Source organism: Methanospirillum hungatei (assembly GCF_019263745.1).
Classification (GTDB): Archaea; Halobacteriota; Methanomicrobia; order Methanomicrobiales; family Methanospirillaceae; genus Methanospirillum; species Methanospirillum purgamenti.
Genome location: NZ_CP077107.1, coordinates 517,943 through 575,613, shown reverse-complemented (window position 1 = coordinate 575,613; position 57,671 = coordinate 517,943). Strand labels below are relative to the sequence as shown.

The window sequence follows — 57,671 nt, the reverse complement described above, 5'->3', positions numbered from 1 at the left end:
CCCGGAACAACCTCCCGTCCTGCAATCCGTCTCTGTTCACCGTCTCTGATGACAAGAGCCCGTGGACTGGAGAGATTTCGGAGTGCATCAAGAGCCCGTTCAGTCTTTCGCTCCTGGTATACCGTAATTCCGATAATAACCAGCACAAAGCTCATCAGCATGACGGCTTCAGTGATATCGCCGAGGAAAAAGTAGATAAGACCACTCGCTACCAGAAGGAGGAACATCGGCTCTTTGAAAACCTCAAGAAGAATGTCAATAATGCCGTCTTTTTTGTGTTCCGGAAGTTCGTTATATCCAAATGTCCTTATCCGGTCTGATACCTGGGTACTGGATAGTCCTTGTATGGTCTCAATATCCGGAAGTGTCATAGTGATACCGCATTATTAGACATATATTCAAAATCAGACGTATTGTGTTTGCACTCTAAGTTTTTCATTAAGAAGGGATAAGGGATTGTGTGTAACAGTCCATTTCCGGGTCTTTTTCACCCCCTGAACCAACCGGTTCAAAGGGTGAACCTGAATGATTGTGCTTTTTTATATGCTCAATCATTCATTGTTCCTATACTCCTCAGATACGGCTTTCCCGGGTTTCTCATTGTCAAGAATCCGGATGCTCAGGTAAGTCGTGTAGGGATAAGCGGAGTCGGAATTATGAATAGAAAGACAGTCATCAGATTAACCAGTTTTCTCCTCCTTATTGCAACCATCATCTGTGTGGTTACCGGTATTATGAAATGGCCCGGTCTGATATCTGCTCTGGGTCTGACATATCGCCAGGTTCCTGTGTTACTCATTACCGAGATCCATGACTGGTCAGGATTACTTATGACCGTTCTGGTAATGGTTCATGTATACCAGTTTCGAGGATTTATCCGGAGAATGGCCCGTAATCTGATTTCATCAGGAGTTAAACAATGATTACGAAATACTTTTTGACATTTTTCCAGGTTTTGTGCCTTTTTGGTATGATTAGCGAATTTGTTCTGGCTGCACCCTCTTCCGGAAGAGATGGATGCCAGGATCCCTTACTTGCAACACAAAGCGAAGAGAAGAAGGTAATCACGGATAGTTTAGGAAATTTGACTCTGATCGATGAAGATACACAGGAAGAAGCAGATGCCCTTGCAGGTACCTGTCTGAAAGGATTTCATTGCAGTTGTCCGGACTGTCCGCTCTGGAGCGATTTAGATGAGGATAATTTCTGTGATCATGGGGAGGAACCTGACGATATGACCGAAGAGTGATAATGGAAAACTCATAAATCTCTTTTTCCCCAATTTCAAATCGTTCATTATTTTCAGTGTTCACCTGGTTCACATGTCTTCCTTCATCGCATCGGTGTAGTCCCTGAAAAAAGAATTTTAAGAGAGTTGGCTGGTAAATGCACTCAGGTGATTCTCTGATCCGTTCCGGAGATTGGTATATACCTGGATTATATCCGGCCGGGTGGTATTTGCGATAGCCTTGTCAAGATCTGCAATATCTGTCTCTTCAATTGCTACCCCTGCTTTGAGTGCGTCAGTCAGCGATTGTGCTCCCTGCTCTGCCAGGGCATCTGCCAGTGCCTGAATCTCCGGATTCTTTCTTTTTAGATAGAAAGTGTTCATACGCCCCCAACTGCCAGGGCATCTGCCAGTGCCTGAATCTCCGGATTATTATATCCATATGATAAGTTTCCTATCATATCAGAAGGAACCTGATATCTGTCAAGGAGGAATTGAACTTCACTGGCATGGCTTGTTTCGGCGTCTGCGATATTCCTAAAGATAGGAATTGAATACTTCTCATACCAGACCATGTAGAGGTCATGGGCCATTTGTTCTTCCTGCCGCATAAAGAGGAGATCTGATCTTTCGATATCTGAAAGATTATAGTCTTGTGGTTCCGGAAGGATACTATTCTGATTTCCCTGGAATTGAATTCTATACCCCTGTCCGACACCAGATGCAGGGATGATGATCAGAAGAGTTACAAGGATGAGAATAAGGAAGATGTAATTTTTTTTCATAATTCTCTCAACGCCGTTAAGGAGGATAAATACACATGGATGATTTGAGTATACATAAAAATACCGCAGGGTCAATTATCGTCCAAATCATTCTGGTTATCCCGTTGAATTAAATTTATTTAGATATTCGATGATTGAGAACTCTCTTTTCATGTCCTGCTCATTCCAGTAAAGAACGGAATTCTCGTTCTTTGAAGTATCCTGGATTTTCTGTATGAGCACATATACTCTGTACAGAAGTATAAATCAACAACTAAAATTGCTCGGGTAAAAACCGCAGTAGTCCCATATATGAGAAAATTCATGTATATTGTCCATCGTGATTATCCTATGTGATATTCGTTTTTTGTAGAATGATATTGTGTATAAACGATTCATTTTTGTTATATTATCAAGTCTTTTTAAATTAAATTCAAACAAGTATCTTTAATAATATTGGCATATAATCTTCAATAAAATGAAGTTTTTAAAAACTGCTGACGATTATCGTGAAATTGGATATAGTAATGTAAACCAGAGAGAATATGCAAAAGCCCATGATTCGTTTCTGAAAGCATCGGAAAAATATAATAAAATAGGCAATTTTCAAGATGAATACCTGTGCAAGTCACTTTCTCTTCTGATGACTATTCAGTCAGACCTTAAAAACCCTGACCGGTATATCAGATCAAAAGCATCCCTTGAGAGAGTTACGATTCCGGAAATTAAGTTTGGGCTTAAAAAGATCCAGGTCTCTGAGTTGATTGATGAATGTTCCTTAACCGGAGAAGAACTGACATTGTTTGAAAAACTTTCAAAAGGCCAATACGAGGACGTTTTTTCAATAATTGAAGAAATCCGGACTGTTGCACATGGATTCCAGAACACAATTGGTGATCGAGCCTTAAATATTCCTGAACTTTTTGAAAACAGATACGTAAACGGGGTTGAACGTTCGTACTTTCTCTATGCCATAAGTGAAGAATTGCTTGCTGAACATATCGTTTGGACCGACCCGAAAAAATCTGTCGAACATTACCAGATGGCCTCACACTGGAGAAGTCTTCTCGGGCAAAAAGAAGATGAACAGACAAATAACCAGAAGATCCATGAGATCTCACAAGGCGTCATATGCTGGTTTTGTGGACGTGAGATCTATGGGAAAAATATTCATTATTTACCCATGAAAACGCAGATATCAGAGTATCAGTTGAAAAATGAAAAAAAAGAATTGTTACAATCAGTGCATCCTGATAAGCAGGCGGTTTTTGCATGCAGGGTATGTTATTACGCGATTACAAACCGAATAGATGAAATCGCAGTAGAATATCATAACAAAGCTTTAACGGAAATTCATCGGGTTGAGTCTGAATTACATGCACGAATTTCTCATCTTCAAAGTATCATGAGGAAATGAAAGGAGTTACATAATGATAAATGCGATAAAAACTGAAAAAACCCTTTCTCTCCGTTGTAATCATTGTGGAGCACCTCTAGAGATTCAAAACAGAGAATTGGAATTAATCCGCTGCTCTAGTTGTGGCACGACGCAAAAACTGGTAGACGCACATGCGTTTCTTGAACAGATAATGGGCCAGGTATATGCATGGGTAAAAACTTCGCTTCCTACCGGATTTGAACTATCAGGAACAGAAAAGGTAGATCCGGTAGCACGACATACCATCTTCACGACTCATGTCAAACCTTCAATAGAATCAGAATATTCTCACCTTTTTTTTAACGCTCAAAGAATTATGGCCCAACCATTAATGAGTCTCCCATTTAAAACAAGTTCTGATATTCTATCCCAGGATGATCCGGTTAAAGTCTTTGAGTTCAATGCGAAGATCAATTCAATAAAACCCTTGATTTTTGATAAAGAGGATAGTGTATGCATAAAAGATATGGATTCTCTTTCTCTCTGTTTTGCTTATATTCTTAATAATATCCGGCTATTTACCAAAGATGCTCCTGAAAAGTATGAACTTATGGCATCTAATTATTTTACCGCTTCAGAATCAATGAAGAATAGTGAAAAATTTAAATCATTACATCTTCGTTTTTCCGGATTGAGTAAAATATCCCTTTCAGTTCATTTTCTTATGAACAGAAATTGTTTTGAAGCGAAAAGAATCATCGAGGAGGGCATTGTTTTACTGGAAGAGGGGAATAAAACACTTGGAACCGAAAGAAACCTGGCATTGATGGGTCAGGCAATTCTAAAGGAATTAACCGTAGCGAAGGTAATTAAAAAGATGATTCTGGCATCTGATGAGGATCCATCCGGAGATCCGCTAAATACCCTCGCCATAATAGAAAAATTGATGAAGGAATTACAAACTCATGAAAAATATGATTCCGGATACTGGAAAGGAACATTCAAGGACACAGAAAGATATCACCAGATTTTTTCAATGTTTGAGAAGATTCGGAGATCACAGAACGGACGGGGAAAGATCAGGTTTCATCCGGGAACAGGCTCATATCTGATTCCTTTCTGGGTTATAGACCTGCCATATAGTTTTAAAACAGGTTTTTTTCTGAATAAAAAGGGGTGTGAAACGAGGGATACGATTTTTGTATCCTCCACCTTTCCAACCGACCCGGATTCATTAAACAGCAGGCCTTTTTGTGTGCTTACGGATGTTTTTTCCAAGGACACAAATATCGGATCTTTAGGTGGTATTTTATCCGGTCTTTTCGCAACTGAAAAATCTATTAGTTGTGGAAATAACATTTTGCAGGAGATTGCCCGGTCTACTTCCCTGAAAATTGTGGGTAATAAAAAGGTAATACCACCTCTGACATCAAAAAAACAGGTTGAAAAGATGGTTCATTTCTATATTCATAGTATGCTCGAAAAAAATCCAGATATAAGCAGGAAATTTGGCCTGAGTGCACCGAAAATTACCGGACTTATTTTCATTCCCGGAGAACTTCAGGGTAATGAATTTCGATTAAATCTCGACATCGGAGACCTCAAACCACGTTCAATTGGTGATGTCTCAAAATTACAATACCTTGCGATGTGATAGAATTACCATCAGTATAGGAGTATGATTTTAATGGAGGAAAAAATGGATACTGCTCAAGAAATTATCACAAAAATGAATGATGATAGATCGCTTATCGAATACATTTCCAGGTACGTTCCATTATACCGGGGATACAAAGAGAAAGATGTCAGAAGAGAGATTGATGCTCAGATAAGAGACAAATTATTCCGGAAATTACATAAGATTATTGATGATTTAACCTGGTGTAAGAGAGAACTTATCAATTCTGACCAATTCAACCTGGGTAAATCCGTGGAACAGACGATTATTCAGACAGATATTCTTGCGAATAAAATTTCACATGCAAAACAGGGATATTCTGCAATATGGCAGGCAATTAAGATAGATACAGAAGATCTGTCAAAACTTATCACCTATGATGCTTCTCTTTTTGAGCAGTCAAAAAAAATATCAGATATTTCTCTAACAATGAAAACCGAGATAAAACAGAGAAACGTGGAGAATTTTTCTCAATGTATGGAAACGTATGAAACATGCCTTATCCAGTTTAGTAACCTGTTTGATTGCAGGGATGAGATAATCCGTGGGATTAGTCCGGATGGAGGTATTTGATGAATCAGAATACGAATGTTATTGAATGGAAAGACCCGGGGACTGAAGAACTGCTCTTTAGTTTTCCTGATGAGAATATCCGGTGGGGTTCTTCACTTGTCGTAAAAGAATGGGAATACGCCATTTTCATACGGGATGGAAAATTATTTGATGTTTTCAAATCCGGCAGATATATACTGAGCACACAAAATGTGCCTCTTCTTACCCGGACCTATAATTTCTTACTTGGATACAAGGAGACACCGTTTAAAGTTAATGTAATCTTCGTTTCCCGGAAAATTTTTAACGGTAGATGGGGTGTCCGTTCGATGGTAAAAGCAGCTGAAGGATTTAAAGCCCCTATTCCATTGATGTCACATGGTAATTTCCAGTTTAGAATTGATGACCCAGTCTTGTTTTTAACCCAGGTGGTAGGGGGGGATAGTTCTCTGAATACGGCACTGATGAATGAATATTTGAAAGGATTTTTAAATGAAAAACTGATTCAGGAATTTGCGAAATATACGTATATGGATGTCTTTTCCCAGATGGAAAAGACTTCAACAAGGGTAATGGTCAATATTTCTGATTTAATGAAGCAGAGAGGAGTGGAACTCATTTCCTTGAATATTGAGAATGTTGATACTGAAGAACAGTATAAAGAAGATCTCTATAAGTTTGAACGATTCAGATCTCAGGGAGGTTTTGAATATCGAAAGTTCGAGACAATGGATAAAATGGCAGAATCTATTGGTACGTCCGGTGGTGCCGGAATTGGGGCTGGTATGGTGCTTTTTCCTCAGATGTACCAGAATCTTATGTCAAATCAGGGCACCGTTTTGTGTCCTAGCTGTAATTTCTCGATTCAGCCGGGTACCAGGTTTTGTCCTCAGTGTGGAAATGAGATTATGCCAAAAGAGTCCGGACCCAGACCTTCCACTCATCCACCGGTACATAATTCAATGTGTATCTGTCCGTTCTGTGGAACAGAACTTCGATTTGCAAAAACTCCAAAATTCTGTCCGTATTGTAAGGAGAATATCGAACCTGTTTAGAATATTCTCAAACGATTTTATCATCAAATTTTCCTATTAATTACTATTCTTACCATTTGAACGAATGAATGCTGATATTTCTGAAGATCTTATCTCCATGGAAATGAATCCGACGACTCATATATCGTACTATTCACATATTGAAGTCCGGAAATCTCTTCTAGTCCGGAAATGTCATACACCCGTGGCCCGTATTGGTATCTGGAAATATTATACCACCAGTCCGGGTACCCGGCAAGACTATCTGCCTTTTCCACCGGATCCCAGATCATTCCATTAGAATACCTGATGATAAGTGAATCTGACAGATTCCACCAGTCTCTCATTACCTGTTCTGCATTTTCCCGTGTATAATCGGTCAGATATGTTCGGGCCGCATCCTTCCCTGAAGAATTCATAATCTCCCGACCCTTTTTCGAGACGTTTAAAACATCCTCAATCTCCCTGGTTTCTATCTCTTTTTGCTTTTCCCGGATAATAGGAATCATCGAATCATACCTGAGCCTGGCCCAGTTGGTGACGGTGGAAAATGGCCAGTATCCATATGTCTGGTCGTATACGGAGCGGTTCCCCTGGTAAAAGACCTCGGAAAGTTCGCTTATTGTTGGGAATACCGGGATATAGCAGGTTTCATAAGGCTGGGCAAACCCGAACCAGCAGATACCGGGAACCGGAGCGGTCTGGTTCTTTCCGGATTCACAGATATAACTATATCCACAGGTTATTGCTGATACCGGGTATGGCCAGGCACCCGGAACAATCCTCTCAGCGATTGTGCCCTCCTGTTCATCAACCGGCCCCCGTTCACGATACGGATCTCCAAAGGGTCCTGCAGCAATTCCTGATGTCAGATCCCAATCTGTTCCTTCGTAATGATCACGAAACAGGCTGAATATCTCTGTTTTATTTAATTGATGGTCCGGGATAATGGAAAACGGATAGGATTTTTCCTTCCAGTCCGAGAATACTGCCGAAGTTTTGGCAGAAGGAGCGATTCGGTTATAGATACTCCATATCCTCCCGAATGTATGATAGGGGTGGGTGAATTCTCCGGCAGAATAGGTATTGGCAAAATTGAATCGTCCGTTTTCTTCAACAGTCCATCCGTTTTGTTCTGCAATTTCTTTCGCATTTTCTGAAATCATCTGGTCTGGATTGGTTGGATCTATCGGTCCTATCCGGAAGATGTTTCCCCCGGCAAAGACTTCTCCGTCTTTTACCTTTTGTGCAGCCCAGATACCGCCGGTCCAATCCGGAGCTCCGCACATCTCCATTATCCATGCTTCAGTGCCATTAGCAAAGACAAGGGTTTCCCCATACCCGTAATATCCATAAGAATCGATAAGTTCAGCAACTGTGGATATTGCTTCACGTGGTGTTTTACACCGTTCAAGGGCAATATTAGAGAGTTCAGAGCTATAGAAGATCCTACCTTTGGGATCATATTCCGGATTGGTTTTTGCATAGTCTGTTGCTTCAGAACACATGAGTCCCTCTTCATTCATTATCGCATATGCAGAAGCAAGATAGCCATGAGTATGCGATATCTCCGGGATAAATCCCGTTGGCGGGAGTATTCCCCTGGTCCATTCTCCGGCAATATCTCCCCCTGATTTTGTATCATAGGAGACGGTTCTCATCGCACCTTTCGGATAGTCCTTTGCGGGAATATAGACCAATTTAGAGAATTCTTCATCCGGGCTTGGACCAACTAGTCCCGGACCATATCCGTCATTGGTGTGACCTACATACATTTTTCCATCTTCACTTGCTCCGGGAGTGACAACAAATATCGTGCATCCGGATGAGATTTGAATAAATCCGGCGATAAGAAGGAGAAGGAGTATAATTTTATCCGGGATCATCATCTGTAATGTACTTTCCAAATACTTATCTATTCAATATTCTTCTTTTTTAGAATCTGATGCAGTCAGGTCCGTTTCGAAAGTCTTGTAAAAACGGAATCCTAAACGAAAGAACTATTAATATGTAAACCTTTGATTCACATAATGAATCGATTTTTCTCTTTAGGGTTAATTTGCTTCCTCATGGCTCTATTGACGACAGGAGTCAGTATTGCAGATGAAACACCTTCATATGTAGCTTACATACAGGGTGGCGAAGCCTCTATCACAGACGAAACAGACGAGATAATAGAGCTAACTGTGAGGGATATTGTCCCGAATTTATATGTATCAGAAAAGGATTATGGTATTCTGGTTCCGATCGATATCATGAAGACATTGACATATCCCCTTAATGCCGTATTGTTATTTTCCGGTACAGAAGATGAAAATACATCATTGGTTGAAATCTTAAATCTGTCACTAATCGGCGAAAACAAAGATATCACGATCAAGGCAAAACCACTTGAGTTTTATGAAGGAGAGCGATTGAAATCATTTCAAAGTGACAATACAGGTTTGAATACTATTAATCTGACAACTACGTCATTTACGGGTATATACATAGAATTAAAAGGGAACTCTATAGAAAACGGGAGCGATCCAGAATGTGTCCGCCGTTGTCATGAACGATACCCGGAAGGCAATGGCTGTTGGAAACAATGTATTTATCGGTAAATTTTGTGAAAAAACATTCAAATTCATCGATGTATATCCTATAAATTTATACCAATTCTGGATTTCTTCAATTTCAAAAATTTTTCGGATTTCCCCTTCAGATCATGTCTTTTCAGGTCAGTGACGTCATCAACAGGATAAATTTGTCGTCTTTGAAAAACCAGCGGTCCAGGACTGGAGGGACGGTATGGTACGAATCAAACGTTTTTGGTCCGGTAATACCATAGTACCTGGATTCATCTAGTCCTTTTTGTATTGAATCGGCAGAAATAGTTCCATTTTCTGAACCAAGCCGGATCGCATATGCGAGAACCATCATGGAATCATATCCATATCCGGCAATGGTTCGTTCAGGGTCCTGACCAAATCTGTCCTTAAATGATTTCACAAACCTGTCAGTCCGTTCTCCAGGAACCAGATAGGAATGAGATGGGATCATAAAGAGTGAAAACATCGATAAAAATTCTGATTCCTCATTTTCAAGTAAATTGATATACCCTGTTTCTGTCAATATCACCTGACCACGGTAACCTGCATCGGAAAGATTTCTGATGATAGGAATCTGTCTGGAATCATATACACTGATTACAATGGAGTCTGGTGCATCGTTAAGTATTGTATTGAAAATGCCAGAAAAATCTGTATCTTCGTTGGTTATGGGGAATGATCCTGAAATTGGGATCGAATGTGTCTTAAGACCTGATTCAAGGCCGCTCAGAACAGATCTTCCATATTCATCATCAATATAGATTATAGCAACCCGTTCCGCTGTATATGACAGCCAGTCAGACACAAATTGAGTAACAGTGAAGAATGGTGCATTTATCTGGTAAAACCGTGGTGAAATTCCATACAGTGGTTCACCATTTGCTCGGGGAGAGATGAGAATTATATCCTCTGAATTTTTGGTCTCTTCTGCCATCGGAAGGGTGATACTGGTAGAATATGAACCGATAACAGCAGGAATCCCATCGTTTTTCATCTCATTAAATAGACTTAAAGCCTTCGATGGAGACCCTTCATCATCAGCGATACGAAGAGAAATCTGATGACCAGCTGCTCCTCCGTTATTATTTATCTCATCGGTTGCAATTTCAATACCCTGAAGGAGAGCGATTCCTGAAGCATTCATCTCTCCACTCAAAGGAAGAATGATTCCACAGGTAAATGTTTGGTTTTCAACTGCTGAAGCAGGAGTCTGGAGAATGCAGATGAAAAACAAGCTAATTATGAACAGAACAAAAGGGATGTTCGGTTGTTGTAGATTCCCCAAATGTGCCTTTGGTTTTTTACAATTATTTGGATAATCACGTAAATGAGCATAAATCAATAAATGATTGTGATTTTCAGGATGCTGCATTGTTATCTCCTCCAAAAAACAGATGGACCGGAACGTCCAATGATTCATTCCCTCTGGTTATTGATGGATGAGAAGAACGAACATTGTAATAAAGTTGCTGATAGAGATGGCGGAGGGTAAACGGTCGATCAGAACTCCGAAGAAGCGAGATTAATTCATTCGTGAATTCGTCTGAAAGCCAGGCTGATAGCTCAGAATCATATGTTGTGGATTTTGAGGTTTCATCTTCAGCAGAAGCAGCCAGAACCAGAACTCTGGGAGTTTTCACGTCCGATGCGAGAACGCCACTGAAACAGGATTCTAGAACTACAAACATTCGTCCGAATCTCTTATTTTTCGCCATATTATCTAATACCGTTGAAATCTCTTTAGCAGAAATCTGTTCATCTCCATCACCGAGTACCAGGTTTCCTCCTGGAGCTCCATGTGATGAAAGATAAATCAGAACGGTTGAATTTTCATTTGAACGTAAAATTGGTTCATCATTTTCTATCCCGGTCCCTGAGAGAATATCTATGAGCATCTGTTTATTGACGTTCTCTCCAATGTAATCTGGATTCGCCTGTTTACGGACCTCTTCTTCACCTGGAGTATGATAAACTTCACCGGGTTTTTTATTCAGGCGGTCCTGAGGAATATCATCAAACACAAGCAAGATGATATGATCATCCGGAACTCCCTTCTCTCTTAGATAGGTATACATGGTCAGGGCATCAGCCTGATGCCGGTAATTTACCCAATCCCGTGTTAATGCACCGATGACTGCCCAGTAATCACCAGTCGGGAGATCCTTATCAGTTGGTTGGGTAGTATCAGAAAGGGTATCTGACAGATCCATACCTGAACCTGATTTCTCACGAAATTGGTATGGTATCGGATCGGCAATCACCTTTCCTTCCTCGATACGGTAGGTTTCATACCAGGGTACTTGTCTGTCTACTCCTTCTTTCCGATACGAAAGCGGGCCGGTAACCCCGGTCATAACGGGAATTTCTCCCCCCTGAATTTTATTGAATGCTGATTGAAAACCCGTTTCACTTCGATCACATGTATCTCCCGTTTCATTGGTTAGAATAGATTTTGCTGCATTCCCTGGTGATTTATCTGGGTAGGCTGTAAATCGTGCCATAACTGCTGCTGCAACAAGGACTGCATCATAAACTTCAGGAACAAAATCAGACCGGCTGGTATTAGATATTGTATGATATTCCTGAGAAAAATCTGTGGCCCAGGGTTTTGACATCAGCATAAGAGTATCATCAGGGAGCTGTGTTGATATCATGCTAACAGAACCTGTTTTCCAAAGACCTGTAGCCAGGAGAAATCCAAGTGTTCCGGGATCTAATCGTTCCCAGATCTGCCCCTGTTCATCAACATCAGGATAGATGAAATATAGGTGAGTTGATGCATTCATGGCATTGAGCGTGAGAAAAACTGTTCCAATCTCAACTACAGAGCCTGAGTGGACAAAAATCAGATAATCCGGATTTTGTGAAATGAGATGTTCTATCGCATCAGGGATTTCCTCAAGATCAGAATAATCTTCAACTCCGGTGATAGATATTCCGTTTTCTATCGCCCAATATGGTATCCAGTCATAAAATGTCTTCCCATATGAACTATTGATAGTGAGGACGGCTACTTTTTCCCCATTATGTGCTTTAATATGTTGCATGACCGCAGATGTAATGTCACCATCATTAGCTATCGTTCTCCATACATAGCCTGTTCCAGCATAAGCACGATATATCTCATCTGATGATGCAGTAGGAGATATCAAAACTTTCTGGTTTTTGACAAATAGATCTGAGATCAAAAAGAGTTCTTCTGATGTGTGTGGTCCAATAACAATCCTAATTCTGGGATCTTTTACTAAATATTTCGCATAGGTTATGAGATCCCCGGTATGGGTATCCCTCAGGATAAATTCAAGTGGTCTTCCACCAATCCCTCCACCAGCGTTGATTTGTTCCTTGGCAAGTTGTAATGCATCATGAAGGTTTTGTCCATCCGAACCACTTAAGGGAAGTAAAACTCCCACATAAACAGGATCCTCTGCTCCTGATGTTACTCCCGGCATGAAAATCAGGAAGAAGAGAACAATAATTAATATATTAAAAAGTGTTTTATCTGGTTTCCTGGGCATGAGGATCCCTTCTCATTCGGATATTATTGGCTGTCATAAAGTATTATATGATAGTTGATTTGATCGTATCGTGAGCATAGGTATTTTCAGTTTTTCACTTTCACCCTGTTTGAATAAATCTTTTAAATGACTCCTCCCCGTTCATATCATGAACAAGGAAATAAAAGAATTCCGTAAATATCTTGGATGTTGTGGGTGCTGGGGACGAGATTATAATATTATGGGTGAATTTGTCTGTCTTTTCGATATGTTTGATGAAAACAGACCTGATTGTGTTTCCCCTTATAAAAGACGATATCAGTTGTCAGGAAAAACAGATCGTGATGTACTGATGGAATGGGCATGTGAATATCGATTAAATGTACATGATATAAATCGTATTAGATCAGGTCAATATTACCCGGAAGATTTGTCCCTTATACAGATAATAAAAATCGAAAAAGTAATCCAATCTGTTTTGCCAGATGATCCATATTCTGAATAATCGTTTTAATATTTCGTCTTTATTGGAAAATCTCAGTCTTTTTTCTAAAAAGATATATGATGCTCTTCTTCCGGGCGGTATGTTTGTCAATGCATCAGGCATCTGGTGAAACTGTGTATTTCACCAACCGATTTACATCATATTAGACAGAATTTATCCTGTCCGGACCGTTTCATGAAAAAGAACATCTGGAAATTTTACAACGGAGAAATGAACTTGACAAGAATGAAAAAATGTCTAATCAATAAAAGTGGCTATGGGACTTAAGGATTTTCTGATGCTGATCTGGTATATAAGAACCGTTTGTTTATAGTAACAGTTGCACGGAAATAGAGACGTTATTATTTGTGTTTTTGTCCTTAAATGATTTCAATTGAATTGAAACTAAATTTTTTAAGTAATCATGGTTAAATTGCATACGTTTTTTTATTTTTTTTGACAATTTTTCTGGTAAACAATTGGTATCATATGATTCGATAATTTAATATGCTCATCTTTCCATCTTTAAATTTGGAGTGTATCTATGAAAAAATTGAGTATTCTGATTATGCTGATGTGCATGATTATGTTCTCATCAGTGGCTTTTGCTGCTGAGGAGACGAATGAATCCGCTTTGGTAGATGAAACAGAAGCAGTAACAACCCAGGTTGAAGAAGTCCTCAATCAAACTGAACCTCTGTTAACCGGTGAGGCATCTGGTGCATTTGGTGATATTCACAAAAAAGTACTCATGCTCACTGAGGAAGCGTTTGATTATCTTCTTACTGGAGATGAGCAGATGAAGCAGGAATTCCTCGAAGAGTATGCGTCACTTGTAGAAGATTATGCGGCATTTGAAAAGGTTATTGATCTGAATTCTGAAAAAGCGTCTGATCTGAAGGTCGCTTATGACGAGATGGTAGCTGCAACTGATGCTATGGGTGTTGCTGCAGAGAAGATGTTTGCCTCATATGAAGCAAACAATACTGTCGTTCTTGAGGATGTAGTCGCATTTGAAAAAGAAGTTGATATTGCCACTGAGAAGGCGGAGGTCATTTGGGATCTTGATGATGATATCGATGAGGTCATGACTATTCAAACTGCATACAGCTGGCTTTCTTCAATACTTCTTGAGGCTATTGAAGAGTCTTATGCATATCCGGTTTTAGGCGATGTAAAAGAGAAAGAAGATGCAATGGCTAAATTTGCAGAATTTGATGATATCCTTGCTATAGCCGAAACAGACAATCCAGATGTATCATTTGAAGATATTAAGACGGTAAAAGCAGATCTGTTACAAAAAGCAGAAACATTCTTTGCAGCATATGAGGCCAATGGTTCAGTAAGTGCTGAAGATCTTGAACCTTTTGAAGCTGCAGTCGAATCATTTGGTGATCTCTTTGTAAAATCTCCTAAAATGGTTGTTCCTTCTGATGCAGCAACAGTGAACCTTACCGAAGAATCTGATTCAGCAGTAAACACTACTGTTTGAATTATTTTTTTTTCTATTTCTCTTATGTAAAAAAATTAACCAATCCGCTGTTCTTTTTTTATCTCAGGTTGATAGGAGTGAGCATTGACAACACTCCACTTAGACAAACTCAGAATGGTTTGAAAAAGCAATGAATAAACTTTCAATTTTATCCACAATCCCAGACACGATATATTGAATTATTATTGGATTAAAAAAGATAATTAATAATATAACTATTCCTTGAATATTAATTAGTCTAACTCATAAGTATTATAATTTTTACGACTAAGTATGGTTATATGATTTTTAAATAAACTATTTCCTGACCAATCTAATCTTCGATTTCTCAGCCATGTTTGTAATAATGTAAAGATTTAGGCCTTGCTCATGATTAAAAAAACGTATTGTTGTATAAAGGTACTAATTGAATAAAGTCTTAACCTGTATCAATGCAGTGTGAGAAAAAAGCGTGGATGTACAGAAAATTTCCATAGGACTCTTTGTTGCCATTCTTTCCATCTTTCTCATACTGGTAAGTATATTCTTTTCTTCTGTCATACTAACCAGTTATGCTGATCTGGAGAAACAATATCTTGAAAAAGACCTTCTTCAAACGATCAACAAATTAAATGATGAACTGCTTAATATGGCATCTACAGCATCAGACTGGGGGCCATGGGATGATACTGTTCATTATGTACAAGGAAATGATCCACAATATAAAACCTCAAACCTTCAGCCGGTAACATTTGAAAATCTTAATTTAAATCTTATAGTTTTTACTAATAAAACTGGAGACATCGTTTATGCTGGTGCATATGATCTTCAGAGTGATGAGATGGTCTCTCCCCCGCTTTTATTCTCAAACCGAATAGATAATACGAACCCCCTCATGAATATGTCAGATATTTATACGGTCACGAAGGGGATTATCATGCTTCCAGAAGGCCCTCTTCTTGTAGTGTCACAACCGATTGTATATTCTGATTATTCGGGAACTGCCCAGGGAGTTGTCATAATGGGCAGATATCTTAATGTAGAGGAGATATCCCGATTAAGAAATCTGACAAGGCCAAGCCTTACATTTAAACAGATAGATGATCCCTCCCTCTCAAAAGAATTGGTTTCTACTATTAGAAAGCATCGGAATCAGTCAATAGGGTTTATTCAGGTGCAGAATGAAGATCTGATATCCGGATATTCTCTTTTGTATGATATATATGGGAAAGAAATATTAGTTCTTCAGATAACAGAACCTCGAAATATCTATCATCAGGGTTTGAATACCACTATTCAAGTTCTTATCATAATTTTTGTGGGTAGTCTGTTTCTAGCCCTCAGTTACCTTATTCTTCAAAATCAGATTGTTTTAAAAAGAATGCGTTCTATTGCATTTCAGGTTTCTGAAATAGGGCAATCGGGAATTACGACTGATCCTGTCTTCATCTCTGGCAATGATGAACTCTCACAATTAGCAGAGGAAATCAACGGAATGCTTGATACGATTCAAAAGACTCAGAGTAAATTATTGAATAGTGAAAAACAATTCCGTGATCTTGTTGAAAACCTTCCTGACTATATTATTGTATATGGGCTCAATAAGGAAATATTATACATTAATCCGGCAACAACATATGTTTTGGGACAAAACGCAGAATCTATGGTCGGAAAGCCAGTTTTTCAACTTATAGCTGAAGAATCAAGAGATATTATCTACCACCCGTTCTCCAATGAGAATAATTCTGGTGTATTTCCTGTATATGAGATTGAAATTCTCACACAGGAAGGAATCCGAAAAACGGTGATCATGAAAGGGAGAAAGATTCAGTTCAATAACCAGTCAGCAACTCTCCTCCTCCTTATTGATATCACTGAGCGGAAAGAATATGAAAAAGAACGGGAACATCATGCTCAGGAGCTCAAACATTATTCATCAAATCTTCACCGGATAAGCCGTCAGCTCAGTCTTCTTACAAGCATTACTCGACATGACATATTAAATAAAATTTCGATTATCTACGGGTATCTAGACCTCATTGAGATTGATAATACCGATCCTCTTCTGTCAGAATATCTGAGTAAAATGAAATCTACGACAAAAGAAATTCAAAACCAGATTGAATTCACCCGGGTGTATGAAGACTTAGGGACTCAGGAACCTCAATGGATTGAACTAGATTCTGTCATACCATATGCATCATTCCCTCCGTCAATTTCATGTACGGTGCATATTCAGGATGTTCTCATCTATGCAGATCCAATGTTTGGAAAAGTCTTTCATAATCTCCTTGATAATTCCATCAGACATGGAGAACATGTAACAGAAATAAAAATATCCACTTATGAGACTGAGTTAGGACTTGTTATCGTTTGGGAGGACAATGGAGTGGGTATCTCTCTGGATGTAAAATCACGAATATTTGATAGAGGATTTGGAAAACATACCGGTCTTGGGATGTTTCTTGTAAAAGAAATTCTAAATCTTACCAGAATAACAATCAGGGAGACTGGTGAACCTGGAAGCGGAGCAAGGTTTGAAATGTTTGTTCCAAGTGGTGTGTACCTGTTTCATTCACTGACGTAATATCAACTGGTTTTTGATATGTGAAAATAATACAAAATAGTGAACAATATGTAATTATAATGCGAGGAGCCGGATTTGAACCGGCGAACCCCTACGGGATTAGGCCCTGAACCTAACGCCTTTGACCTGGCTCGGCGATCCTCGCTCAATGAAACCAATATTACTATACTACACGATCATTGGTAATCAGGGACAATCGTGCTTATACAGATTAGTGTTCTTCAATAATAAGGATTCGGAATTGATTGTGAAAAAAATTATGACTCCTGGTATCTCCGGAGTTCACGTTCACGCAATTCTCCACGCTTAATCTTTCCTGAAAGCGTTTTGGGGAGTTCTTCTACGAATTCTATAATCCGGGGATACTTATAGGGAGCGGTAACTTTCTTTACATGTTTTTGAATATCGCGGACAAGTTGATCAGAGGGTTCATATCCGGATTTCAAAACTACAAATGCCTTGATTATCATTCCTCTGATGGGATCTGGAGATCCTACCACCGCGGATTCCTGAACTGACGGATGTTCCTGGAGAGCGCTTTCGACTTCAAACGGTCCGATACGATACCCGGAACTCTTAATTACATCATCATCTCTTCCAACAAACCAGAAATAGCCGTCCTCGTCCATGTAAGCCTTATCACCGGTGTAGTAAAATCCATTTTTAAAAACCTCTGCATTGGCTTCCGGATTATCCAGGTATTCGACAAAAAGACCGACAGGCCGGGGGTTTAGGTTGATACCAATTCGGCCTTCAGTTCCTTGAGGGACCGGTTTTCCATCCTCATCATGAAGCTCAATATTCCATCCTGGTGATGGTTTGCCCATTGAACCTGGTTTGTGTTTCATACAGGGGAAGGTTGCTACACAACAACAGGTTTCACTCTGTCCATACCCTTCGTAGATTGGTAGATCTGTCTCTTCCTGCCATATTCTGATTACCTCCGGATTTAATGGCTCACCGGCAGATATGCAATGGCGTAAGGATCTGAGGTCATATTTTGCCAGATCTGCAATAATGAGCATCCGGTAAATGGTGGGTGGGCAGCAGAATGTGGATATTTCGTATTTTTCAATAAGTGGCAGGAGTTCGGTAGCTTTAAACTTTCCTCGTGCATCGTAAACAAAAATACATGCTCCAATTATCCACTGACCAAAGATTTTTCCCCATCCACATTTTGCCCAACCTGTATCTGATGAGGTGAAATGCAGGTCATTACTGTTGAGATCCTGCCAGAGTCGGGCGGTGACGATATGACCAAGTGGATGAGAGTGATTGTGGATAACCATCTTTGGTTCTCCAGTTGTCCCGGAGGTAAAGTAAATCAACATCGGGTCGGTTGCATGAGTCTTTTGCGATACTGGCATACTAATAGCAGAACGCGAGACTGGGGCAGGGTAATAGAGTTCGTATTGATAGCTGATCCAGTTTGGCAATGATCCATCGATAAGCATCCGATGTTTTAAGGTTGGACAAAACCGGCAGATCTTCTCTACCTTATCTGCATTTTCTGTATCAGTAATAATAAATTCAAATTTTCCTGCATTAATCCGGTATTGCAGATCCTTTGGAGTAAGCATCGTTGGTGCAGGGCAGAAGACTGCGCCAAGTTTAATGAGGGCGATAACAAAAATCCACCATTCTGGAACCCGGTGGAGCATGAGCATGACCCGGTCTCCCTTTTTCACACCATATTTTATGAGAATGTTAGCGGCTTCAACAGAAAGGTTTCGTAGGTCACGAAAGGTATATTTTTTCTCTTGACCGTCCTGACTAACCCAAATCATAGCTAGTTTATTCCGGTCGGTCACGGCCCATTTATCAATGACATCAAAACCAAAATTATAGAATTCAGGCACATCTATCCTGAATGATTCTACAAATTCATCGTAGGATGTCATCTGATGCGGGATCTCATATTTCATTCGTATCCAAGGTTACGCTTTATGCATTAATATACCATTGAAAGGTGAGAAAGGCAATGATGACCCGGTGATCTAAAGATTTACTAAATCGTTTCAGGCATTTGGGAATAACCCCCAATTTGCGGGAATTCACCATTAGTATTATGGTATGGAACACCCCATGATATCTGGAATGGAAGATAAACGATACGATAGCCTGAAGATTGAAAATATAGTGGCGTCTGGGGCTATCGCAGAATCAATAGATCTCGAGATAATCTCAAAAAATATCGACGGCTGTGAATTGAATACCAAACGCTTCCCAGGAGCAGTATACAGGATTGAAAACCCAAAAATTGCCTCGCTCATATTCTCATCAGGAAAAGTGGTGTTGACTGGAATCAGAGATACTGATTCGCTTGATAAGGGTCTTCTTCTTATCATTGATAAGATGAAAAACGCAGGAATCAAATGTTTTGATGAACCCCGGGTAGCTGTCACGAATATAGTCTGTTCTTACGATATTGGTAACAAGATAAACCTTAATAAAGTTGTGATGACTTTAAACCTTGAAAATATTGAATATGAACCTGAACAGTTCCCTGGGCTTGTTTATAGGATAAGTGATCCGAAAATTGTCGCCCTTCTCTTCTCATCCGGAAAGATTATTCTTACCGGTGGAAAGAATATGGAAGATATTAAGAAAGGACTTAATTTTCTTGAGCAGAAGCTTGGGAATATTATGTAATTTTTATTGCCAGAATCTGTGGGTTTTAACAAAATTTCGTTCAGCTTTTAGAATTTCCCGCATGAGTGCATCTCCAGTGGTATAGGTTGCCAGGATACGGGATGCTGTCTCCGGTCCCACCCCTTTCGCAGATAGGATGAGTATCGCTTTTTTTCCGCTGGAAAGGACCATATTGGCATTTCTTAGAAGTTTCTGTTCAATTGCTTTCTCTTCAGCATTCTTTGTCTTTTTATTTGCTATTGAATAGAGTTCTGTCTCATAGGGTTTGAGTGATGCAATAAGTCGAGCTCCACAGTTCCCACAAATCGGTTGATCAGGGACCCTGGCAACAGTTGTCCTGCTTTTCCATTTTCTGCAATTCATGCAGACAAGTACTATCTCCTGTTGATCCAACCGGTGTTTTAATGCTGAAATGACCGCCTGATCTGCTGTAGGCGGAGGAATCTGGTCTCGTGATGAGGTAAAAAGAGCAGCAATGCCTATTATGCTTGGAGGGCCAGTAGCAATTTCAATCTTTCCTGATTGAATGGATTGTATAATCTCAGTTGCATGGTTTACGTCCATGTACCTGGTAAAAAGTTCCCGATAGGTCTCTTCCTGAATTTGTGGCTGGGCAAGAAGGTCAGCCAACCGGTGTAGACTTAATCGTTCATAATCAGCATCAGGATCGATTGCTCCGAATTTTTTTGAAATCTGAACTAGTTTCCATTTAAAGAGTGAGGTTCGTTTCATCGCTAGTTCAAGGATACCCCGTATATGTTCTGGTTGCAGACTGAGAAGAGTATCTTTTACATCTGCTACAGAAATTTCCCGGGGAACCCGTAATAATACCCGGTATGCATCCAATTCCAGGCCAATTGTCGTTCCAAATCTGGCAGAAAGGAGTATAGATAGAACACGTCCGATTGCTTCGTTTGTTTGATGTCCAACACAATTATTGATTACAACCCCATCTTCAGAATATTCCAGTGTCAGAAGATGATCGGTAGGTATTATGCCATGGTTTTTCAGGACCAGATCTAAAAATCCATTTGCAAATGTAATTGAAGCTTTATCATGCGTATACTCTTCAAACCCCCTTAAACGGCGAAGCTTTCCTACCTCCTGTGCTATCTCAAAGGGAACTGGTATCTGTTCACCTTCCCATGATGGAAGTTCTCCTTCAGTATTTCGAGCAGGTTCTACGGTAACTTTGCCTTCTTCCAGGTCAAGCACCCGCCAGAGTTGACCCCGGGCGATAAAAACTGCACCCGGATGAAGTGAAGTAATAATAAATGATTCATCAAGAGTTCCAACAGTCCGTCTGGTGACGATATCATAGACTGGGAATTTTCGTTCATCCGGGATCATCGAAAGGTTGCCGGAAAGATACCGTCGTGCCCTGCTGGTTGTGATAATCCGGTTCCCATCCCGTCTGATAAGATAATGTTCTGTCAGTTGACTGATTATTCCTTCCAGGGTTTCTCTCTCTTGTACTCCTACTGAGGATTTTGAAATGATGGAAAAAATCTCATCTATAGAAATTTCTCCATATTCCACAGCAATCGCTGCAATCTGATTTCCAATAACATCACCTGCCCGATAGGAAGGTATAATGTTTTCAACCGAACCCTGTCTTGCACGTGATGCTATAACCAGTGATTCACATAGGTCATCAAATCCACTAGTAATGATTGTTCCTTTGGAGGTTTTCCCAATTTGATGTCCGGCTCGTCCAACCCGCTGGACAAGTCTGCTCACTTCACGTGGAGATCCAAACTGAATAACATGTTCTACATGACCGATATCAATTCCAAGTTCCATTGATGAAGTACAGATGAGGGTTTTTATTTCTCCCTGTTTAAAACGGTCTTCTGCCTCAATTCTTACATCTCGGGAGAGTGAACCATGATGAACATCAACATTCCCATCTTTGAGTAATGCATGTCCGAGTGATTCTGCTGTGGACCGGGTATTAACAAATATGAGTGTTGACGGTCCTTTTCTGGTATGACGTCTGACTGCCTGTACCTGGCTTTCAAATTTTTCACCGGTAATCTCAACCTGAATATCCAGGGTTTTTGCAACCGGAACTTCAACAATAGAGCAGGGTCTGTCACCTGATAAAAATCCAGCGATTTCTTTTGGATTTCCTACTGTTGCTGAAAGTCCGATTCTCTGAAATTCTCCGGTATACCTGCATAATCGCTCAAGAGCAATAACGAGTTGTGCCCCCCGTTTCGTTCCTGCAAGATCATGAATTTCATCAACAATCACATACCTGATAGTCCTAAGATGTTCCCTGAGCCGTTTTCCCATAAAGAGGGCCTGAACAGTCTCAGGGGTTGTGACCAGAAGATCAGGAGGATGCAGAACCTGTTTTCTTCGTTCAGCCTGGGAGGTATCACCATGTCTGACACTACTGGTAAGTCCCAGATTCTGACACCACCATTCCATTCTTCGTAAAATGTCCCTGTTTAATGCACGAAGTGGAGTAATATACAGCGTGGTAAATCCGGTTCCTTTTGATTGCAGCATACCGCTCAGAACCGGAATCATGGCACTTTCTGTTTTTCCCGTTCCGGTCGGGGCAATTAATAGAAGATGGTCTCCACTCAGAATTTTAGGAATTGCCTGTTCCTGAACTTCTGAAAGTTCGGAAAATCCACGGTCACGGATAACATCTATGACCCGGCTGTCAAGATGATGCTTTTGTGTCATTCTGGAGGTGAGAGAGAAGGTCTCCTGCATATGTCCCGTCCGGAAGGAGTATTTCTGCTGATTCAATTACTAAAGAACGGGAGAGAGGAGAGAATGGAGATCGGAAGGTCTTTTCTATGCCATATCCGGTGAGCTCATTACATGATGGAACCATCAGGATTCTGGATATTTCGTCTTCATTATTTTCTTCTGAGAAGATATGAGGATCAAGTTCTCCCAGAATAAAACATGGAGTTCGAAGAGCGACTCCTACCTGGTCAGATAGAGAGACTATCGGGTGATGGTGTCCGCAGAGAATTAACCTTCCCTGGATTGCAGGATCCGGAACCATGTGTCCATGCAAAGCTCCAACTTGATCTATGAGTGATCCCTCTTTGTTTCTAATCTCCTCAGGTTTTAAAAATTCTTCAATACCTGGATCATGATTTCCAGGAGTTACACAAAACGGAGAGATCTTCCGGATAGCCAGAAAAAGATCCTGTAATTCATAAAACTCCTGAAAAGAGGTTCCTGGAATCCGATGTTTAACATCTCCCAGGATTACCACAAGATCCGGTTCTGCTTCTTTTATAAGATTACAAATTCTTGTAATTCGTTCTTTTCCTTTCGTCCTGAAATGAAATCCGTGTTTCTGCAATTCATGCTCTATCCCCATGTGAATGTCTGCAAAAAAAAGAATTCTGCTTTCTTCCTCTATCTGGACTGCCGGGCCATCAGGAAAAAAATCAATATTCATCTGATATCATCAAAGCAATTTTATGAAACCTGCAGCTGGCTGGTATACTTCATCTTCCTCAATCAATTGTTTTATCGTGGTTTTTACGATTTCTTCAGAAAAAGCTGCTCTTTTCGCATATTTGAAAATATCTTCAATTTGTATCCCTTTTGGTCCTGAGTATTCGGTAATAATTGATAGGATAAGTTCTGCCGGATTGATAACTGGCCCTGGTCCTTTCACGACGTCCAATGCTTTTCCAGATTGTTCTGCCAGATTTTTGAGATTCTTTATCTGGATATTATAGTGTTTTCTGGCATTATTGAGACTGTTATGTCCTTCGCCTGTTTTGATAAACGTATTCAGGGTATGTAATCTGTTTAGGAGTTGATGTGTTGTTTCAAGTATCCATCCATCCCGATCCTGTCTCGATGCAATGGTGCATGATTCAATAACCCATCTGATTTTTTCCTCTCCCTGGTTTCCTTTTTCAGCATGTGCGGTTATTGATAGAAATAAAGGTGGTACCAGATCAGAAGGTTCGAGTGAAGGATCCAGAGCTTGTGGTTTTAATGAAAAACTCATTGCACCAGTAGGATCAGCAATTCTCAAAATTCCTTCATGTCGCATTATCTCATATGATGTGAGGGCTCCGGTGAGCCAAACCTTTTGAAGGTGTAGACCGGTCGGTGTGATCAGCGAGTATTCTTTTCCTGATGTCCGGATAATATAGTCTGTCTGGTTGAGTTCATAGAGTAATACTGGTGAATAAAGCGGCAGGGAGAATGCCGATTCTTCACGTATATGATGATTAACTGGCTCTGTCACGTATACTGATGTTGTTGGCCCTGCTGATTGATAGATGCATTGGTCTGGTCCTGCGCTTTGGGTCATTTATTGCGCTAAATTCAGATATGAAAATGTTTGTTTGAGAAAAAAATTCGAACTGACATCAGTCAATAAAATGAGAAATCAATAATATTTTTAAGATTCAGGAATTAATTTTCGACGAATTCTTTTTATAATTTTTATAATATTTGATTATTCTTTTCTATAATTTACAGCGTGATTCTCAATGAGAGCTGAATAATATTACTCCGAATGACCAGATCTTTCGATATGTTTTTAATCGTTTGTGAATTATAGATCCGTATACATAACGTTCGACCGCGGGTAATTTGTATGATGGGGAATGCGAAGACTGTGTGGTGCCTTATTCTGGCCATATTCTTATTATCAGGTACTTTCGTATCTGCAGATGAGAATATCATCGAAGAATCAAAGGCTCTGCAGGCAAATGTAGCTTCTATGCCCCTGGTTTTTATCCAGAACAATGGGCAGTTTGAAGACAATGTATCGTACCAGACCCGTTCAACAGACCAGGTAATTACGGTCTTTGAAGATGGGATGGAGTTTAGTCACAGTCCTGGTAACAGTTCGGTATTTATGATGCTGAACGGTTCGAATCCTGAAAAGAAGATTATTGGACTGAATCCGCTAAACGGGACCGCAAACTTCTATTATGGCACAGATCCGTCAGCATGGGTTACCGGAGCAACCCTGACTTCTGGTGTCAAATACGAGGATGTGTACCCTGGTATTGATTATACGGTATCAGGAACTGAAGGTCTTTTAAAGAGTGAATTTATTCTTGATGCAGGTGCAGATCCAAGCCAGATTATGCTGGTATACCAGGGTCACACGGGAATGAGTCTGAATGAGACCACCGGTGATTTGGTTATTCAGACACCAGCACGAGAGATAGTTGATGAAGCGCCGACAGCATACCAGGAGATTAATGGAACCAAAACAGAGGTTGTATGTTCATACGTTGTTGGTGATAACTCTACGGTTACCTTTAATGTAGGAGAATATGATAAAACCCTTCCACTGGTAATTGATCCTATCCTGAGATATTCACTTTATTTCGGAGGTGAGGGTCGTGATCAGGGGAATTCTATTAAAGTTGATGAAGGTGGTTATGCCTACTTTATTGGAACATCCTGGTCTGATCATCTGAAATATTTCAAAAATAATGAAAAAGATCCCTTAGCAAATCATAATCCGCCAGCAAATCAGTCTGCTTTGAGTGCTGGAGAAATTTCAGCGGAAGGACTGGCTCCAGGGAGCATTCAGCCATACTTTGGTGGTGGAGAAAAGGATGCTTTTGTTGTAAAAGTGAATCCTGATGGAACTGATCTTGTATATATTACCTACATCGGAGGTACTGGTACTGACGAAGGTACCGGACTTGTAATCGATGAACAAGGAAATGCGTACATAACCGGTGGAACGAACTCGCCAAACTTCCCCGTAAAGAACGCATACCGAAACGCTCTTGCAGGCGGGTATGATGCATGGATGGCAAAGCTTGATCCAACAGGAAATGAGCTTGTCTTTTCAACATACTTTGGTGGGGAACACGATGACTTTGGATATGACATCGATATTGACTCTCAGCACAATGTCTTTGTCACCGGTCAGACTGCATCCTGGAACTTCCCGGTTGTGAACCGGTACCAGTTATCACCATATGGCGGTCTTCCGGATGCCTTTATTACAAAATTTAACTCTGATGGAAATTCAATTGTATATTCCAACTTTATCGGAGGTACAGCATTTGATGCAGGAAGTGCCGTTTCTGTTGATGCAAATGGATATGCATGTATTGTCGGACAGACTGAATCTTCGAATTTCCTGACCATCAAGCCATACCAGGATAAGCTTCGTGGCAGCTTTGATGCATTTGTTACAAAATTTGATCCTGAAGGAAAATATCCTGCAATGTATTCAACCTACCTTGGAGGATCAGGATCTGATGATGCCCGTGATATCATTGCATTACCTGATGGTAGCCTGGTTGTAGTTGGTGTGACAAAATCCAAGGATTTCCCAACTATGAATGCTCTTCAGGGCGAATTGAAGGGTCTTCAGGATGGATTTATCACGACTCTAAATACTGATGGTTCAGCACTTACCCAGTCAACATACTTTGGCGGTTCCCTTATTGACTCAATATCTGGTGCTGCACGTGATGCTGAAGGCAGCATTTATGTGGTCGGTACCACAAATTCAGTAGACATTCCGGTCACCTTAGCCTACCAGTCCAAGCCAGGGGGAAGCTCGGATGTGTTAGTAGCCAAATTCCTTGCTGGAATTACCCAGATTGGATATGTAACCTATCTAGGTGGAGGCAGCATTGATGAAGGACGAGCTATTGATGTCATGAATGAAGGAGAAGCATACTTTACCGGATACACCGAATCAAAGAATTTCCCGAAGGTATGGCCGTACCAGCAGAACTTTGGTGATGGTGACCGTGATGCGTTTATTGTCTCCTTATCCGAACATGATGTGATTCCGGCAACTGATTTTGAGGGAGTCCCAACCGAAGGAGATGCTCCACTGAGTGTGCAGTTTACTGATAAGTCTCATGGTGTTCCAACCTCCTGGGCATGGGAGTTTGGAGATGGAGCAACCTCGACTGAAAGGAATCCGCTTCATGTATACGAGAAACCTGGTGTCTATACTGTCTCTCTGACGGCAAAGAACATTGTTTCAAGCCAGAAAAAGACAAAGGCAGATTACATCCATGTATTTGAACCGGTAAAACCACCAGTTGCAGACTTCTCAGCAGATCCGACCAGTGGTATGGTTCCGTTGACGGTCACGTTTACTGACCTTTCAACAAACGAACCAGAAACCTGGTCCTGGGTCTTTGGAGATGGTGGCACTTCTTCAGAAAAGAATCCGGTATATACCTACAATAATCCAGGTGTCTATACGGTGAACCTGACGGTTAGCAATCGTGCAGGAGTCTCATCAAAAGAAAAGCCTGAATTTATTCATGCACAGCCAGCTGTGATTCCACCAAAGGCAGACTTTAATGCCAACCCGACCAGCGGTATGGTTCCGCTCAAGGTTGTCTTTACTGATGCTTCTCTCAATGGCCCAACCGCCTGGAAATGGACCTTTGGTGATGGTGGAACCTCTATCGAGCAGAACCCGGTCTACACGTACAACAATGTCGGAACCTTTGATGTTACCTTAAATTGTAGCAATAGTGCTGGTTCTGACAATATTACAAAGCCTGAATTTATACATGCCCAGCCAGCAGTGATTCCACCGAAGGCAGACTTTAACGCGAACCCGACCAGCGGTATGGTTCCGCTCAAGGTTGCCTTTACTGACGCCTCACTTAACAGTCCGACTGCATGGAAATGGACCTTTGGTGATGGTGGAACTTCTGTCGAACAGAATCCAGTTTACACCTACAACAATGTAGGAATCTTTGATGTTACCTTAAATTGTAGTAACAGTGCCGGATCAGATCAGATAACTAAACCAGAATTTATTCATGCACAGCCGTGTGTTATCACTCCGGTAGCAAAATTCATTGGCGAACCAAGAACTGGTACGGCACCTTTGAAGGTTACCTTTACCGACCTCTCTGAAAACAATCCGGATTCCTGGGAATGGAACTTTGGAGACAACCAGATTTCATCCGAGAAAAACCCGGTTCACGTATATGAGAAAGCTGGTAAATACACCGTTTCACTGACCGTAAAGAATTCTGCCGGATCAGATACTCTTGTTGAACAGAACTATATCATTGTCAACGAGCCAGTTCTGCCCCCAACAGCAGATTTCTCTGGTGCTCCACGTGAAGGGAAGGCTCCATTGACTGTTACCTTCCTTGACCTCTCAAAGAACAATCCAAAACAGTGGTACTGGAAATTTGGGGATAATACAACCTCTGAAGAGAGAAACCCGGTCCACACCTATACCGTTGAAGGAACATATACGGTTGAACTGACAGTAAGTAATGAAGGTGGAGCAGATACAAAGATTGCTCCAGAATATATTACCGTTACTGCTCCTGGATTCCCGCCGGATGCACAATTCCGTGGATTCCCGACATCAGGAACTGTTCCGCTTTCAGTCAGCTTCACTGATCTCTCTACCGGAGATCCAAACAAGTGGGAATGGGAGTTTGGCGATGGCTCTGTCTCGAATGAAAAGCATCCTGAACATACCTACAATGCACCAGGTGAATACACAGTAACCCTGACTGTTGAAAATCCCTTTGGAATGTCAACAGAACTTCGTGAGAAGTATATCAGAGTCTTTGAAAAACCAGTTCCACTTAAAGCATCCTTCATGGGTGAACCAACCTCTGGAAAAGAACCCTTGACCGTTCAGTTTACCGATCTGTCAACCGGTAATCCGGAGACCTGGATGTGGAACTTTGGTGACGAAGGAACTTCCACAGAGAAGAACCCGTCCCATGTGTATACAAAAGCAGGAACATACACGGTATTCCTTACGGTTACCCGTGGAGAGGATCGGTCCAGTGAGATAAGATACCAGTATATTACGGTTCTTCCAGCAGGAAAGCCACCAGTACCTGACTTTGTAGCTTCCCCGACAACTGGATATGTTCCATTAGATGTTCAGTTCACTGACCTTTCCACTGACAAGCCGACTGCATGGAGATGGGACTTTGGAGACGGACAATCCTCTTCAGAGCAGAATCCGGTACACCGATATCTGACACCAGGATCATACACGGTCTGTCTTGAAGCCTCGAATGAGTTTGGATCAGCAGCAACCTGCAAGGAAAATCTCATTAAAGCAACCGAAGCACCTCTTGCACCGGCTGAATTCTTCGGTCATGTGACAGTAGATGGCAGTCCGGGATGCATTGGAACAATCATCGAGGCACGTGGAAGTGGCATTGAAACCGGAATCTTTGGAAACCCGGTGACAACAACCATTGAAGGTGCATATGGAACACCTGACCCGCTTACCGTTAAGGGTTCCATAAAGAATGGCGATACCATTACATTCTGGATAAAAGCACCAGGAGCAAAGGACTTTGTCCAGGCTGAATGTTATGATGTGTATGCTGGCAAAGAATGGGAGAAGTCGTATCCGTTCAAGGGAGGATCCAAGACTCGTCTGGATCTTCGCGTCGGAGAAGCACCAATTCCACCAATGCCAGTCCTTCCACATGAGTTCTATGGAGAAGTAACCTCAAATGGAATGCCGATGCCAGTAGGATCCATGATCCTGGTGAAAGGCGAGAATGTTGTTGAAGGACACCGGGGTAACCCACTTGCGGTGACTTCACCCGGAGTCTATGGATTTAACGAACTCAACAAACTTGTTGCACAAGGAGACCTCAAAGCAGGGCAGCCACTGACCTTCTGGGTTATTCCATCAGGTTCCGGGGAAGCCATAATGGCAGAAGTCCGGGATGTAGATGCAAGCGGTGAATGGGCAAGTTCATACCCATACATCGAAGGAGGTTTGACAAGACTTGACATCCGGATTGAAGGAGGAACCCCTCCGGTTCCGGTTGTTCCCATGACAATATCAGGGGTAGCTACTGTGGATGGAAAACCACTTACGCTTGGTTCGATGATAACTGCTGACGGGAAAAATGTCAGAATCGGTATTAATGGCAATCCGGTATCAGTAGGAACTGAAGGTCGGTTTGGTAATGATGTAAAATTAACCATCCAGGGTGATATTCAGACAGGAAGTCCGATTACCTTCCTCATGTATGATGCAGCCTGTGGAAATCAGTACGTAGCAGAAGTAAAGGATTCACAGACTGGTGTCTGGGTACCATCTATACCATTCAAACCAGGCGCAACCATGGAACTGGAGATAAGGTCTAGTTCTATAATCCCGGCAGATAAAAAAGTCGGATCGGAAAATCCGGTACCAGTAGAAAACGACACTCCGATAGTTACTGCATCTGTTCCGGTCGATGATATGGTTCAGACTCAGTAATATCACTTTTCTTTTCAAATCTTCTTTTTTCTCAAATGAAAGTTCTTGTATAATTCTTTAAAAATTCCATTTCATATTCATTGAAATAGGACCATAACAAACAAGTTTTATGGATCGTACATCCGTGAACGTGCAAAAAAGATATTTACCTCTTATTATTGCAATTTCACTGGCAACTTTTATGGCTTCCCTTGATGGGACCATCGTTAATATTGCTCTTCCAACCATATCAGAATCATTTTCTCTCTCATCCAGCTCTGTTTCGTGGGTGGCAACTATTTACCTGTTGGTAATGGCTGGATGTGTCCTTATCTTTGGAAAAATTTCTGATATTATTGGGTTTAAACGTATTTTTCTTACTGGTTTTATCATTTTTATCCTAGGATCTTTCAGCTGTGGCTTTCTTCCAGATTTGACAGGATCCTTTCTGACTCTTATTGGATCACGGGCATTTCAGGGAATTGGAGGTGCTATGATTGCAGCAATTGCTCCAGCTATGGTATCTGCCTTTATTCCGATGAGTATGAAAGGAAAAGCTATGGGCGTCATTATGACCATGGCCGGACTTGGAACTGCAATTGGTCCAACAATGGGAGGTTTTTTAACACAATATCTCTCATGGCACTGGATTTTCTTCATTAATGTTCCCATTGGTATCTTTGCACTTCTTCTTGGAACCCGTGTGATTCCAAACAAAGAGCCTCATGGGAGTACTGAAAAATTAGACAAAACCGGTGCTGCATTGATATTTATAGGGCTAGCATTTTTGTTGTATGGATTTTCTGAAGGTACAACGATGGGATGGACATCTCCGGTCATTCTCGGTTCTCTCATGCTTTCAGTCATTCTTCTTGGAATATTTGTATGGAAAGAACTTCATATACAAAATCCAATTCTTGAAATCCGGTTATTTATGGACAAAACATTTTTACTCATTAATCTGGTAATATTTCTGGTCTTTTTCAGTTTGTCTGGTGTTAATTATCTATTCCCCTTTTACCTGGAATATATTGGTGGATACTCTACATCTGATGCAGGTCTTATCCTGACTGCACTCTCCTTTTCAATGATGATTGCAGGGATGGTCGCCGGTATGCTTTATAATCGCATAGGTGGGAGAATACTATCTATCGTTGCAGCTATTTTTCTGACGATTGGATATTATTTAATCACCCATCTGCGAATAGACACCCCAACCCTGTTTATCACGGTATGCCTGATTTGTATCGGATTAGGACTTGGGCTCATTATCACCCCGGTATCAAATATGATCATGACCAGTGCATCAAAAAAGTACCAGGGGATGGTTTCTTCGCTCACAAGTCTGGAGCGTTTCGTTCCGATGACTATCGGGATTGCCATATATAATGTAATATTTATTCAGGGAATGACGACTATTGCAGAGCATTATGATATTACAAAGAGTGCTCCGGTTGACATCCAGCTGAAAGTACTCACTGCAGGATTTGATTTGGCTTTTCTTTTATCGTTCCTTATCGGAATAGTCATCCTGGTTTTCACTATCATAACGCGATACAAGATTCATCCTGATTATCTTGAATCAGAATTAGATGAGATATCTACTGGGATAATATAAAGGAAAGGGAGACATTTTGGGCATTATGTCTCATCTCACTTTTTTCTATTTTATCCATATGTACTACATATTTATCCTTTTGTAAGGCGAACTTTACTTTGCATCCGAAACTCTCCTGACAATCACAGACAATGAGTCCGGATTATCATTCAGGAGTCAAATTCCATGAATACAGAAATTCAGTCACTTACAAAACAGGCAAAGGAATGTGTAGATCTCTTAATTCCTCTTGAACAGGAAATTCACCAGGTTATCGCTGGTCAAAAGCATATTCTTGAACGACTCATCATTGCATTGATTGCAGATGGTCATGTGCTTTTGGAAGGTGTTCCCGGAATTGCCAAGACATTAATGATCAAAACTGTCGCGCAATGTATTGATTCAGGTTTTTGCAGAATACAGTTTACTCCTGACCTGCTTCCTGCAGATATTACCGGGACAAAAATCTATAATCAGCAGGACTGTTCCTTTAAGACAGTAAAAGGTCCGGTTTTTACCCAGTTTCTTTTAGCAGATGAGATTAACCGGGCTCCCCCAAAGGTTCAGTCAGCACTACTTGAAGCCATGCAGGAACGCCAGGTCACGATCCAGGGAGAAACATATTCTCTACCAGATCCCTTTTTTGTTCTGGCTACTGAAAATCCGATTGAACACGAGGGAACCTATCCGCTTCCGGAAGCCCAGATGGATCGGTTCATGTTTAAAATTCTGATGAGTTATCCATCCAAAACGGAAGAACTTCTTATTCTTGACCGGTTTACTGAAGGAATAAGTTATCAGCCAAAGCCGGTTATTACTGCATCAGATATCAAGAAAATCCAGAAGATTGTCCCTTCCATGTATGCTGACCTTGAGGTAAAAAAATATGTTACTTCTTTGGTTGATGCTACACGGAATCCAGGAGATTATCAGATACCTCTTGCCTCATACATCAGATATGGTGCATCACCTCGTGCATCGATTTATCTGATGCTTGGTGCAAAGGCACATGCACTTCTTCGGGGAAGAGGATTTGTCATTCCTGATGATGTAAAAGCCGTTGCCCATGATGTTCTTCGTCACCGGATATTATTGTCATATCTTGCTGAAGCAGAAGAAGTACTGGTAGATGCAATTATTGATCAGATATTGAAAGCTGTTCCTGTTCCCTGATACTGGTGGTCTATGCCGGATAATGATACCTATTCGGATTTGGTCCAAAAGGTAAAAACTATAGATATTCTGACCAATGCTCGTGTTTCCGGTCAGCAGGCTGGAGTTCATATCTCCTTGTTTAAAGGACAGGGAGTGGAATTCTCAGACATCAGAGAGTATATACCGGGCGATGATATCAGGGCGATTGACTGGAAGATCACTGCACGATATGGAATTCCGTATATCAAAGAGTTTGTAGAAGAGCGTGATCATACGCTGTACCTGATTGCAGATATTTCAGGATCTGGATCATTTGGTCATACAGTTTCTAAATTCAGTACATTACTTTCAATTCTTGCAACACTGGCATTTTCTGCTGTACATTATCATGACAGAGTGGGTTTAATTCTTGTATCAGATTGCGTGGAAAAATTCATTCCTGCAAGAAGCGGAAGAAATCATGTTATCAACCTCATTCAGACAGTTATTACCCACGAACCCAAATCAAAACATTCAGATCTCCGCCCAGCTCTTTCGATGATAATGCAGCGGATAAGAAGAATGTCGACGGTTATTCTCCTGTCAGATTTTTTCACTCCTGACTGTTCCAAAGAACTCTCTTTGGTAAAGAAGCACCATGATATCTTATCAATCAGGGTCTCTGATCCCCGAGAAGGGGAACTTCCTGATGTAGGTCTGATAGAACTTGAAGATGCAGAAACCGGTGAGCAACTTCTAGTTGATACATCTGATCCAGTGATTCGTGATTCATACAAAGAGGCTGCTGAGATGCATAGTCAGTCAGTGTCTCATATGATGAGAAAGCACCGGATTCCGTTTGTTCATGTACGATCAGGGGATGATTTTGTTCCGGTTTTGGAGCATCTGATGAGAACACGGCCTGGAGGTGAGTTATGACCGGTTTTTATCATCCGGAATGGTTACTTGCATTGATAGTTCTTCCGATTCTGTACTATTATTATTATCATGAAACAAATCGGAAAAAACAGGAAGCAATAGTCTTTTCCCATATTGGTTTTTTAAAAAGTGCTTTACATGGAAGCAGGCAGTCATCACGTCCACAAACCCTTCTGCTTCTTGTTCTTGCTGCTATTGGCTGTATCATAATCGGACTTGCAGATCCTCATATTCCTCTGGAACAGACAAAAGAAGGTGTAAATGTTATCCTCGTACTGGATGTTTCCGGGAGTATGCAGGCGACTGATTACCAGCCTACCAGACTTGAATCTTCTAAACGTTCTGCAGAAATCCTGCTCCGATCACTTGATGTAAAAGATTATGCCGGCATTATCACGTTTGAATCTGGTGCAACAAGTGCTGCGTATCTCTCTCCTGATAAGGATCGGGTGATTAGAAAATTGCAGGCTATTGAACCGAAAGAAGGTGCAACTGCAATTGGCGATGGTCTTGCACTTGGTATTGATATGGCTGAATCAATTCCGAACAGGAAAAAAGTGGTTATTCTTCTGTCTGACGGAGTCAATAATGCCGGGGTCATTCATCCGGATGAGGCTGCAAACTTCGCCCGTGAGAAAGGCATTCAGGTCTTTAGTATTGGAATGGGATCAGATAGTCCGGTTGTTCTTGGTTATGACTGGTTTGGGAATCCTCAATATGCAACCCTGGATGAAGAGATGCTGCAAAGAATTGCAAGTACCACTGAAGGCCGGTATTATAAATCAGTTAATGATAGGACGCTTTCAGAGATTTATTCAAACCTGAATAAGGAGATAAAGCGTGAGAGAGAAGAAACGAGCATTAGTGACTGGTTCTTTATTGGTGCTATAATCCTCATAGGAGCAGAAATTTTCTTACGATATGGGCGGAGGCGGATTATTCAATGAAGATGAAGGTAATATTACTCTTGCTAACCGGATGTCTTTTCATCTCCGGAATGCATGTTTTTGCAGATGACATAACTATGTCATCAGAGCAGTCTGATTACTATTATCTGGCAGGAACTGATGCACAGGTTCCTTTTACAATTGATAGTTCTTTTACAAATACCCTTATCGGAACCCTGCAATACAGTCTGACAAGAAAACAGGATGATGGTGGATTTTCCATATCTCAGACCAATACTCAATCCCAGTCCTTTCCGATTGCTCCCGGGAGATCAGATCATGCATTAACGCTCACATCCGAATCTGAAACAAATTATGATCTCTCGTTGTTGCTCATCTATGAAGATAAAGGGAAGGATTTTGCAGTGGTTCTGCCCCCAATCTCCGTTCATTTTGTGTCTGAACAAAAAGATGTAAAACAGGTGAAAGAAACTCTTCGGTCTACAACATCTGAAGCAACAAAAACTCCTTCATCTCTATCAGGACAGGATCCTTTTAGTCAGATGGAACAGGAGATGGAACAGATGAGGCAGGAACAACAACAACTGATGCAAAATATCCTGTCACAAAGTGGGTTTGGCTATAGCACCCGTCAATCTTCACCACAAAACTCACAACAAGCTCTTCAAAATAACCAGATGTCCTCTTCTTCCTCAGCTCTAAAACAGCAGATGATGCAGGAGAGTCAACAAACTGAAGATAATAAACGAAAACTTGCAGACTCTCTCGAAAAAGATCCAATTGTTCAAAAACAGGCATCAGACCTTCGAAATGCCGGATACAATCAGACATCAGGAAAAATTGTTCCAACCGGCCCAGATCGAGGAGAAGTATCGGTTCAATTTGAAAATGAAGACGGAGAAAAAATTGCGGTGACCGGGAAGGCTGAAAACAGTAAAATTTCATCTCTTACCGCAGAAAAAAGCGGAGAAATACCTGTCCCTCCAGAACTAGCATCAAATTCCACCTGGAATGAACGAAAAGAACAGGCACGCAATAATTCTATGGTTCCTTCATCCGGTTCTGTAACCAGAACTCCAAATGAAACGATGGTATCCCAGGAATATGTTCATCCGGATGGAAGAAATGCAACACTTACTGCCTGGATTGTGAATAATACCGTCCAGAAGATAGAGCTAAAGCAGGATGAAGCATTTCCGTTATTCTGGTTCATTGGTATCTTTCTGGTAATAATCCTGGTTGTCTTATGTGCCGGAGTTGCATGGTGGTATTATTCGACTCGGCCAGAAGAGGTCCAGTCTGCTCCTCAGGAGATGGTTCCTGAGCGTGATTATTCCGAGGTCGTTCAGGAGATGATTAATAAGGCTGAAAAAACGTATGCTGGCGGAGATAAAAAAGAGGGATATATCATTCTTGGTCAGGCAGTCAGGATGTTTATTTCTCATACGCATGGGCATGGAGAAGCGATAACAAATGATGAGATTATCTCTGGTGTTGTCCGTTATATACCTCCGATACAACAGTCCATTCTCGATCTCCTGAATTCTTGTTCACAGGTAGAGTATGCAAAAGGAGAACCTGATGATGAGAACTTTGGCCGGTTTGTACAGGAAGTGAGACAGATGGCCGGTCTTTCATAAAAATTCTAAATCAGATGTTGGAATCCAAATATTTTCATATTTTTAAATATCAGGAATACTATGAATATCTCTCCCGGAGATGAAACTTCATGTCAGGTTTGTGGAAAACCTGCGATAGGTCTTGAGATATTAGGGTGCTGTAAAGCTGTGGTCTGTGAAGATCATGCAAGTCAGTTTTTACGAAATCTCTCTCCGGGAGAACGCCTTGAATCCGGAGCCTGTTATTATGTCAGATATTGATTTTAATTGTATTCCTGTTTATTGCTTGGAATATGAACACATTGAGGTACAATATGCAGAGTGAAAAAAAGGATCTTCTTCTTTTATTTTTAGTTACTGCCGGGATTGCAGTTTGCGGTTTTTTTTTGTTCTCTTTTGCTCAGTCCCTCTTTGTTCCTGATCTTTCAGTTTCATCATATGAAGCATCCTTTTCCTGGGATGGAACGCTCAAAGAGTCATATGTCTACTCGGTTCACACAGATAGTCAATACAGGAGTCTGAACCGGCGTTTGGATGCACCAGTGTATACCGAGGACCATTCTGGTTCATATTATAAATATATCTCTCTGACGCCACCTTCCGGCTCAATAGGGTATGTAAAAGATGCGAATGGAAAAGTAACGCTTACCGGTGAGAATAATCAGGCATTTTCGATAATTACCGATAGAGCAGGTATAAATGAGGCTGGAGCATTTAATCCTGGATATTATTCTTCCGGATCATTTCCCGTTTCATATACCTGGGATATAATCCCGCCTGTTGAACGGGGAGAAGATGGCGATCATCTCAATATCAATCTAGCCTCAATTCACATTCCCTATGAGTCTGTTCGGATTGAGATTCCATCGCAGGGAGTGAAAGCCCTGTATCCTCATCCGGCAGATCTTGCAGTAACAAAAACCGCTGATTCCTATGTCATGAGCGGAAAAATTCAGGAAGATATCCCTCTTGGATTTGAAGTGCTCATCGACAGCTCAGTTACTGAGCATCTGGATGGTCAGGTTACTCAGATATCAGGTTCGGTCAGAGAAAAGACAGAGGCTGCAAACCCAGGATATCTGAGTTATATCAATAGTATCTATCGGATAATCTCTACATTATCTGGAATCTTCCTGTTTCTTATCCCGGTTATTCTTTTTATTTTGTGGTATCGATATGGGCGGGAAAAGACCTATACGGTCCCTGATCATCTGAGTTTTGTTCCTGACCCATCAATAAAGCCCTGGCTCGTGGCACTTGTGTTTTCAGGCGATCCGGAAAAGTTTGATGAAGAGGGACTTCATGCAACCCTCTTGGATCTACACAGGAGGAAAATAATCGAGATAAATCCTGCCTCTGATACAGGATTTTCTATACGAATATTAAAAAAAGAGACTGGAGATCAATATGAAGAACAGGTAATCCGGACCCTTTCAGTACTGGAGCAGGACGGGGTTGTAACAGATGCGACATTTTCTCAGATGGCAACCGATGCAAATACAAATGACTCAATGCGAGTTCAGTTAATGGAGTATCAAAAGTCCTTTATGGAACTTCCTTCCGGACTATCAGATCAGATGGTGTCAACGTATATAAGAAACGGTCAAAAGCACCTCATTCCACTTCTCGGATTTGTTATCGGTTTATTTTTTGTCTCTCTCGTTCTGATCATTATCGGTCCGGGTGATCGTCTTATCCTGGGTCAGGCGGTATATAATTCCTGTCTTGGCATCTTACAGATGGTTGTTGCCTTTATCTTTCCAATTTCGCTGTTTGGAACCTGGAAGGATGATTATTATCAGAATCGATTACAGTGGGAATCGTTTCAGAAATTTTTGTCAGATTCTGTTATGATGCAACGATATAAACCTGAAGATATTGCTATCTGGGGAGACTGGATGGTCTATGGAACAGCCCTTGGCGTTGGCAATCAGGTATCTAAAACACTAAGGTCGCTCGATATCCATGTTCCAGACCTTCCTTCGGGAGGATGGTTTGCGCCAGCAATTATTCATACCGGCTTTTCCCCGATGCTTGCCTACCATCCTCCATCCTCTGGGTCTGGTGGATCATATGGTGGAGGAGGCTTTGGCGGTGGTGGTGGATTTGGAGGAGGGGGTGCCGGAGGGTGGTAAAGGGAAGAAACACCTATCTGCCCGTGCGGCAATTTATATAAGGAATTTTTGAGGAAATAACGTGCGAGAGGTTACCAGCAGTTTTACACCCAAGGATATTGAAGCCTCAGTCCAGAAATTCTGGACTCAGGAGGAGATATATGCCAGGGTAAAAGAACAGAACCGAAATGGGAAAACCTGGTTTTTTGTAGACGGCCCTCCGTATACAACCGGTCATATCCACCTTGGAACAGCCTGGAATAAGATCCTCAAAGACAGTATTCTCCGGTTTAAAAGGATGAACGGATTTCATGTCATCGACCGGGCAGGATATGACATGCATGGACTTCCTATTGAAGTCAGGGTCGAGCATGAATTAGGATTTGAAAATAAGAAAGATATTGAGGCATATGGAATCGGGACGTTCATCGAGCGGTGTAAACAGTTTGCCATAAGTCATAAAGACATCATGTCAGAGCAGTTTAAGGCTCTTGGCATCTGGATGAACTTTGATAACCCATATCAGACTATCATGCCCGAATACATTGAAGCGGCATGGTGGACCCTGAAACAGGCTCATGAAAAAGGTCTGTTAGAACGCGGTCATCGGGTAGTTAACTGGTGTCCACGGTGTGAGACTGCCATTGCAGATTCTGAAGTGGAATACTGGGATGAGCAGGATCCTTCTATATTTGTTAAATTTCCAATCCAGGGAGTGGATAATGAATATCTGGTTATCTGGACAACAACTCCATGGACACTTCCGGCAAACGTTGCCGTTGCAGTAGACAAGGATTTCATTTACGCACAGGTAGAGGCAGTAAAAGACGGCAGGAAAGAGATTCTCTGGATTGCAAAAGATCTTGTCGAGCCAGTATTAAAACGGGGAAAATATCAGGGCTTTTCCATTCTCTCTGAAAAAACCGGGTCTTTCCTTGCCGGAACAAAATACACATCTCCACTTGTAGAACTTATCCCACGACAAAAAACCATAGACCATCAGGTTGTGATTGCCGGATTTGTTGAGATGGACAACACCGGTATGGTTCATATTGCTCCAGGTCATGGGTGGGATGATTATCTCCTCGGTGTAGAAAAAGGACTTGATGTATTCTGTCCGGTAGATGGAGCCGGATACTATACCGAAGAAGGTGGTGTGTATGTTGGTCAGTTTGTCAGGGATGCCAATGAGAAGATTCTGGAGGACCTTGGCTCTCACCTGCTTGCACGACAGAAGATAACACACCGGTATGGTCATTGCTGGAGATGTAAGACTCCAATCATCTATCGGGCTACTGAGCAGTGGTTCATCTCGGTTCCGGAGATGAAAGAGAAGATGCTTTCTGAGATAAAAGCAACGTCCTGGTATCCGGAATGGGCTGGCAGTGCCCGGTTTTATGATTTTGTCTCAGATGCCCGTGACTGGTGTATCTCCCGGCAACGGTATTGGGGTATTCCGATTCCGGTCTGGCAGTGTCCTGTATGTTCAAAAAGCCGCGTCTTTGGGACGGTTGCTGAATTGAATGAAGCTGCAGGAACATCTCTTACTGATCCTCACCGGCCATATGTCGATGATATCGTTGTGCCGTGTTCTTGTGGCGGTTCAATGAAGCGTGTTGAGGATATCTTTGATGTCTGGTTTGATTCAGCCATGGCGTCATGGGCAACTCTCGGATTTCCCAGAAGTGATGCACTATTCCATGAAATGTGGCCTGCAGATTTCATCACTGAAGGTCAGGATCAGACAAGAGGGTGGTTTTACTCACAACTTGGTGCTTCAACCATTGCGTTTAACCGGTCACCTTATAAAAGCGTCCTGATGCATGGATTTGCACTTGATGCTGATGGCCGCAAGATGAGTAAAAGTCTTGGAAACGTTGTAACACCGGAAGAGGTTGTCCAGAAGTTTGGTGTTGATGTTCTCCGGTTGTATGTTCTTTCAGCAAATGCTCCCTGGGATGATCTGAAATTTAACTGGGATGGAGTATCCACGGTAAACAGGACGATGAACATCCTCTGGAATGTGTACCGGTTCCCACTTCCGTACATGATCCTTGATGGTTTCACTCCTGTAGCAGCAGCAGATGGTACATCAGATGATGATTATATATCACGATCCATCAGGGAAATGCCTGAGATTGACCGGTGGATTATCTCACGGATCAATTCCATCGCAAAACAGATATCACCAGATATGGGTGAGTACCAACTACACCGGATTACAAGACAGTTAATGAATTTTATTCTGGAAGATCTTTCACGATGGTATGTTCAGATAGTCCGGCCCCGTATGTGGCTTGAAGAGGATTCACCAGATAAAAAATTTGCCTACGAAACAATTGCATATTGTCTTCGGACCCTGTGTAGATTACTCGCTCCGTTTGCACCCCATATTACTGAGGCAATGTATGAAAACCTCCGGCTCCCGTCTGATCCGGTGTCTATTCATATGCTTTCCTGGCCTTCTGGGGATATCCGATTCATTGATGAAGATCTGGAACGCCGGATGGATGTTGTCAGGTCCTTTGATGAAGCAGTGGCAAATGCTCGTCAGGCAGGAAAAAGAAAACTCCGCTGGCCAGTTCAGAATGTCATTGTTGTTACCTCAAGTGAATCTGTGGCAGATTCATTTAGGAAAATGGAAGAACTGGCGAAAGATAGGGCAAATACACGAAACATTCAGGTAATTGTCGGTACCTGGGATCAGATGCGGTATAATGCTGAACCGGTAATGAAAAAGATCGGGCCCTCATTTGGAAAAACCGGTCCGGTTGTTAAAGGTCTAATAGAATCTGCAGATGGTACCCTGCTTCGGAAACAACTGGAAGAGTCTGGATCAGTTACCTTATCTGATGGAAAAGAGGAATTTGTCCTTACCGCAGAACATATGACCTTTACCAAGTCACTTCCTGATCAGGTGTTTGGTGCGGAGATGCCAGATGCTTCTGTCTATGTGGATGTAACTCTTACAGAAGATATTGAAGCTGAAGGATATTGTCGAGAAATCATCCGAAGACTTCAGGATATGAGAAAACAACTTGATTTGAATGTTGATGATAATATTATTATTGATGCAATCATCAGTGATGATCATGTGAGAAATCTCCTGACTAAAACATGGCAGGATCTCATGAAACAGGAAGTCAGAGGGAAGATATTGAAGATTCATTCAACTGTCAGTAGCAGAGATGCATCGTCTTTATTCCAGCTAGACCGGGAATGGGATATTGAAGGAGTGAATGTTACTCTGGGGATATCTCTGGCCGGTTAAACCACATTTTTTTAATAAAATATCGCCTCAATTCCTTCACAGTTAGGATTTAACCAGGACTCATACTTACTATCCGTACACCGTTTCATGGGTGCCTGGGTATATAATGATATAATAAATAAATAATTAATAACGAAGGATTAAAAAATATTAATGTATCCACTTAATATTTTACATAATAATTCCCGACCATCCGGTTTCCCAAATAAAGGAATTTCCTTGTCAATCATCACAATTCTTCTTGTTGTTATCGTCTTTTCATCTGTCTTCGGATTATACCCTTCTTTCTCGATAACATTCCGATAAACTAGAATACCCCGACGTTGCCAGGCAGGAGTCGTGGCAAGATTTACACCCCGCTGAAAACAGAATTCATGAAGTTCTGCTGCTTTCATTGCATGGAGCATGGAGGCTGCTTCCTGAGATGTATACCCTTCATCTTTCAGTAATTTCTGACTCCAGCCGTTCATGTGGTTTCGCCATGCTTCTTGTTGTCGCCAGGATAGATAGGATAGGACATGATCAGGAGTAACTGGGATAATTCGTGCATCAAATGAGACGGGCTCTTTGAGTTGTAGGGCTATCGTGAGGGCACTTGCTGCAAATGATGCGAGAACTGAGTCAATCTTTTCAACTCGTCCAAGATAGGGGCATTCAGTAAAGTACAGACTAATTTCGTCAGAAAAAGTATACCCAAATACTGGGGCGAACCCGGCATCTCCCAAGAGCCTGGATGTCACCTGTGTCATTGCGGCTGCGAACCGTTCGTCAAATGGTTCAATAAATGATAAATTCCGGGTTACCTGATGAAATGCCCGGCCATCAAGACGGACAATAATGGGAGATAGTGTCCGAAGGTCAGCATAGATCTCCCTCTCTTTCATAACCGAAATATTCAGAGATCCCCGTCACTTCTGAATAATTGGGGTACGTGGCGTATTACAATGACATCAGATATGCTTTTTACCAACCTGTATGGAACTTTGACACCTTTATGAGTCTTTACTTCTATTACTTCCGGATTCAGCTTACCCACCGCCAGAGCATCTATTCTTTTAGAATCAATATCCAGGATAATATCATCCACTTCTCCGATAAACATCCCGTTTTCAGAATATATTTTAAGTCCGATCAGGTCAGTTATCTGATTCTTCATACTGCATTGACATTACAACCGGATAGATAAAAAATGTTATCTTATTTTTTTTGAAGAAAAACATCTGATTACGAGATGATATGAAGATATGATTTTGAAAAGTTTGCAGAAAATATATATAATTCCATCCGGATTATTGACGTATGGCAGTAATGAGAGTTCTTACAATAATTGTCTTTTTGACGATTTGCTTTATTTCTATTAGTATTTCTGTATAAGCAGAGAGTAATCTCTCCGGAGCTTATGTGGTTACGGAGCTTCGGGATGAAGAGAGTGCACTTCTGTTCCATTCTGATTTATCTCGTATTACTACAACATTCAATGAAATGAAAGTATCAGGAAGCGCAGGCTGTAACGTATATAGTGCTATTTATAATGAGACCAGAGATAAACGTACAATCTCTGCTCCAATCTCAACATTGATGTATTGTGATCTTGGAGTTATGGAATCAGAAGCACAATATCTCAAGAACCTAGAAAAAGTAACTCTTTACAAAATTATTGGTAACAATCTTTTGTATGAAATAACCGGTGATACTCTGTTCTTTAAAGATGCTGTCGGTGAATCTCTGGCAGAATGGAAAGTCTATCAATCAGATTAATCTATACAATTTTATGTTTTTTTCAATTCATATCTTGGTTTTATGGATTTTGGCGAAGTGAAAGTTATACAGGTTATAATAGACTAATATTACAGGATATTATGGATGGCTCATTTAAAATCGGGCGGTTGTTTGGTATACCTGTCCTGATTCATTTTACTTTTTTACTTATTATTCCATTATTTGCCTGGATAATAGGGTCTGATATAGACTTTACAATACAAATGGTCAGCAATACTTTTCAAGTCGATATTGATGATTCTCTCATTATCTCCGGGTATATACCATATCTGCTGGGAGCAATTATTGCACTTGGGCTATTTGTCGGAGTTTTTATTCATGAGCTCTCTCATTCACTCATTGCACTTCGTGCTGGTATTCGGATTGATAGTATAACCCTTCTCTTTTTTGGAGGTGTTGCGGCTATTGAAGAACAGGAACCAGAACCGAGAACAGAATTTATAATGGCTCTGGCCGGGCCTCTTACAAGCCTTTGTATTGGTTTAACTTCTGCGGTTATTGTATATCTGATTCATTTCTTCATTACTTCAACGGCAGAAGCAGGGATTCTTATCTATATCTTCGGATATCTTGCGATATTGAATGTTCTATTATTTGCATTTAACCTGCTTCCTGCATTTCCTATGGATGGAGGAAGAGTTCTACGTGCATATCTGGCCGGACGAATGCCTCTGCATAAAGCAACATCGATAGCTTCCACAATTGGGAAGGGATTTGCCATTATGTTCGGATTGGTTGGACTACTCTTGTTTTCGCCAATTTTAATTTTAATTGCTTTTTTTATATATATTGGAGCAGGACAGGAATCAGCAGTTACCCGCTATAATTTCCTTCTGAAGGACGTTACTGTGGGAGATATAATGGCTCGACCGATTGTGGATGTCCAGCCTCAGATGCCGTTATCCGATGTGTTAGCACTCATGTACCAGACAAAACATCTGGGTTTTCCGGTAATTGACCGGGGTGTTTTAATGGGGATTATTACACTCACCGATCTTGCCCGCACTCCTGTTCTTGACCGTGATGCCATGCAGGTTCGTGATGTTATGACAAGAGAAGTGATTACCCTTCCACCTCATGCTCCGGTAATGGATGCACTTCGTATTATGACCAGACAGGATATTGGGAGAATCCCTGTTATGTCTGATGATAATATTCTTGGAATCGTAACAAAGTCTGATATATTTACAGTTATTGAACTTCGGGAAGTGTAAAATCCAGGATATTATCCGGAAGATGAACTCCTGCTACTTTTTCAAATGTAGTAAGGTTTTGGAATGGCCGTTTTGCCATAACCTGAACAATCCCTTTTTTTGATATACCTGGCAGCCATTTCAGAGCAGTATGAGAAAGGCTGTTTATTGGAATTGGGTACGGAAGTGCAGTTAGGGAACGCATCCCATGTCCAACAACAATCGTATCGATAACGGTGTGTTTTGGAAGAGAAAGTGGTATACCTACCAGGATAGGATATGTCCCCATCTGCCTACCAAATGAAATATCTCCTTCCTCTTCAATGATGACTGACCGGAGGATAGTATGGAGAGGAAAGACTTTTTTCAGCATAGGGAGATCAAATTGTTTCCGTGTCCAATCTTTGAACGCATGAAATATTTTCTCAGGAACCGGAAGTGCATTTTTTTCGTATGCTTTTGTTCCTTCAAAAGGCATTAACTGACGTATATTTACTCTTCGAATGAGGTATCCGGCTTTTTGGACATTTTCTAAAAACATTCGGTTTAATTCATATGTACGGGCTGTTTCTCCGGCTAGGCCTGCGATAAAATTTAATCCTGGAAGAATTTCAGGTATTCCGTTTCGCCTGACACTTCCGATCTCATGAACGATCCGGATAGCATCCATAACCATTTCAGGTGTGGCTTTGAGATTATTTGCTTCGATAACCTCAGGATCAGCGGTTTCCATACCAAAAGCAGCAATATCGCCAGGTGTATGATGTCTGATGATAACTGACAAGGCTTCCTTAGCTTTTTCCGGATGTCGAGCAATGGTTCCAGGATTAACATTGTCAATATGAAGGGTCTTCAGGTTTGGTGCAGCCACTCTGATGGACGAGAATAATTGTTCAAGAAGATCTGGTCTTGGAGTTGGGAATTCTCCTGATCCCGCATGCCAGGTCAGAATATCCGGTTGTCTTCCTATTCTGAAATGAACTGCTCCATTTTTTGATAAAGCTGCAATTTCGGATTTAATTCCTTCTTTTGATCTGTACTGAGGGGGACCATACAAGGGTTCAGTGCAAAAGGCACATCCTCCTGTAACCTCCCTGCTGCATCCCCGAGCTGTTTCTATCTCACACATGACATGGGGATAGCAGGGATGCTGTTTGATAATTTCAGATCCCAGAACTGACCAGGGATCTTCAGTCTGATAATCAAAAGAAGATGAAGGAATATTTCCTGAAAGCCACCGGTTTAAAGATCCGGCTGGAGAACCGATAAGCTGTGTATCCACATTGAATTCTCCTCTCTTATGGGCTATCTGGCCTCCACTTGATCCTGAACCAAATAAAATCGGCCCCCCAAGAAAAGTATGTGGCCTGGTGAGAGCTGATCCTATCTGTTGTATCTCCTGCCATGTTACCGGGATTCCGCCTAAATATTTACCTGGGACAGTCATACCGGCAATTATGACCACATAATCTGCATTACCGGCATCTGTTAAAAGACCTGGTTGTATCCGGATCTCATCTATTGTATGGTACGTTACAGAGATATCATGAGAGAGTAACACACCGGCAACGGTTCTGATATACGGAGAAATATATGGTGGAACACCAAGGCAGGCTGGTTCATCCACATATCCATCAATTATCCATGCCGAAGGATTCATACCCAAGTAATGAAAGCAGTTTTCCTGCCCAGAAAAGTTTTCCTTTTTTCATCGGTGTTACATCCGGATCATTGAGATCAAATCCGATGAGGTGAATTTCACGTGCCTGCAATTCATGTGCCATGTAAACTGCCCGGTCACCATCAGTAAAACCTCCGAAATTATATACATGAGAGAATGGTTTTCCCTGAGTTGTCAGGATCAAAGGTCCTTCAAATTTTGGTACCCATGAGTACAGCCTCGGAATATTATCACCATGTGCATGAACTACCAGAATTGTTCCATTTTTGTTGAGATTTATTGCATAATCATCAATCCCGTCAAGATCAGTAACAATCACATCCGGAGTAATGTTATTTTGAATTAATACTCCAGCAGCGGCATCAGCTGCTATGATAACTCCAGAGATTTGAGATAATTCGTTTCGAAGGGAAGGAGCATTCCCACAGACTGTGACGATGGAATTTTTTATGCGATGAGAAATGAGCTGGTATGCATTCCCGGTTGTCAGACTTGCTAGGATTTGTGCAGCTCGTTCATCATCAGACGGATCAAAGGAGAAATAATCACAAATTTCCTGGTATATTGGCTCCCATTCCTCATACTTCACTCTCCTCATCCTCCAGGAGACCAACCAGCCGGTAAAAATTTTGTAATACTGGATCTATGACAAGATGGAGAAGTTCTTCCTTTTCCTTTACATGAGAGAAGACATAAAGGGGGATGCTTGCTGCAGCCATGGTTGCATGTCCACCGGCATCACCAACATCTGAGAAAGCTTCGCTCATCACATTGCCAAGGTTGAGCCGTAGGTCACGGTTTCTTCCTGACATAATGATTGCATCTTCGGTGATTCCATAAACCAGCGCGGTGCTGATCCCTTCAAGATTAATCAGAAGATCTGCTGCCTGGGGAAGGGCATCGCGATTTCTGACAAAACCCACATTTGAAAAAAGGTACCCATTTCTGGTTTTTCTGTTTTTTATCGCCGCCCCGATAATATCAATAGTTTCATGAGAATACTGGGGTGACATGATCTTTTCAAGAAGATCCGCATCACTGAATTCCAGAAGATAAGCAGCATATTCGAGATCATTTGGGGATACATTTCTTCTGAATTGTTTTGTATCTGCCCTGATACCATAGAGAAGAGCAGTTGCTACTTTCTCATCCGGTTCTATATTGAGTTCTTTGAGATATTCGGTCAGAATTGTTGCACAAGCACCAACATTCTGTCTGATATCAATAAAATGTGCTTTGTCGAGGTTTGTGATATCTTCCTGATGATGATCAATGATGATATCCACCGGCATGGAATGGATAAGCCCGTTATTTGCACCTGGACCTTTACTATCAACAAGTGCGATGTGCGTACATTCATTCAGCACTTCTTGCCGGAGTTTTTCCATTCTGATATCAAGAAGGTTTACGAGTGTCCGGTTTTCCTGGTGTCCGATGATTCCATCATAAATTATTCTGGTCTCAAGGTTTGGATTTGCCCGTTTTGCGATTGCCGAGAGGGCCATTGCGCTGGCTATTGCATCAGGGTCCGGGTTTGTATGTGTTACTATTCCGAATACTCCAGACCAGGAGGCGAGCAGTGCAAACAGATCACGTGATAAATGGTGTTTTTCCAGTCGATGCAAATGTTCTATTGCTGCTTTGGCAACGACATGCTGCGGGTAGAGCACAAGGTCCGCGCCCTCTTCCATCAGAAGTTTTTCATTGATCGGATCCTGGGCACGGGCTACAATGTGGACTTTTGGATATTTTTTTCTGATTGTTTTCAAACCAGCGATATTTGCCTCATGATTGTCACTGACTACAAAGGCTATATCAAAATTATCGATTCCCTGCAACATTTCCGAATCGGTCAGATCGCGGAGGAATGCTTCTATTTTCTGCTCTCGTAACTCTTGAACCCGTTCAGGGTTGCTATCCATGCAGAGCAGTCTGCCACCTTCTTTCTTGAGTTCTTCAAGTATCAGGTATCCGACACTTCCGCAACCGCAGATGAGGTAGGTTCTGATCCCAGGTGACGGTGCAGGGCTGAATCCAGGCATATTCAGGTATAGGTTGGATTATAGAGGTATAAAGGGACGTAAGAAATGTATATATACTAGCTAAACCAACATGTTATGGCACAACGGGTCTGTAGCTTAGTCGGTAGAGCGGCGGACTCTTAATCCGCAGGCCAGGGGTTCGAGTCCCTTCAGGCCCGCTCGTTGTTCTTTTTTTCAAAATCATTAGATCGATTATTTAACTTTCTCTCTCTATAAATTCTCTGATGACTGGTGAAGAACCAGAATATGTTGAAGTAACCTGCCAGCACTGTAGCGGGGAAGGTTGTTGTTTTTGCGATAAGAAAGGCACCGTTTCTGTGAAATGGCCTGAAAAGATGTGCCGCCATTGTAATGGAGTCGGGTGTATTTATTGTGGATATACCGGGTGGGGTGGCCTGAAAGGAAAATACGATTAACCTGGCAAAAAATAGAGTGCGACAACAGATGTCTATGGGATTAGGGGGGATATGAAGTCAATTTTCAGACCAAATCCGGAAAAGATGAGACTTAAAGGGGATCTGAGTGGTCTTCTCCGGTTATTGGATCCGAAGTATGATACAGATTTACGGATCGAAGCAATACTTGCGCTTGGACGAATGAAAACTCCTGTCGCAGTAGATGAACTGATTCAACTCTTTCATGATCCGGATGATGATATCAGAACTGCTGCTTCGAATGGGCTTGTCCTAATAGGAACTGAAGCACTGGGCCCCCTTGTGGCTTCTCTCTCAACCAGTGATGATATCACTGCCGGGATGGTACATGTTGCTCTGACCACTATGGGCGATGAAGCAGCTCAGGAAATTATTTCTCATATTCCTAATCTTCAGGGTATTGGATTTGAACGAGCAGGTTTTATTCTGAATTCAATGGGACCGAAAGTAATTCCTATTCTCATTGATTCATTTGGAACGCAGGATCCAACCACGATACGGTTTATTGAAGGATTGTTTGAAACATTTGGCAGAGCAGCAATTCAACCTTTGATTCGGGGACTCTCTCATGACCAGGAAGAAGTCAGGGCACGTATATCAGCTTACCTTATCATTCTCGGAGATCAGGTCGTTCTTGATCTACTGAGTTCCTGTGCCCAGGATGAAGACTGGCTTCGTGAATTGAAATTTTACATAATCAGTGAAATTGGAAAACCTGCTTTAGATCCATTGTATCTGGGTTTAAAAGATCCAAATCCGGTGATTTCCTCAATGGCCCAGAAGGCATTTTTGGAGTACGGTGAGTCAGCTATCGTACCTTTGATATCTGGTTTGTATGACTCTGATATTGAGGTTCGGAAAGTATCTGAAAATGCTCTGATTCGTATAGGTGAGCCTATTGTTCCGCACCTCATTGAAGAGTTATCATTCAGGCGGGATACAGAAAGAGAACCAATTGTATCTGCGATTCAGCATATAGGGGAGCCAGCTATTCCCTACCTCATACAAAACCTCAATCAGGCAAAAGGTGAGAGGTTAAAGACTCTGATTCAGATACTTTCCCGGATGGGGGCCATTACACTTCCCTATCTTATTGGGTCGGTAAAAGAGCAGTCTGAAACTAGTTCTCTGAGAGAGGCATTTCTTTCAATGGGGCGGTTGGCATTTCCATTTCTGGAGGAAGCATCTGAACGGGAACGAGGAAAAACCGCAATTTTTGCCGTAGATCTTCTACGAAGAATTGATCCGGTCCGTTCAGTTGAACCTATGGTAACTGCACTCTATCATCCTGATAAGGAGGTCAGGGAGACCGCTTTAGAAAATCTTGTAGAGTCTGGGGAAATTGCGATTCCACGACTCGTTCAGGTACTGGGTTCTGGAAATGAGGACGCGGTGGAGCTTGCCAGGATGGCCCTTGTCAATAATGGTGAACCGGCAGTCCCTCATCTTATCGATGCTCTATCTGATCCAATGGGGTCAAATGTCTCATTAGTAAAGGAAATTATTCGTGAAAATGGAGTAAAGGCTCTTCCGTATCTAATTCCTCTGATGGTTCCTGGAAAAGATGGAAGTAGGGATGTGACTGAGCTTATCGAAGAAACGGGGTTAGATGCCACACCCTATCTTCTCGATGCGTTACATAACGCTGGTCCTGATCTTGCTGAACCAGTTAAATCTCACCTGACTGTTTTATTTCAGAAGGATCCGGAGACATTTGTAAAACGACTTTTCACTGGGAGCTCACTGGATACTGACCTTATGTATAGTTTGGTTTATCCTTCTCCACAGGTTATCATCCCATTCCTGATTGATATTTTCCAGGGTGATGATAGTTCAAAGGCATTGGTAGCCGGAGATCTTCTTTCACGGTTTGGAAAAGATGCTTTAGATCCTTTCATTACTGCATTACGAAATGAATCTGATGATGATAGAAAACTCGAAATTACCAGTTTCTTAATTCGCATTGGGCCGGATGCTATTCCGACGCTGGTTTCCCTGCTTGGGGACGAAAACCTGGCACCATATGCCATGGCTGCATTAAGTGCAATTGGAGAACCTGCTGTTCCTGCCCTTCTTCCTCTCCTGAAAAGTTCAGATCCTGGAGTCCAGCAGTATACCATTCTTGCATTAACTCGTATTGGACCACCAGCTGCTACTGCTCTTATGGCTCTGATGCAGGAAGATGAGGGTCTTGTTCCGCTTATCAGTCGGATTTTAGCAGAAATGGGTGGAGCTGCCCTTCCAGAATTAATACAGGAACTTCAGGCATTACAAGCTGAAGGCCAGGAAGGAAGTAGTCGTGGAATTGCGGTAATGTCTCTCATCACTGAGATCGCACTTTCAAAACCATCAGATCTCAAACACCTTTTTGCTATAGAGGATCCGCTACTCACCGGTATGTTTGAACGGATTTTCATAAGCAAAGGAGAGCAGATCCTCCCATCTGTTCTGGAAGCGGTGATGAATGAACCTGATATTCCACACCTTGCATCTTCAATCTTTATCTCGATGCGCTCTCCATCACAAACTACCGTTACCAGACTACTAAAATCTGTAGAACCAGGCGATCGGCGGAAGATTGCTCTCCTTAAAATTCTGGGAATTCTTAAAGATCCATCATCTCCATCACTCATGTATGATACACTGCAGGATCCTGATCAAAACATCAGGATGACTGCTATTCGTGAACTTGGAAAATTCGGACGTGAGGCATTAGAACCACTTACCGATGCTATGCATGATCCTGATCCAAAAGTCCGTGCGGCTGCTGTAGAGTCTCTTGGTGACATCGGACTTCCTGTGTTAGACCAGCTTATCACTGCATTAAAAGATCAGGATGGTAATATCCGGGCTGCTGCTATTACTGGGATTGCTAAAATTGGAGAACCCGGTCAGTTTATGCTTGTCCAGTCGCTTGATGACAAAGACAGGAATGTCCGAATGGCGGTTGCACGATTGCTTGAAAAGAGTGGATGGAAACCAAAATATACGACTGACAGGCTCAGTTATCTCTTTGCGAAAGAGATGTTTGATGAACTCATTCGTATTGGTCCACCAAGCGTGGATACATTAGCACGAGGACTTCACGATGATGATGCAGAAATCCGGGAAAAATCTCGGGATGCTCTCACCATTATCAGGGACTCAATAAAGGTTTAACAACAAAACATACTAGCAGAATAGAATCGTATGGGTACTGTCGGAGGAGAACCATACGTCCATGAATCATATCATCTCTATCCATGATCTGGACAGGGGCCAGATAGACAGGCTCCTTTTCAGGGCTGGAGAAGTAACCAATGAATATGCAGGAAAGGAACCGCTCAAAGGAAAAATTCTCGGTCTCCTCTTTTTTGAACCAAGCACCCGGACACGAATGTCATTTGAATCGGCCATGCTTCGTCTGGGCGGCTCATGTATGAACCTTGGCGGTGTGGAAGTTAGTTCAATGGCAAAAGGAGAGACACTTGCTGATACTATCAGAGTTGTCAGCGGGTATGCTGATGCGATTGTGCTTCGCCATCCAAAAGTCGGTGCTGCACGTCTTGCAAGTGAATTTTCAGATATTCCAATTCTGAATGGAGGAGACGGAGCTGGTCAGCATCCATCACAAACTCTTATTGATCTGTATACCATCCGGCAGTCAATGTCTCTTGATAATATTAACATCGGATTAATTGGCGATCTGATGTATGGGCGGACCACCCATTCACTGGCATATGCACTTACCCATTATAATGCCAGAATCCATACAATCGCCCCGAAAGGGCTTGGACTTCCGGATTCTATACGCGATAACCTTGAGGAGCGTGGCTCGTCTGTTATCGAACATGACTCAATCGAGGAGATTATCGAGGAACTTGATGTCATATATGTAACCCGCCTCCAACGGGAAAGGTTTCCAGATCCTGCCAAGTTCTTTGATGTTTCGTCAAGTTATCGTATTACTCCATCACTTTTGTCTGATGTAAAAGAACACCTTGCAATTCTGCATCCGCTTCCACGAGTAGATGAGATAGATCCAGCTGTTGACTGCCTGCCATATGCCCGGTATTTTGAACAGGCAAGAAATGGTGTTCCGGTCAGAATGGCCATGCTCACCGAGGTGATGTCATGACCGATGATGAACCGAAACGAACCCTGGTTATTAGTACTATTGAAAACGGGACGGTAATTGATCACATAAATGCAGGAGAAGCATTGACTGTTCTTCGTATTCTTGGAATTACGGGGAGCACACAGGAATGTGTCAGTGTTGCAACTAATGTTATCAGTAAAACCCATGAAAAAAAGGATGTAGTAAAGATTGAGAACAGGGAATTAAAAGCAAAAGAAGTTGATTGTATCGCTCTTGTCGCTCCCAATGCCACGATTAATATTATCCGGAACTTCAGGGTCATTGAAAAGAAGGGAGTAATAATCCCTCCGGTATTGATTGGTGTGTTACGGTGCCCGAATCCATGTTGCATTACCAATACCAATGAACCGGTTTTAAGCCGGTTTGAGATGAAGAGAAAAAAGGCAGTGTGTTCTTATTGTGATGCTGTCATTTCTTCAGATATTTCAGCACATATCATCTGATTCATCTTCTTTTCGCTCATCTTTCTGGATGAGCCTTCCATGGATATCTATTTCACCACGCCAGATACGAGTGCTTGAAATCCACCGTCCGTCTTCTGCAAGAACACACCGTATCATGTGAATTTCAATACATGGTTTCCCCCGTTCACGCCGTTTCTGATTGATATTTTTACCAACCGGAAATGTTTCTTCACTGACAACCAGGGCATCAAAATCAGCATCCAGAGTCGAACCATATTGATCATGCAGTTCTTCGATTTCCCACCGGGTTATGGTTCTCAAAGAGCCGATAAATTCGACTAAATCCTGGTGGCGTTCTGCATATGGATGAATTGGATGAGTTTTTCGATTAGCAAAAGAATCACTGGTCAGGCCTATTATTACCTTTCCTTCAGGAGTTGCCAGATCAAAGGCGCGTTTGATGAGGAGCCGGTGTCCATCATGCAGAGGATCAAAAGTGCCCCCCACCATTATTTTCATAGAAGTACTGTTTCATGCAATTTTATAAAATCTGGTACCATTTGTTCATCGATCATATGCATCAATCTGGTTTGAAGAAATCATTTCAGTTGTAGTTCTCATTGATTCAATCAATCAGAATAGGATTTAGAACTAATTACTGAGGCTATTATAGTATGCCAGACCTAAGGTATAAGAAACGCAACTCTCTCCTTCTCAAGGGTCTGTTGCATGTCTCCAAAATTGTGAACGTCTTATGCAGATCCATCAGAATATTCCTAAGGCTGCCTTCATTGCACCAAATGCTACGATAATCGGTGATGTGGAGGCTGGCTCCGAGGTTAATGTCTGGTACGGAGCAGTCATCCGTGCAGATAAAGACCTGATTACTATTGGAGAGCGATCTAATATTCAGGATAATTGTGTTGTCCATACCTCGAAAGGACATCCGGTACGGATAGGAGATGATGTATCCGTAGGTCATGGCGCAATCCTTCATGGATGCACAATTGGGAATACGGTTCTTATTGGAATGGGCGCTATTGTTTTAAATGGGGCTGTAATTGGTGATAATACTATTATCGGAGCTGGAGCAGTTGTTACTGAAAGAAAAGTTGTTCCCCCCGGTTCATTGGTTTTAGGTATGCCTGGAAAGGTAATCAGAACAATTTCTGATGAAGAGATCACCGGAATTAAAACAAATGCATCTGAATATGTAAAACTTGCACGGGTACATGCACATGAATGAAGCGGTTGTAATCGGCGGAGGTATTGCAGGTATTACAGCAGCTCTTGATATCGCCGGACATGGGATACACGTTTCCTTAATCGAGCGTGAAGCAAGTATCGGCGGTCATATGGCTATGCTGGACAAGACATTTCCGACCAATGATTGTTCAATGTGTATTTTAAGTCCGAAGATGGTTGAGGTTGAACGGCATCCGAACATTACTTTGTATACTTGCACCGAGGTAACGGCGATTGAAGGAGAAGCCGGGAATTTTTCCGTCCATGTTACCAGCCATCCCCGGTTTATAAAGGAAGAAGACTGCACCGGCTGTGGTGATTGCGTGGAAGTCTGTCCGGTGGAAGTGTATAACCGGTTTGATGCTGGAGTCGGTGTTAGAAAAGCGATCTATAAAGCTCATCCACAGGTAGTTCCGAATCTTGTTATCCGTGACAAAGATCACTGTATTGATTGTGGTCTTTGTTATGATGTCTGTGGGAAGCAGGCAGTACTCCGTGATAATGAAGATACCGAGAAGGATTTTATTCTGAATGCTGGAACCATCGTTATTGCAACCGGTTATGATGTCTTTGATGCCAGGAAGAAAACCCCTTATAAATATCTCTCTATACCTGATGTCATCACCAGCCTAGAATTTGAACGAATTATCAATGCCAGTGGACCGACTGGCGGAAAAATAAAAAGGATCTCTGATGGACGGGTACCAAAAGAGATTGTGTTTATACAGTGTGTGGGATCACGAGACATTCCCCTGGGTTGTCCTTCTTGTTCAGCAGTGTGCTGTATGTATGCAATAAAAAATGCCATGCTGATTAAAGAGAAATCTCCTGATATAAGAGTGAGTATTCTTTACATGGATATCAGAGCATATGGCAAGGGGTATCAGGAATATTATGACCGTGCTGAAGCACTTGGTGTCCGGTTTATCAGGGGGATGCCAGGGGATATCTATTCAACCAATGGGACAGTTTCTGTGGTTGTCGAAAATACCGAGACAAAGGAAGTAGAGAAGATAAATGCTGATCTTGTTGTTTTATCAGTTGGAATTCGTCCGAATGAAGATGCATCGGCTATTGCTGAAAAATTTGGTATTACCTGTGATGATACCGGGTTTTTCAGCTGCGCAGATGAGAAATGCGGACCTGTCAAAACATTAAAACCCGGGATTTTTATAGCAGGAACATGTAAAGAACCGATGGATATTCCGGATTCAGTCATGGAAGGCGGGGCTGCTGCTATGCAGGCAGTTATGACCATGATGCGTGGGTAAGCATGGAGCCACTTCGTCCCATTCTCTTCCACCCCCATATTCCATCAATAGAATATATTGAACAGACATTGCTTCCTGATGTATATGAAGTAAGAACGGCGAGTACTGTTCAGGATTTAGCTGATGCAATAAAGCGGCTCGGAATTCGGGGGGCTCCTGCCTTAGGATGTGCGGGGGCATGTGGGGTTGCCTTATCAGCTCTGCTTTCAAGGGATGATTCTCTTCCTGAATTTTTATCTGGTGTCAGGTCTGATGCAGATCTCCTTCGAAGTACTCGCCCTACTGCAGTAAATCTTTTTTATGGTATTGATCAGGTTCTTTCTGCAATAGAATCATCAAAATCCATAGAAGAAGCAAAAAGTCATGCGGTAGATGCAGCACATGAGGTTATTGAAGCGGACCGTCGGACTTGTCATGCAATAGGAAAAACAGGCCTTTCAATTGTTCCGGAAGGTGCCCGAATACTAACTCATTGTAATGCCGGAGCTCTTGCTTGTGCTGAATGGGGTACTGCTCTGGGAGTTATCCGGTCTGCCCATGAATCTGGAAGAAATATCTCTGTTTATTCTTGTGAGACTCGTCCACTTTTGCAGGGAGCACGATTAACTACATGGGAGTTGCTTCGTGACGGTATTGATGTGACCCTCATTACTGATTCCATGGCAGCAGTTCTTATGAGGAAAGGAAAGATCGATCTTGTTGTCGTTGGTGCTGACCGGATCGTATCTGATGCAGTTTTTAATAAAATTGGAACATACATGCATGCGGTCTGTGCAAAAGCACATAATATCCCTTTTTACATTGCTGCTCCCCTCTCTACATTCGATGAAGAGAGCCGGGAGGATTTGGTAATCGTAGAAGAGCGGAATCCGGAAGAAGTACGACGCGTTCGGAATTGTATTACCGGTCCATCAACTGTTCCGGTCTGGAATCCTGCATTTGATGCTACTCCGGCAGATCTTATTACAGGAATTATTACCGAATATGGAATATTTTCCCTTCCCCGTGATCTTGATACAATTTGTCAATTAAAGAAGGGAAATAAAGTCGTGGTCTAATAATATGTTGAGTCTTCTTCAGCCCTATATGCCTGTTATAATTCTCATTGGAGAATTGACAATTTTAATTGCAATATCAATTGTAATTCTTGGATTTATTCTGTTACTGCTTACTGCTTATGCAATAAAATCAGGGAATATTTTATTCCCCCGGTTCATGAGAGCCGGTCTTCTCTTTCTGGAAGGAATGATGCGGGGAATGTTTCGTCTGTTTGGATTTGAAGACAGTGATTTTTTAAGAATTATTGTGACTCTTCAAAATACTCTGAACCGCAAAGCATTCATGGCAATTCCGGTTACGGAGCGGGCTGTATTTATGCCTCAGTGCCTTCGTTCAAATGCGTGTCCTGCCCATCTTCATGATGAAGGGCTCAAATGTCGTGAATGTGGATTATGCCGGGTAGGAGAAGGGAAACGATTCCTTGAACTCCTGGGATACCGGGTATTTATCGTTCCAGGTTCATCTTTTATCAAACGAATGATTAAGCGGTATCGTCCACGAGCGATCATCGGTATCGGCTGTCTTCTTGAAGTAAAAGAAGGAATTGAGATGTCAACACAGATTGACATTATCGCGATGGGTGTTGTAAACTCTTCAGATGGGTGTGTCGAGACATCCGCCGATTGGGATCAGGTATATCGGATCGCATTGCTTGGTGTTGATCCAAAAAAAGTGCCTGATGAAATGAAAAAATATCTTGAATTATAATAAAATTGCAGATCCCAGAAAAAC

Annotated in this window: 47 protein-coding genes and 2 tRNA genes (2 of these 49 running past the window's edge); 31 read left to right on the top strand and 18 right to left on the bottom strand. The window is 41.7% G+C overall.

Annotation, left to right across the window (positions count from 1 at the left end):
- A protein-coding gene (locus KSK55_RS02775) for a cation-translocating P-type ATPase (protein ID WP_218608082.1) crosses the window boundary here: on the bottom strand, window positions 1-371 show its beginning. 2,200 nt of this gene lie to the left of the window's left edge; only the first 371 of its 2,571 coding nucleotides appear in the window; its start codon is at window positions 369-371; its stop codon lies beyond the left edge, outside the window.
- Between the two features lie 87 nt (window positions 372-458).
- Here KSK55_RS02775 and KSK55_RS02770 point away from each other — a divergent pair, with 87 nt between their 5' ends.
- Entirely contained in the window at window positions 459-923 is a 465-nt protein-coding gene (locus KSK55_RS02770) for a DUF4405 domain-containing protein (RefSeq protein ID WP_218608081.1), read from the top strand.
- Window positions 920-1,249: a hypothetical protein gene (locus KSK55_RS02765; protein ID WP_218608080.1), complete on the top strand. Its 330-nt coding sequence runs from the start codon at window positions 920-922 to the stop codon at window positions 1,247-1,249. Before KSK55_RS02770 ends, KSK55_RS02765 begins: the two co-directional genes overlap by 4 nt.
- Window positions 1,250-1,366: 117 nt before the next feature.
- Here the strand turns inward: KSK55_RS02765 and KSK55_RS02760 are convergent, their stop codons facing one another.
- Together KSK55_RS02760 and KSK55_RS02755 are read right to left on the bottom strand one after the other, a co-directional pair.
- Window positions 1,367-1,612 carry a DUF2202 domain-containing protein gene (locus tag KSK55_RS02760; RefSeq protein ID WP_218608079.1) on the bottom strand — a complete coding sequence of 82 codons (246 nt, stop codon included), beginning with the start codon at window positions 1,610-1,612 and terminating at the stop codon, window positions 1,367-1,369.
- Entirely contained in the window at window positions 1,609-2,013 is a 405-nt protein-coding gene (locus KSK55_RS02755) for a DUF2202 domain-containing protein (RefSeq protein ID WP_218608078.1), read from the bottom strand. The genes KSK55_RS02760 and KSK55_RS02755 overlap by 4 nt, the downstream gene beginning before the upstream one ends.
- A 457-nt stretch (window positions 2,014-2,470) precedes the next feature.
- On the opposite strand from KSK55_RS02755, the gene KSK55_RS02750 reads away from it, so the two are divergent.
- Genes KSK55_RS02750 through KSK55_RS02735 form a run of 4 tightly spaced genes read left to right on the top strand, consistent with a single transcriptional unit; the run spans window position 2,471 to window position 6,655 of the window.
- On the top strand, window positions 2,471-3,409 hold the full coding sequence (locus KSK55_RS02750) for a hypothetical protein (protein WP_218608077.1): 939 nt from the start codon (window positions 2,471-2,473) through the stop codon (window positions 3,407-3,409).
- A 13-nt stretch (window positions 3,410-3,422) separates the two neighbouring features.
- Window positions 3,423-5,024, top strand: a complete 1,602-nt coding sequence (locus KSK55_RS02745) for a hypothetical protein (RefSeq protein ID WP_218608076.1) — start codon at window positions 3,423-3,425, stop codon at window positions 5,022-5,024.
- A 45-nt stretch (window positions 5,025-5,069) separates the two neighbouring features.
- On the top strand, window positions 5,070-5,621 hold the full coding sequence (locus tag KSK55_RS02740; protein ID WP_218608075.1) for a hypothetical protein: 552 nt from the start codon (window positions 5,070-5,072) through the stop codon (window positions 5,619-5,621).
- A complete protein-coding gene (locus tag KSK55_RS02735; protein WP_218608074.1) occupies window positions 5,621-6,655 on the top strand; it encodes an SPFH domain-containing protein in 1,035 nt (344 codons plus the stop codon). Before KSK55_RS02740 ends, KSK55_RS02735 begins: the two co-directional genes overlap by 1 nt.
- An 89-nt stretch (window positions 6,656-6,744) precedes the next feature.
- Here KSK55_RS02735 and KSK55_RS02730 read toward each other — a convergent pair whose 3' ends face one another.
- Entirely contained in the window at window positions 6,745-8,523 is a 1,779-nt protein-coding gene (locus KSK55_RS02730; RefSeq protein WP_256664159.1) for a dipeptidase, read from the bottom strand.
- Window positions 8,524-8,703: 180 nt separating this feature from the next.
- Here KSK55_RS02730 and KSK55_RS02725 point away from each other — a divergent pair, with 180 nt between their 5' ends.
- Window positions 8,704-9,237: a hypothetical protein gene (locus KSK55_RS02725; protein WP_218608073.1), complete on the top strand. Its 534-nt coding sequence runs from the start codon at window positions 8,704-8,706 to the stop codon at window positions 9,235-9,237.
- Between the two features lie 112 nt (window positions 9,238-9,349).
- On the opposite strand, the gene KSK55_RS02720 is transcribed toward KSK55_RS02725, so the two are convergent.
- Both KSK55_RS02720 and KSK55_RS02715 read right to left on the bottom strand, forming a co-directional pair.
- On the bottom strand, window positions 9,350-10,597 hold the full coding sequence (locus KSK55_RS02720) for an ABC transporter substrate-binding protein (RefSeq protein ID WP_218608072.1): 1,248 nt from the start codon (window positions 10,595-10,597) through the stop codon (window positions 9,350-9,352).
- Window positions 10,584-12,743 carry a C13 family peptidase gene (locus KSK55_RS02715; protein ID WP_218608071.1) on the bottom strand — a complete coding sequence of 720 codons (2,160 nt, stop codon included), beginning with the start codon at window positions 12,741-12,743 and terminating at the stop codon, window positions 10,584-10,586. Before KSK55_RS02715 ends, KSK55_RS02720 begins: the two co-directional genes overlap by 14 nt.
- Before the next feature lie 148 nt (window positions 12,744-12,891).
- On the opposite strand from KSK55_RS02715, the gene KSK55_RS02710 reads away from it, so the two are divergent.
- From KSK55_RS02710 to KSK55_RS02700, 3 genes are all read left to right on the top strand, one after another.
- Window positions 12,892-13,227, top strand: a complete 336-nt coding sequence (locus tag KSK55_RS02710; RefSeq protein WP_218608070.1) for a hypothetical protein — start codon at window positions 12,892-12,894, stop codon at window positions 13,225-13,227.
- 523 nt (window positions 13,228-13,750) lie between these two features.
- Window positions 13,751-14,698, top strand: coding sequence for a hypothetical protein (locus KSK55_RS02705; RefSeq protein WP_218608069.1), 948 nt, complete (start codon window positions 13,751-13,753; stop codon window positions 14,696-14,698).
- Between the two features lie 451 nt (window positions 14,699-15,149).
- Entirely contained in the window at window positions 15,150-17,264 is a 2,115-nt protein-coding gene (locus tag KSK55_RS02700) for a CHASE4 domain-containing protein (RefSeq protein WP_218608068.1), read from the top strand.
- Between the two features lie 60 nt (window positions 17,265-17,324).
- Here KSK55_RS02700 and KSK55_RS02695 read toward each other — a convergent pair.
- Together KSK55_RS02695 and KSK55_RS02690 are read right to left on the bottom strand one after the other, a co-directional pair.
- A tRNA-Leu gene (locus KSK55_RS02695) sits at window positions 17,325-17,409 on the bottom strand.
- A gap of 112 nt (window positions 17,410-17,521) precedes the next feature.
- A complete protein-coding gene (locus KSK55_RS02690) occupies window positions 17,522-19,165 on the bottom strand; it encodes an AMP-binding protein (protein ID WP_256664158.1) in 1,644 nt (547 codons plus the stop codon).
- Between the two features lie 196 nt (window positions 19,166-19,361).
- On the opposite strand from KSK55_RS02690, the gene KSK55_RS02685 reads away from it, so the two are divergent.
- Window positions 19,362-19,916 carry a TATA-box-binding protein gene (locus KSK55_RS02685; RefSeq protein ID WP_214418595.1) on the top strand — a complete coding sequence of 185 codons (555 nt, stop codon included), beginning with the start codon at window positions 19,362-19,364 and terminating at the stop codon, window positions 19,914-19,916.
- A gap of 3 nt (window positions 19,917-19,919) precedes the next feature.
- Here KSK55_RS02685 and KSK55_RS02680 read toward each other — a convergent pair whose 3' ends face one another.
- The 3 genes from KSK55_RS02680 to KSK55_RS02670 are packed head-to-tail and all read right to left on the bottom strand — an operon-like array spanning window position 19,920 to window position 24,225.
- Window positions 19,920-22,646 (bottom strand): DEAD/DEAH box helicase, encoded by a 2,727-nt coding sequence (locus KSK55_RS02680; RefSeq protein WP_256664157.1) that lies wholly within the window; start codon window positions 22,644-22,646, stop codon window positions 19,920-19,922.
- Window positions 22,594-23,352, bottom strand: coding sequence for a metallophosphoesterase (locus tag KSK55_RS02675; protein WP_218608066.1), 759 nt, complete (start codon window positions 23,350-23,352; stop codon window positions 22,594-22,596). Before KSK55_RS02675 ends, KSK55_RS02680 begins: the two co-directional genes overlap by 53 nt.
- Before the next feature lie 9 nt (window positions 23,353-23,361).
- Window positions 23,362-24,225, bottom strand: a complete 864-nt coding sequence (locus KSK55_RS02670; RefSeq protein ID WP_218608065.1) for a hypothetical protein — start codon at window positions 24,223-24,225, stop codon at window positions 23,362-23,364.
- Window positions 24,226-24,513: 288 nt separating this feature from the next.
- On the opposite strand from KSK55_RS02670, the gene KSK55_RS16350 reads away from it, so the two are divergent.
- The 9 genes from KSK55_RS16350 (at window position 24,514) to ileS (ending at window position 41,693) form a co-directional block, all read left to right on the top strand.
- The gene (locus tag KSK55_RS16350; protein ID WP_306128091.1) at window positions 24,514-30,132 is read left to right on the top strand and encodes a PKD domain-containing protein; all 5,619 of its coding nucleotides are present in this window, start codon (window positions 24,514-24,516) and stop codon (window positions 30,130-30,132) included.
- Between the two features lie 109 nt (window positions 30,133-30,241).
- Window positions 30,242-31,729 carry an MFS transporter gene (locus tag KSK55_RS02625; RefSeq protein ID WP_218608064.1) on the top strand — a complete coding sequence of 496 codons (1,488 nt, stop codon included), beginning with the start codon at window positions 30,242-30,244 and terminating at the stop codon, window positions 31,727-31,729.
- A gap of 165 nt (window positions 31,730-31,894) precedes the next feature.
- Window positions 31,895-32,881: an AAA family ATPase gene (locus tag KSK55_RS02620; protein WP_218608063.1), complete on the top strand. Its 987-nt coding sequence runs from the start codon at window positions 31,895-31,897 to the stop codon at window positions 32,879-32,881.
- Window positions 32,882-32,893: 12 nt separating this feature from the next.
- Window positions 32,894-33,781 (top strand): DUF58 domain-containing protein, encoded by an 888-nt coding sequence (locus KSK55_RS02615; protein ID WP_218608062.1) that lies wholly within the window; start codon window positions 32,894-32,896, stop codon window positions 33,779-33,781.
- Entirely contained in the window at window positions 33,778-34,728 is a 951-nt protein-coding gene (locus KSK55_RS02610; protein WP_218608061.1) for a vWA domain-containing protein, read from the top strand. Before KSK55_RS02615 ends, KSK55_RS02610 begins: the two co-directional genes overlap by 4 nt.
- Window positions 34,725-36,329, top strand: a complete 1,605-nt coding sequence (locus KSK55_RS02605) for a hypothetical protein (RefSeq protein WP_218608060.1) — start codon at window positions 34,725-34,727, stop codon at window positions 36,327-36,329. Before KSK55_RS02610 ends, KSK55_RS02605 begins: the two co-directional genes overlap by 4 nt.
- Window positions 36,330-36,389: 60 nt before the next feature.
- On the top strand, window positions 36,390-36,569 hold the full coding sequence (locus KSK55_RS02600; RefSeq protein WP_214418587.1) for a hypothetical protein: 180 nt from the start codon (window positions 36,390-36,392) through the stop codon (window positions 36,567-36,569).
- A gap of 53 nt (window positions 36,570-36,622) precedes the next feature.
- On the top strand, window positions 36,623-38,443 hold the full coding sequence (locus KSK55_RS02595; protein ID WP_218608059.1) for a DUF2207 domain-containing protein: 1,821 nt from the start codon (window positions 36,623-36,625) through the stop codon (window positions 38,441-38,443).
- A 61-nt stretch (window positions 38,444-38,504) separates the two neighbouring features.
- Window positions 38,505-41,693 carry an isoleucine--tRNA ligase gene (gene ileS / locus KSK55_RS02590; RefSeq protein ID WP_218608058.1) on the top strand — a complete coding sequence of 1,063 codons (3,189 nt, stop codon included), beginning with the start codon at window positions 38,505-38,507 and terminating at the stop codon, window positions 41,691-41,693.
- Between the two features lie 140 nt (window positions 41,694-41,833).
- Here ileS and KSK55_RS02585 read toward each other — a convergent pair whose 3' ends face one another.
- Complete coding sequence (locus KSK55_RS02585; protein WP_218608057.1) at window positions 41,834-42,577, bottom strand: tRNA(His) guanylyltransferase Thg1 family protein; 744 nt, start codon at window positions 42,575-42,577, stop codon at window positions 41,834-41,836.
- Window positions 42,578-42,588: 11 nt separating this feature from the next.
- Window positions 42,589-42,849 (bottom strand): PRC-barrel domain-containing protein, encoded by a 261-nt coding sequence (locus KSK55_RS02580; protein WP_214418583.1) that lies wholly within the window; start codon window positions 42,847-42,849, stop codon window positions 42,589-42,591.
- 245 nt (window positions 42,850-43,094) lie between these two features.
- On the opposite strand from KSK55_RS02580, the gene KSK55_RS02575 reads away from it, so the two are divergent.
- Both KSK55_RS02575 and KSK55_RS02570 read left to right on the top strand, forming a co-directional pair.
- Window positions 43,095-43,451 carry an META domain-containing protein gene (locus KSK55_RS02575; protein WP_218608056.1) on the top strand — a complete coding sequence of 119 codons (357 nt, stop codon included), beginning with the start codon at window positions 43,095-43,097 and terminating at the stop codon, window positions 43,449-43,451.
- A 101-nt stretch (window positions 43,452-43,552) separates the two neighbouring features.
- Window positions 43,553-44,686, top strand: a complete 1,134-nt coding sequence (locus KSK55_RS02570) for a CBS domain-containing protein (protein ID WP_214418581.1) — start codon at window positions 43,553-43,555, stop codon at window positions 44,684-44,686.
- On the opposite strand, the gene KSK55_RS02565 is transcribed toward KSK55_RS02570, so the two are convergent.
- Genes KSK55_RS02565 through KSK55_RS02555 form a run of 3 tightly spaced genes read right to left on the bottom strand, consistent with a single transcriptional unit; the run spans window position 44,664 to window position 48,388 of the window.
- A complete protein-coding gene (locus KSK55_RS02565) occupies window positions 44,664-46,325 on the bottom strand; it encodes a radical SAM protein (RefSeq protein WP_214418580.1) in 1,662 nt (553 codons plus the stop codon). The genes KSK55_RS02570 and KSK55_RS02565 overlap by 23 nt on opposite strands.
- Window positions 46,300-46,935 (bottom strand): 6-hydroxymethylpterin diphosphokinase MptE-like protein, encoded by a 636-nt coding sequence (locus KSK55_RS02560; RefSeq protein WP_218608055.1) that lies wholly within the window; start codon window positions 46,933-46,935, stop codon window positions 46,300-46,302. The genes KSK55_RS02565 and KSK55_RS02560 overlap by 26 nt, the downstream gene beginning before the upstream one ends.
- Window positions 46,925-48,388 carry a DHH family phosphoesterase gene (locus KSK55_RS02555; protein WP_214418578.1) on the bottom strand — a complete coding sequence of 488 codons (1,464 nt, stop codon included), beginning with the start codon at window positions 48,386-48,388 and terminating at the stop codon, window positions 46,925-46,927. The genes KSK55_RS02560 and KSK55_RS02555 overlap by 11 nt, the downstream gene beginning before the upstream one ends.
- Before the next feature lie 85 nt (window positions 48,389-48,473).
- Between KSK55_RS02555 and KSK55_RS02550 the strand changes: the two genes are divergently transcribed.
- The 5 genes from KSK55_RS02550 to pyrI all read left to right on the top strand — a co-directional run bounded on the left by KSK55_RS02550 (window position 48,474) and on the right by pyrI (window position 53,403).
- Window positions 48,474-48,546: transfer RNA gene (locus KSK55_RS02550), tRNA-Lys, on the top strand.
- Between the two features lie 66 nt (window positions 48,547-48,612).
- Window positions 48,613-48,804: a hypothetical protein gene (locus KSK55_RS02545; protein WP_214418577.1), complete on the top strand. Its 192-nt coding sequence runs from the start codon at window positions 48,613-48,615 to the stop codon at window positions 48,802-48,804.
- A gap of 51 nt (window positions 48,805-48,855) precedes the next feature.
- Window positions 48,856-51,981, top strand: a complete 3,126-nt coding sequence (locus KSK55_RS02540; RefSeq protein WP_218608054.1) for a HEAT repeat domain-containing protein — start codon at window positions 48,856-48,858, stop codon at window positions 51,979-51,981.
- Between the two features lie 61 nt (window positions 51,982-52,042).
- Entirely contained in the window at window positions 52,043-52,939 is an 897-nt protein-coding gene (gene pyrB, locus KSK55_RS02535; RefSeq protein ID WP_218608053.1) for an aspartate carbamoyltransferase, read from the top strand.
- On the top strand, window positions 52,936-53,403 hold the full coding sequence (gene pyrI / locus KSK55_RS02530; RefSeq protein ID WP_214418574.1) for an aspartate carbamoyltransferase regulatory subunit: 468 nt from the start codon (window positions 52,936-52,938) through the stop codon (window positions 53,401-53,403). The genes pyrB and pyrI overlap by 4 nt, the downstream gene beginning before the upstream one ends.
- On the opposite strand, the gene KSK55_RS02525 is transcribed toward pyrI, so the two are convergent.
- Window positions 53,386-53,883, bottom strand: coding sequence for a phosphopantetheine adenylyltransferase (locus tag KSK55_RS02525; RefSeq protein WP_214418573.1), 498 nt, complete (start codon window positions 53,881-53,883; stop codon window positions 53,386-53,388). The genes pyrI and KSK55_RS02525 overlap by 18 nt on opposite strands.
- Before the next feature lie 235 nt (window positions 53,884-54,118).
- Between KSK55_RS02525 and KSK55_RS02520 the strand changes: the two genes are divergently transcribed.
- From KSK55_RS02520 to KSK55_RS02505, 4 genes are read left to right on the top strand one after another with little or no spacing between them, the layout of a single operon-like run.
- Window positions 54,119-54,610, top strand: a complete 492-nt coding sequence (locus KSK55_RS02520) for a gamma carbonic anhydrase family protein (RefSeq protein ID WP_218608052.1) — start codon at window positions 54,119-54,121, stop codon at window positions 54,608-54,610.
- Window positions 54,603-55,880 (top strand): CoB--CoM heterodisulfide reductase iron-sulfur subunit A family protein, encoded by a 1,278-nt coding sequence (locus KSK55_RS02515; protein WP_218608051.1) that lies wholly within the window; start codon window positions 54,603-54,605, stop codon window positions 55,878-55,880. The genes KSK55_RS02520 and KSK55_RS02515 overlap by 8 nt, the downstream gene beginning before the upstream one ends.
- A 2-nt stretch (window positions 55,881-55,882) precedes the next feature.
- Window positions 55,883-56,938, top strand: coding sequence for an S-methyl-5-thioribose-1-phosphate isomerase (gene mtnA / locus KSK55_RS02510; protein ID WP_218608050.1), 1,056 nt, complete (start codon window positions 55,883-55,885; stop codon window positions 56,936-56,938).
- A 28-nt stretch (window positions 56,939-56,966) separates the two neighbouring features.
- Complete coding sequence (locus tag KSK55_RS02505; protein WP_256664156.1) at window positions 56,967-57,647, top strand: DUF116 domain-containing protein; 681 nt, start codon at window positions 56,967-56,969, stop codon at window positions 57,645-57,647.
- On the opposite strand, the gene KSK55_RS02500 is transcribed toward KSK55_RS02505, so the two are convergent.
- Window positions 57,642-57,671 carry the 3' portion of a geranylgeranylglycerol-phosphate geranylgeranyltransferase gene (locus tag KSK55_RS02500; RefSeq protein WP_218608048.1) on the bottom strand. The gene runs 813 nt beyond the window's last position, so only the last 30 of its 843 coding nucleotides appear in the window; the start codon falls outside the window, past its right edge; it ends in the stop codon at window positions 57,642-57,644. The genes KSK55_RS02505 and KSK55_RS02500 overlap by 6 nt on opposite strands.

What these genes read in the sequence shown, in the direction of transcription:
- KSK55_RS02765 (WP_218608080.1), top strand. Translation starts at nt 920, where the DNA reads ATGATTACGAAATACTTTTTGACATTTTTCCAGGTTTTGTGCCTTTTT.
- KSK55_RS02760 (WP_218608079.1), bottom strand. Translation starts at nt 1,612, where the DNA reads ATGAACACTTTCTATCTAAAAAGAAAGAATCCGGAGATTCAGGCACTG.
- KSK55_RS02755 (WP_218608078.1), bottom strand. Translation starts at nt 2,013, where the DNA reads ATGAAAAAAAATTACATCTTCCTTATTCTCATCCTTGTAACTCTTCTG.
- KSK55_RS02750 (WP_218608077.1), top strand. Translation starts at nt 2,471, where the DNA reads ATGAAGTTTTTAAAAACTGCTGACGATTATCGTGAAATTGGATATAGT.
- KSK55_RS02745 (WP_218608076.1), top strand. Translation starts at nt 3,423, where the DNA reads ATGATAAATGCGATAAAAACTGAAAAAACCCTTTCTCTCCGTTGTAAT.
- KSK55_RS02740 (WP_218608075.1), top strand. Translation starts at nt 5,070, where the DNA reads ATGGATACTGCTCAAGAAATTATCACAAAAATGAATGATGATAGATCG.
- KSK55_RS02735 (WP_218608074.1), top strand. Translation starts at nt 5,621, where the DNA reads ATGAATCAGAATACGAATGTTATTGAATGGAAAGACCCGGGGACTGAA.
- KSK55_RS02730 (WP_256664159.1), bottom strand. Translation starts at nt 8,523, where the DNA reads ATGATGATCCCGGATAAAATTATACTCCTTCTCCTTCTTATCGCCGGA.
- KSK55_RS02725 (WP_218608073.1), top strand. Translation starts at nt 8,704, where the DNA reads ATGGCTCTATTGACGACAGGAGTCAGTATTGCAGATGAAACACCTTCA.
- KSK55_RS02720 (WP_218608072.1), bottom strand. Translation starts at nt 10,597, where the DNA reads ATGCAGCATCCTGAAAATCACAATCATTTATTGATTTATGCTCATTTA.
- KSK55_RS02715 (WP_218608071.1), bottom strand. Translation starts at nt 12,743, where the DNA reads ATGCCCAGGAAACCAGATAAAACACTTTTTAATATATTAATTATTGTT.
- KSK55_RS02710 (WP_218608070.1), top strand. Translation starts at nt 12,892, where the DNA reads ATGAACAAGGAAATAAAAGAATTCCGTAAATATCTTGGATGTTGTGGG.
- KSK55_RS02705 (WP_218608069.1), top strand. Translation starts at nt 13,751, where the DNA reads ATGAAAAAATTGAGTATTCTGATTATGCTGATGTGCATGATTATGTTC.
- KSK55_RS02690 (WP_256664158.1), bottom strand. Translation starts at nt 19,165, where the DNA reads ATGACATCCTACGATGAATTTGTAGAATCATTCAGGATAGATGTGCCT.
- KSK55_RS02685 (WP_214418595.1), top strand. Translation starts at nt 19,362, where the DNA reads ATGGAAGATAAACGATACGATAGCCTGAAGATTGAAAATATAGTGGCG.
- KSK55_RS02680 (WP_256664157.1), bottom strand. Translation starts at nt 22,646, where the DNA reads ATGCAGGAGACCTTCTCTCTCACCTCCAGAATGACACAAAAGCATCAT.
- KSK55_RS02675 (WP_218608066.1), bottom strand. Translation starts at nt 23,352, where the DNA reads ATGAATATTGATTTTTTTCCTGATGGCCCGGCAGTCCAGATAGAGGAA.
- KSK55_RS02670 (WP_218608065.1), bottom strand. Translation starts at nt 24,225, where the DNA reads ATGACCCAAAGCGCAGGACCAGACCAATGCATCTATCAATCAGCAGGG.
- KSK55_RS16350 (WP_306128091.1), top strand. Translation starts at nt 24,514, where the DNA reads ATGATGGGGAATGCGAAGACTGTGTGGTGCCTTATTCTGGCCATATTC.
- KSK55_RS02625 (WP_218608064.1), top strand. Translation starts at nt 30,242, where the DNA reads ATGGATCGTACATCCGTGAACGTGCAAAAAAGATATTTACCTCTTATT.
- KSK55_RS02620 (WP_218608063.1), top strand. Translation starts at nt 31,895, where the DNA reads ATGAATACAGAAATTCAGTCACTTACAAAACAGGCAAAGGAATGTGTA.
- KSK55_RS02615 (WP_218608062.1), top strand. Translation starts at nt 32,894, where the DNA reads ATGCCGGATAATGATACCTATTCGGATTTGGTCCAAAAGGTAAAAACT.
- KSK55_RS02610 (WP_218608061.1), top strand. Translation starts at nt 33,778, where the DNA reads ATGACCGGTTTTTATCATCCGGAATGGTTACTTGCATTGATAGTTCTT.
- KSK55_RS02605 (WP_218608060.1), top strand. Translation starts at nt 34,725, where the DNA reads ATGAAGATGAAGGTAATATTACTCTTGCTAACCGGATGTCTTTTCATC.
- KSK55_RS02600 (WP_214418587.1), top strand. Translation starts at nt 36,390, where the DNA reads ATGAATATCTCTCCCGGAGATGAAACTTCATGTCAGGTTTGTGGAAAA.
- KSK55_RS02595 (WP_218608059.1), top strand. Translation starts at nt 36,623, where the DNA reads ATGCAGAGTGAAAAAAAGGATCTTCTTCTTTTATTTTTAGTTACTGCC.
- KSK55_RS02585 (WP_218608057.1), bottom strand. Translation starts at nt 42,577, where the DNA reads ATGAAAGAGAGGGAGATCTATGCTGACCTTCGGACACTATCTCCCATT.
- KSK55_RS02580 (WP_214418583.1), bottom strand. Translation starts at nt 42,849, where the DNA reads ATGAAGAATCAGATAACTGACCTGATCGGACTTAAAATATATTCTGAA.
- KSK55_RS02570 (WP_214418581.1), top strand. Translation starts at nt 43,553, where the DNA reads ATGGATGGCTCATTTAAAATCGGGCGGTTGTTTGGTATACCTGTCCTG.
- KSK55_RS02565 (WP_214418580.1), bottom strand. Translation starts at nt 46,325, where the DNA reads ATGAATCCTTCGGCATGGATAATTGATGGATATGTGGATGAACCAGCC.
- KSK55_RS02555 (WP_214418578.1), bottom strand. Translation starts at nt 48,388, where the DNA reads ATGCCTGGATTCAGCCCTGCACCGTCACCTGGGATCAGAACCTACCTC.
- KSK55_RS02545 (WP_214418577.1), top strand. Translation starts at nt 48,613, where the DNA reads ATGACTGGTGAAGAACCAGAATATGTTGAAGTAACCTGCCAGCACTGT.
- KSK55_RS02540 (WP_218608054.1), top strand. Translation starts at nt 48,856, where the DNA reads ATGAAGTCAATTTTCAGACCAAATCCGGAAAAGATGAGACTTAAAGGG.
- pyrB (WP_218608053.1), top strand. Translation starts at nt 52,043, where the DNA reads ATGAATCATATCATCTCTATCCATGATCTGGACAGGGGCCAGATAGAC.
- pyrI (WP_214418574.1), top strand. Translation starts at nt 52,936, where the DNA reads ATGACCGATGATGAACCGAAACGAACCCTGGTTATTAGTACTATTGAA.
- KSK55_RS02525 (WP_214418573.1), bottom strand. Translation starts at nt 53,883, where the DNA reads ATGAAAATAATGGTGGGGGGCACTTTTGATCCTCTGCATGATGGACAC.
- KSK55_RS02520 (WP_218608052.1), top strand. Translation starts at nt 54,119, where the DNA reads ATGCAGATCCATCAGAATATTCCTAAGGCTGCCTTCATTGCACCAAAT.
- KSK55_RS02515 (WP_218608051.1), top strand. Translation starts at nt 54,603, where the DNA reads ATGAATGAAGCGGTTGTAATCGGCGGAGGTATTGCAGGTATTACAGCA.
- mtnA (WP_218608050.1), top strand. Translation starts at nt 55,883, where the DNA reads ATGGAGCCACTTCGTCCCATTCTCTTCCACCCCCATATTCCATCAATA.
- KSK55_RS02505 (WP_256664156.1), top strand. Translation starts at nt 56,967, where the DNA reads ATGCCTGTTATAATTCTCATTGGAGAATTGACAATTTTAATTGCAATA.